The organism is Streptomyces olivochromogenes, assembly GCF_001514115.1.
Classification (GTDB): domain Bacteria; phylum Actinomycetota; class Actinomycetes; order Streptomycetales; family Streptomycetaceae; genus Streptomyces; species Streptomyces olivochromogenes.
In genome coordinates this window covers 105,616-148,177 of sequence record NZ_KQ948474.1, presented here as the reverse complement: position 1 = coordinate 148,177, position 42,562 = coordinate 105,616, and the positions used below count along the sequence as shown (strand labels likewise).

42 protein-coding genes and 3 pseudogenes (1 of these 45 cut by a window edge) are annotated in these 42,562 nt (G+C 69.7%); 26 read left to right on the top strand and 19 right to left on the bottom strand.

Going from position 1 to position 42,562, the window contains the following annotated elements; translation table 11 throughout:
- Nucleotides 1-27: 27 nt before the first annotated feature.
- A complete protein-coding gene (locus tag AQJ27_RS42280) occupies nucleotides 28-561 on the bottom strand; it encodes a MarR family winged helix-turn-helix transcriptional regulator (protein ID WP_067381444.1) in 534 nt (177 codons plus the stop codon).
- An 87-nt stretch (nucleotides 562-648) separates the two neighbouring features.
- Here AQJ27_RS42280 and AQJ27_RS42275 point away from each other — a divergent pair, with 87 nt between their 5' ends.
- The gene (locus AQJ27_RS42275) at nucleotides 649-1,557 is read left to right on the top strand and encodes an alcohol dehydrogenase catalytic domain-containing protein (RefSeq protein ID WP_067381441.1); all 909 of its coding nucleotides are present in this window, start codon (nucleotides 649-651) and stop codon (nucleotides 1,555-1,557) included.
- Between the two features lie 46 nt (nucleotides 1,558-1,603).
- Complete coding sequence (locus tag AQJ27_RS42270) at nucleotides 1,604-1,987, top strand: limonene-1,2-epoxide hydrolase family protein (protein WP_067381439.1); 384 nt, start codon at nucleotides 1,604-1,606, stop codon at nucleotides 1,985-1,987.
- A gap of 295 nt (nucleotides 1,988-2,282) precedes the next feature.
- Here the strand turns inward: AQJ27_RS42270 and AQJ27_RS42265 are convergent.
- Nucleotides 2,283-2,793: pseudogene (locus AQJ27_RS42265) on the bottom strand (L,D-transpeptidase); the annotation flags it as partial.
- 91 nt (nucleotides 2,794-2,884) lie between these two features.
- Here AQJ27_RS42265 and AQJ27_RS42260 point away from each other — a divergent pair.
- The 6 genes and pseudogenes from AQJ27_RS42260 (at nucleotide 2,885) to AQJ27_RS53340 (ending at nucleotide 9,394) form a co-directional block, all read left to right on the top strand.
- Nucleotides 2,885-3,385, top strand: a pseudogene (locus AQJ27_RS42260) (sigma-70 family RNA polymerase sigma factor).
- 25 nt (nucleotides 3,386-3,410) lie between these two features.
- Nucleotides 3,411-4,190, top strand: a complete 780-nt coding sequence (locus AQJ27_RS42255) for a zf-HC2 domain-containing protein (RefSeq protein ID WP_067381436.1) — start codon at nucleotides 3,411-3,413, stop codon at nucleotides 4,188-4,190.
- Between the two features lie 543 nt (nucleotides 4,191-4,733).
- A complete protein-coding gene (locus AQJ27_RS42250) occupies nucleotides 4,734-5,156 on the top strand; it encodes an ATP-binding protein (protein WP_425275265.1) in 423 nt (140 codons plus the stop codon).
- 286 nt (nucleotides 5,157-5,442) lie between these two features.
- Nucleotides 5,443-7,074 (top strand): vanadium-dependent haloperoxidase, encoded by a 1,632-nt coding sequence (locus AQJ27_RS42245; RefSeq protein ID WP_096240327.1) that lies wholly within the window; start codon nucleotides 5,443-5,445, stop codon nucleotides 7,072-7,074.
- 394 nt (nucleotides 7,075-7,468) lie between these two features.
- Nucleotides 7,469-8,599 (top strand): IS110 family RNA-guided transposase, encoded by a 1,131-nt coding sequence (locus AQJ27_RS42240; RefSeq protein ID WP_067381433.1) that lies wholly within the window; start codon nucleotides 7,469-7,471, stop codon nucleotides 8,597-8,599.
- A pseudogene (locus AQJ27_RS53340) lies at nucleotides 8,589-9,394 on the top strand (IS5 family transposase). The gene AQJ27_RS42240 and the pseudogene AQJ27_RS53340 overlap by 11 nt, the downstream one beginning before the upstream one ends.
- 407 nt (nucleotides 9,395-9,801) lie before the next feature.
- Here AQJ27_RS53340 and AQJ27_RS42230 read toward each other — a convergent pair.
- Nucleotides 9,802-12,474, bottom strand: a complete 2,673-nt coding sequence (locus AQJ27_RS42230) for a winged helix-turn-helix domain-containing protein (protein WP_067381498.1) — start codon at nucleotides 12,472-12,474, stop codon at nucleotides 9,802-9,804.
- A gap of 19 nt (nucleotides 12,475-12,493) precedes the next feature.
- Nucleotides 12,494-12,787 carry a hypothetical protein gene (locus tag AQJ27_RS56830; RefSeq protein WP_067381428.1) on the bottom strand — a complete coding sequence of 98 codons (294 nt, stop codon included), beginning with the start codon at nucleotides 12,785-12,787 and terminating at the stop codon, nucleotides 12,494-12,496.
- 762 nt (nucleotides 12,788-13,549) lie between these two features.
- Here AQJ27_RS56830 and AQJ27_RS42220 point away from each other — a divergent pair.
- Entirely contained in the window at nucleotides 13,550-13,897 is a 348-nt protein-coding gene (locus AQJ27_RS42220; RefSeq protein ID WP_067381496.1) for a hypothetical protein, read from the top strand.
- A 111-nt stretch (nucleotides 13,898-14,008) separates the two neighbouring features.
- Here the strand turns inward: AQJ27_RS42220 and AQJ27_RS42215 are convergent, their stop codons facing one another.
- On the bottom strand, nucleotides 14,009-14,308 hold the full coding sequence (locus AQJ27_RS42215; RefSeq protein WP_235613805.1) for a hypothetical protein: 300 nt from the start codon (nucleotides 14,306-14,308) through the stop codon (nucleotides 14,009-14,011).
- Nucleotides 14,309-14,569: 261 nt separating this feature from the next.
- On the opposite strand from AQJ27_RS42215, the gene AQJ27_RS42210 reads away from it, so the two are divergent.
- The 3 genes from AQJ27_RS42210 to AQJ27_RS42200 all read left to right on the top strand — a co-directional run bounded on the left by AQJ27_RS42210 (nucleotide 14,570) and on the right by AQJ27_RS42200 (nucleotide 15,956).
- Nucleotides 14,570-15,148 carry a DUF5994 family protein gene (locus tag AQJ27_RS42210; protein ID WP_067381425.1) on the top strand — a complete coding sequence of 193 codons (579 nt, stop codon included), beginning with the start codon at nucleotides 14,570-14,572 and terminating at the stop codon, nucleotides 15,146-15,148.
- Nucleotides 15,149-15,160: 12 nt separating this feature from the next.
- Nucleotides 15,161-15,442, top strand: coding sequence for a hypothetical protein (locus AQJ27_RS42205; RefSeq protein ID WP_067381422.1), 282 nt, complete (start codon nucleotides 15,161-15,163; stop codon nucleotides 15,440-15,442).
- A gap of 127 nt (nucleotides 15,443-15,569) precedes the next feature.
- The gene (locus AQJ27_RS42200) at nucleotides 15,570-15,956 is read left to right on the top strand and encodes an STAS domain-containing protein (RefSeq protein WP_079065666.1); all 387 of its coding nucleotides are present in this window, start codon (nucleotides 15,570-15,572) and stop codon (nucleotides 15,954-15,956) included.
- A gap of 36 nt (nucleotides 15,957-15,992) precedes the next feature.
- On the opposite strand, the gene AQJ27_RS42195 is transcribed toward AQJ27_RS42200, so the two are convergent.
- Nucleotides 15,993-16,388, bottom strand: a complete 396-nt coding sequence (locus AQJ27_RS42195; RefSeq protein WP_067381420.1) for a DUF5994 family protein — start codon at nucleotides 16,386-16,388, stop codon at nucleotides 15,993-15,995.
- Nucleotides 16,389-16,618: 230 nt separating this feature from the next.
- On the opposite strand from AQJ27_RS42195, the gene AQJ27_RS42190 reads away from it, so the two are divergent.
- Nucleotides 16,619-17,020 (top strand): TOBE domain-containing protein, encoded by a 402-nt coding sequence (locus AQJ27_RS42190; protein ID WP_067381417.1) that lies wholly within the window; start codon nucleotides 16,619-16,621, stop codon nucleotides 17,018-17,020.
- Here AQJ27_RS42190 and AQJ27_RS42185 read toward each other — a convergent pair.
- Entirely contained in the window at nucleotides 16,974-18,533 is a 1,560-nt protein-coding gene (locus tag AQJ27_RS42185; RefSeq protein WP_067381414.1) for a PucR family transcriptional regulator, read from the bottom strand. The two genes, AQJ27_RS42190 and AQJ27_RS42185, sit on opposite strands and share 47 nt — an antisense overlap.
- Before the next feature lie 213 nt (nucleotides 18,534-18,746).
- Between AQJ27_RS42185 and AQJ27_RS42180 the strand changes: the two genes are divergently transcribed.
- Both AQJ27_RS42180 and AQJ27_RS42175 read left to right on the top strand, forming a co-directional pair.
- Nucleotides 18,747-19,574: an FAD binding domain-containing protein gene (locus AQJ27_RS42180; RefSeq protein WP_067381411.1), complete on the top strand. Its 828-nt coding sequence runs from the start codon at nucleotides 18,747-18,749 to the stop codon at nucleotides 19,572-19,574.
- A complete protein-coding gene (locus AQJ27_RS42175; RefSeq protein WP_067381408.1) occupies nucleotides 19,571-22,303 on the top strand; it encodes a molybdopterin-dependent oxidoreductase in 2,733 nt (910 codons plus the stop codon). The genes AQJ27_RS42180 and AQJ27_RS42175 overlap by 4 nt, the downstream gene beginning before the upstream one ends.
- Before the next feature lie 23 nt (nucleotides 22,304-22,326).
- On the opposite strand, the gene AQJ27_RS42170 is transcribed toward AQJ27_RS42175, so the two are convergent.
- Entirely contained in the window at nucleotides 22,327-23,292 is a 966-nt protein-coding gene (locus AQJ27_RS42170; RefSeq protein ID WP_067381405.1) for an XdhC family protein, read from the bottom strand.
- 341 nt (nucleotides 23,293-23,633) lie between these two features.
- Between AQJ27_RS42170 and AQJ27_RS42165 the strand changes: the two genes are divergently transcribed.
- Nucleotides 23,634-23,876, top strand: a complete 243-nt coding sequence (locus AQJ27_RS42165) for a hypothetical protein (protein WP_067381403.1) — start codon at nucleotides 23,634-23,636, stop codon at nucleotides 23,874-23,876.
- Nucleotides 23,877-23,967: 91 nt separating this feature from the next.
- Here the strand turns inward: AQJ27_RS42165 and AQJ27_RS42160 are convergent, their stop codons facing one another.
- Nucleotides 23,968-25,224, bottom strand: coding sequence for a serine hydrolase domain-containing protein (locus AQJ27_RS42160; protein WP_067381400.1), 1,257 nt, complete (start codon nucleotides 25,222-25,224; stop codon nucleotides 23,968-23,970).
- Between the two features lie 230 nt (nucleotides 25,225-25,454).
- Between AQJ27_RS42160 and AQJ27_RS42155 the strand changes: the two genes are divergently transcribed.
- The 4 genes from AQJ27_RS42155 (at nucleotide 25,455) to AQJ27_RS42140 (ending at nucleotide 28,499) form a co-directional block, all read left to right on the top strand.
- A complete protein-coding gene (locus AQJ27_RS42155; RefSeq protein WP_067381397.1) occupies nucleotides 25,455-26,033 on the top strand; it encodes a carboxymuconolactone decarboxylase family protein in 579 nt (192 codons plus the stop codon).
- Nucleotides 26,030-26,881: an RNA polymerase sigma factor SigJ gene (gene sigJ, locus AQJ27_RS42150; RefSeq protein WP_067381393.1), complete on the top strand. Its 852-nt coding sequence runs from the start codon at nucleotides 26,030-26,032 to the stop codon at nucleotides 26,879-26,881. Before AQJ27_RS42155 ends, sigJ begins: the two co-directional genes overlap by 4 nt.
- Nucleotides 26,882-27,141: 260 nt before the next feature.
- Nucleotides 27,142-28,119 carry a cytochrome c oxidase assembly protein gene (locus AQJ27_RS42145; RefSeq protein ID WP_067381390.1) on the top strand — a complete coding sequence of 326 codons (978 nt, stop codon included), beginning with the start codon at nucleotides 27,142-27,144 and terminating at the stop codon, nucleotides 28,117-28,119.
- 50 nt (nucleotides 28,120-28,169) lie between these two features.
- Entirely contained in the window at nucleotides 28,170-28,499 is a 330-nt protein-coding gene (locus tag AQJ27_RS42140) for an antibiotic biosynthesis monooxygenase family protein (protein ID WP_067381387.1), read from the top strand.
- A gap of 218 nt (nucleotides 28,500-28,717) precedes the next feature.
- Here the strand turns inward: AQJ27_RS42140 and AQJ27_RS42135 are convergent, their stop codons facing one another.
- On the bottom strand, nucleotides 28,718-29,278 hold the full coding sequence (locus tag AQJ27_RS42135) for a CGNR zinc finger domain-containing protein (RefSeq protein ID WP_067381383.1): 561 nt from the start codon (nucleotides 29,276-29,278) through the stop codon (nucleotides 28,718-28,720).
- A 140-nt stretch (nucleotides 29,279-29,418) separates the two neighbouring features.
- On the opposite strand from AQJ27_RS42135, the gene AQJ27_RS42130 reads away from it, so the two are divergent.
- On the top strand, nucleotides 29,419-30,279 hold the full coding sequence (locus tag AQJ27_RS42130; protein ID WP_067381380.1) for a DUF427 domain-containing protein: 861 nt from the start codon (nucleotides 29,419-29,421) through the stop codon (nucleotides 30,277-30,279).
- Nucleotides 30,280-30,428: 149 nt separating this feature from the next.
- On the opposite strand, the gene AQJ27_RS56825 is transcribed toward AQJ27_RS42130, so the two are convergent.
- Nucleotides 30,429-30,605 (bottom strand): hypothetical protein, encoded by a 177-nt coding sequence (locus AQJ27_RS56825; protein WP_159064543.1) that lies wholly within the window; start codon nucleotides 30,603-30,605, stop codon nucleotides 30,429-30,431.
- A gap of 156 nt (nucleotides 30,606-30,761) precedes the next feature.
- On the opposite strand from AQJ27_RS56825, the gene AQJ27_RS42125 reads away from it, so the two are divergent.
- The 3 genes from AQJ27_RS42125 (at nucleotide 30,762) to AQJ27_RS42115 (ending at nucleotide 35,016) form a co-directional block, all read left to right on the top strand.
- Nucleotides 30,762-32,492 (top strand): MOSC and FAD-binding oxidoreductase domain-containing protein, encoded by a 1,731-nt coding sequence (locus tag AQJ27_RS42125; RefSeq protein WP_067381489.1) that lies wholly within the window; start codon nucleotides 30,762-30,764, stop codon nucleotides 32,490-32,492.
- Nucleotides 32,493-32,622: 130 nt separating this feature from the next.
- Nucleotides 32,623-33,492, top strand: a complete 870-nt coding sequence (locus AQJ27_RS42120) for an alpha/beta fold hydrolase (protein ID WP_067381377.1) — start codon at nucleotides 32,623-32,625, stop codon at nucleotides 33,490-33,492.
- A 342-nt stretch (nucleotides 33,493-33,834) separates the two neighbouring features.
- Entirely contained in the window at nucleotides 33,835-35,016 is a 1,182-nt protein-coding gene (locus AQJ27_RS42115; RefSeq protein WP_079065665.1) for an amidase domain-containing protein, read from the top strand.
- 96 nt (nucleotides 35,017-35,112) lie between these two features.
- Here AQJ27_RS42115 and AQJ27_RS42110 read toward each other — a convergent pair whose 3' ends face one another.
- The 3 genes from AQJ27_RS42110 to AQJ27_RS42100 all read right to left on the bottom strand — a co-directional run bounded on the left by AQJ27_RS42110 (nucleotide 35,113) and on the right by AQJ27_RS42100 (nucleotide 36,052).
- Nucleotides 35,113-35,346, bottom strand: coding sequence for a hypothetical protein (locus tag AQJ27_RS42110; RefSeq protein WP_067381374.1), 234 nt, complete (start codon nucleotides 35,344-35,346; stop codon nucleotides 35,113-35,115).
- Between the two features lie 212 nt (nucleotides 35,347-35,558).
- Entirely contained in the window at nucleotides 35,559-35,870 is a 312-nt protein-coding gene (locus tag AQJ27_RS42105; RefSeq protein WP_201264442.1) for a type II toxin-antitoxin system PemK/MazF family toxin, read from the bottom strand.
- Nucleotides 35,867-36,052 (bottom strand): hypothetical protein, encoded by a 186-nt coding sequence (locus AQJ27_RS42100; protein ID WP_060896809.1) that lies wholly within the window; start codon nucleotides 36,050-36,052, stop codon nucleotides 35,867-35,869. The genes AQJ27_RS42105 and AQJ27_RS42100 overlap by 4 nt, the downstream gene beginning before the upstream one ends.
- Before the next feature lie 861 nt (nucleotides 36,053-36,913).
- Between AQJ27_RS42100 and AQJ27_RS42095 the strand changes: the two genes are divergently transcribed.
- A complete protein-coding gene (locus AQJ27_RS42095) occupies nucleotides 36,914-37,771 on the top strand; it encodes an endonuclease/exonuclease/phosphatase family protein (protein WP_067381371.1) in 858 nt (285 codons plus the stop codon).
- A gap of 119 nt (nucleotides 37,772-37,890) precedes the next feature.
- On the opposite strand, the gene AQJ27_RS42090 is transcribed toward AQJ27_RS42095, so the two are convergent.
- Nucleotides 37,891-38,442: an NUDIX hydrolase gene (locus AQJ27_RS42090; RefSeq protein WP_067381480.1), complete on the bottom strand. Its 552-nt coding sequence runs from the start codon at nucleotides 38,440-38,442 to the stop codon at nucleotides 37,891-37,893.
- Between the two features lie 92 nt (nucleotides 38,443-38,534).
- Nucleotides 38,535-39,059 (bottom strand): DinB family protein, encoded by a 525-nt coding sequence (locus AQJ27_RS42085; protein ID WP_067381368.1) that lies wholly within the window; start codon nucleotides 39,057-39,059, stop codon nucleotides 38,535-38,537.
- A gap of 339 nt (nucleotides 39,060-39,398) precedes the next feature.
- Between AQJ27_RS42085 and AQJ27_RS42080 the strand changes: the two genes are divergently transcribed.
- Entirely contained in the window at nucleotides 39,399-39,752 is a 354-nt protein-coding gene (locus AQJ27_RS42080) for a hypothetical protein (protein WP_341866148.1), read from the top strand.
- A gap of 38 nt (nucleotides 39,753-39,790) precedes the next feature.
- Here the strand turns inward: AQJ27_RS42080 and AQJ27_RS42075 are convergent, their stop codons facing one another.
- The 3 genes from AQJ27_RS42075 to kstD form a co-directional block, all read right to left on the bottom strand.
- On the bottom strand, nucleotides 39,791-40,384 hold the full coding sequence (locus AQJ27_RS42075; RefSeq protein WP_067381362.1) for a DinB family protein: 594 nt from the start codon (nucleotides 40,382-40,384) through the stop codon (nucleotides 39,791-39,793).
- A gap of 110 nt (nucleotides 40,385-40,494) precedes the next feature.
- Complete coding sequence (locus AQJ27_RS42070; RefSeq protein WP_067381359.1) at nucleotides 40,495-42,168, bottom strand: alkaline phosphatase family protein; 1,674 nt, start codon at nucleotides 42,166-42,168, stop codon at nucleotides 40,495-40,497.
- A 339-nt stretch (nucleotides 42,169-42,507) separates the two neighbouring features.
- Nucleotides 42,508-42,562, bottom strand: the end of a protein-coding gene (gene kstD, locus AQJ27_RS42065; protein WP_079065663.1) for a 3-oxosteroid 1-dehydrogenase. The gene runs 1,772 nt beyond the window's last position; only the last 55 of its 1,827 coding nucleotides appear in the window; its start codon lies off the right edge, out of view; the stop codon is at nucleotides 42,508-42,510.

Sequence of the window (42,562 nt, the reverse complement as noted above, 5' to 3'; positions counted from 1 at the left end):
TAAGTCAAGCCCGGCGCCCGCCGCCGGTCACTCGCCCCGGGGCGGGCGCCAGTCCACCGGCGGCGGCAGCGTGCCCTGCGCGATTATGTTCGCGTAGACGCTCTCCAGCGCCTGGCTGAGCGGCCCGACAAGCTCGCGCGGCAAGCCGTCGAAGAACAGGCGACGCACGAGTTCCACGTGTCCCAGAGCCGCGGCCTCGAGCACCTTCCGGCCGTGTTGGGTCAGACTCACCTCGGTCACGCGCCGGTCGTTCGCAGACGGGCTGCAGCTCACCAGTTCCCGCTTGGCCATCCGCCGCACGTGGTGCGAGACCCGGCTGCGCTCCCAGCCGATCTGCGCGGCCAGCACCGTGATCGGCATCAGGCCCCCGTCGGCGACGCTCAGGGCCGTCAGGACATCGTAATCCGGCAGGGACAGATCGTCGTCGGACTGCAGCTGGCGATTCATCTCGTAGGTCAGCCGCAGCTGTACCCGGATGTACGCCAGCCAGGCCCGTTGCTGTTCGCCGTCGAGCCACCCGCCCTCGGGCGCCGGCGCGCCACTGTTGGCATTGCGTGACATGTCACCTATACTTTCTGTCTAGCACCACCGTCGAGGCGTGCCGCTCCCCTATCATCTCGCGCCGATCGCCAGGAGCAGGAGGTATCCATGCCGTACGCAGCAGTGCTCACCGGATACGGATCGCCCGAGACGCTCGTGTGGTCAGAAGTCGCCCTGCCCGCACCCGGACCTGGTCAGATCAGGATGCGCGTACACGCGGCGGGAGTCGGCCCGACCGACCTGAAGATCCGGCGCGGCGACCTCCGAGAGGTCTTCCCGCTGCCCGACCCCGCCGTTCTCGGCTTCGAGGCCGCCGGCACCGTCGACGCCCTCGGACCGGGCGTGACTGGCGTGTCGCTGGGTGACGAGGTCGCCGCCCAGCTGCCCACGCTCGGCGGGTACGGCGAATACGCCCTCGCCTCGGCCTGGACCGTCAAACCGGCCACCGTCAGCTGGGCCGACGCCGCAGCGCTGCCCGCCTCGGCCGAAGCCGCCGTCGGCGTCCTGCGCCAACTCGGCGTCACCTCCGGCGAGACCCTGCTCGTCCTGGGCGGCGGAGGCTCGGTCGGCGTGATCGCCACCCAACTGGCCGTATCCCAGGGCCTCACAGTCTTCAGCGCCACCGGCCCGAGCGACGAGCAGTTCGCCAAGGATCTCGGCGCGATCCCGGTCCGCTACGGATCGGCGCTCCTTGCGCAGATGCGCGCGCACGTCGGCAAGGTGGACGCCGTCTTCGACGCCGGAGGCAAGGGCGGCCTGCGCGACGCTGTCGAACTCGCGGGCGGCCCCGCGCGCGTGATCACCCTCGCGGACGAGCACGCGGCCGACTTCGGCGTCGCACTCTCCGCCCCGACCCCGGACCGCGCTCCCGACGCGGTCGAGCAGACCATGCCACTACTCGCTTCCGGGCAACTCCGCCTGCGTGCCCAGCGGCTGCTGCCGATGCGGGACGCCGCGCAGGCGCACGCCCTCCTCGAAGTGGGCACAGCGCACGAAAAGCTCATCCTCACCTCTTAGCGGCCTATCGCAGTGCACTGTTCAGATCAACCGCAGGAGGAGCCAGATGGAGAGCCCGATCGAGGTAGTGCGCAGGTTTTGCGCGGCGTGGTCGGACAACACTGGGGCCGCCGAGCTGGCAGCATTTTTCACCGACGACGCCATCTACCACAACATCCCGCTGGCGCCGATCACCGGCCGGGAGGCCATCGCCAACACCATCACCTCGTTCATCCGCCCTGGCCCGCCAGGCATTGAGCACATCGAGTTCCGCGTCATCAACATCGCAGCCAACGGACCGGTCGTGATGACCGAGCGGGTGGACGTCTTCAGGCTCACTGACAAATCGTTCGAACTGCCGGTCATGGGGACCTTCGAGGTCACTGACGGCAAGATCAACGCCTGGCGCGACTATTTCGACATGAACCAGTTCACCAGCCGGATGGGATAAGGCTGGACCTCATCAGCGCTCGAGTCCACCGGCAGCTTCAAGTTGGAATTCTGGGCGTTTAGTTGGTCTTGGGAAGTATTCCCCCGATAGTGCAGCGCAGGGATGCGGGAAGGGCCGCCGGACTCGACGATGCGGCGCGTGTCCTCGATGCCGTCCATGCTGGGCATGCGGACGCGGGGTCTCCCCGGGCCGAGGGCTGCTCGAGCGCCCTGACGACGCAGGCGCGGTCGACATGGTGTCGGTCGCCGCCTGGCGGAAGGGATTCCGGTTCGGCTGCGTGGAGAGTGGCGTGGTGTCAGTGGATGGTGCTGCCCGCGCCCCACTCGCTCCACGGCCATGGTCCAGTCGCTGAGGCCGTTGTCCGGTGCCAACGTGGTCTTGTCCTCGGAGTTCTTGACGATCACGACGTCACCGATCATCGAGTTGTCAAAGAGCCACGCGGCGGGCTGCTTGCCGTCGCCGCCTTTGACGTCCTTCAGGCCCACGCAGCCGTGGCTGGTGTTGACCTTGCCGAAGAGCGAGTCGGCACCCCGGTAGTTGCCGTGGATGAAGGTGCCCGAGGCGGTCAGGCGCATGGCGTGCGGTACGTCCTTGATGTCGTACGCGGGCCTGCCGTCCTTCTTCATGAGGCCGACGCTCGCACCGTTCATATGGATCTGCCTGAACTTCTCGGAGATGACCATCTGACCGTTGTACGTCGGGTGCTCGGTGCTGCCGGACGAGATCGGGATGGTCTTGATCGTCTTGCCGTCCCGTACGACGGTCATCTGCTTCGTCTTGGCGTCGACGGTGCTGACCTGGCTCCGATCCCGAAAGCGTGGTCCAAGGACCGATCCGGATCGCTCCGCGCACCGTGTCTCTGATAGAGGGACCTTTTCGACCGTAGATGAGGAACTGCTGCGCACTCTGTACGCGGAGCACGCAGGACCCCTGTTCCACTACGTGCTGCGACTGACCTCAGGAGACTGGTAATGGGCGGAGGACGTCGTGCAGGAGACGCTGCTGCGAGCGTGGCAGCATCCCGCCGCGTTCGACCCGTCACGCGGCCCGGCCCGGGCCTGGCTGTGCACGGTGGCCCGGCGCCTGGTCATCGACGCCCACCGGGCCCGGCAGGCCAGACCGGCCGAGGTCGGCGGCGAGGCGCTGGAGCGAGCAGCCGAGCAGAAACCGGGCTAGGACGAGATCGAGCAGGCACTGCAGAGCTGGGCGGTGGCCGACGCCATCCGGTCACTGTCCCCGGACCACCGCGTCGTCCTGCTGGAGACCTACTACCGGGGCCGGACCATGGCGGAGGCCGCACAGGCGCTGGGCATCCCGCTGGGCACCGTGAAGTCGCGGACGTACTACGCCCTGCACGCCCTGCGGCTGGCGCTGCAGGAACGGGGCATCGAGCCATGACCGTGGCGGGCAGGGGGCGGTGACCATGAGTGCGGAGCACGACGCCTTCCGGCTGACGCTGGGAGAATACGTCCTGGGCACACTGCCCTCGGCCGACATGGCACAGCTGCGCGTCCACCTCGCGGCATGCGCCGAATGCCGGGCCGAACACGTCCAGCTGGCGGGATTGCCTGCGCTGCTGGCGACGGTGACCGAAGCCGAAGCCTCAGGCCAGACGGTGCCGACGGCCGACAGGGACCTGACCGACCGGCTGGTGGCACGGGCAGCCGAAAGCGCGCAGGGCTCCCTGCCCGAACGGCCCGCCGCGCCCGCGGTGTCGCAGACGCCAGAGGGGGGTGTGCTGGAGAGGCTGCTCCAGCAGGCCGCGGCCAGGCGCCGCAAGTCCTGGCGTCTGCAACTTGCTGGCGCTGCAGTCTCGCTGACGCTCATCGCGGCAGCGGCCGGCGGCACATGGCTGGCGGCTGTCGGATCCGTGGGCAGTCAGGCGAAGCCACCCGGGCCGACTGCCTGGCGCACTTTCTCCGGAAGCGATCCCACCACCGGTGTCTCCGCCTCGGTGAAGGTCTCGCCCTCTGCCTGGGGCAGTGTCCTGCAGATCTCGGCCAAGGAGGCACCCGCCGGAATCACCTGCCGGCTGCAGGCGGTCGGGCCCGGCGGGGCCAGGGCGGACGGCGCTACCTGGCGGGCAGGCGAGTACCCTCCCGGCACCACGATCCCAGGAGCGGTCGCCATGGCTCCGGGAGCCATCGAGCACTTTGAGATCCTCGCGGGCAACGGTCAGAAGCTGGTCACCATTCGGGCGTGAGGCCAGGCCGTGGCGGTCATGTCACGGCACGGCCCGGCCGCCCAGTGACATGACGACAGCAGCCGGGCGGCCTCAAGACCGGTGGACCGGGTGAGTGGGCCGACGGGGCGTGCACAACTCTACTTTTCCCCGAAGTCCGTACCGCCCGGAGAAGAGGATCCGGCACGTCTGCACGCCGAGGACCGCGACCCAGCCGAGATGCGGGCAGGGATGTCCGTCCCGCTCTACGGCGCGACGCTCCCGCAGGGCCGTCCGGAAGACCACGGGCGAGGGGACCGAGCTGCCGGTGCCCGGTCCGGCCGTGCGGCAGCGAGCTCTGGGCAGAGGCGGCTGAGCCCAGACAGGCGCCGGCATTGACATGACTCGTAAGAATCCGAACAAAAGATGCGAATAGCTCGAACCGTCCGGCATGCGTCATCCGTGGAACTGAATGAGCGCGCCCATGCAGGATCAGGATCCGGCCTACCGACCGCCCCCGAAATTATTTGCGGTCACCCCGTGCCGGTCTCAGCCAATCCACAGAAGAGCCAGAAGACCATGTTTGTGACCGATTCCGCCAGCTCGACTTCACTGCTTGGCCGGCCCTGCCGCCGCCAGGCACTGCGCACCCTGCCGGCGCAGGAGGCGCACGTCTCCGCCGCCCGTCACTTCGCGGCCGATTTGCTGGAGACCTGGAGTGTGCCCACAAGCGAGAGGGACTCCGCCGTTCTCATCGTCGACGAACTCGCCGGCAACGCAGCCCAGTACGGCCATGAGCGCATGACCCTGCTGCTCGCCCTCGACCACGACACTCTGCACATCGTGGTCACTGACTCCGGCGCGGCCGTGGAACGCCATCGCCCCGACATCGCCCCGGACGAACACGGCCGCGGCACCGGCATCGTCCAGTACCTCGCCCAGTCGACCGAGATCCACCAGACACGTAGCGGCCGCGAAGTCCGCGCCAGCCTGAGGTGCTCGCCATGACCGGACCGTACGCTCCGCACGAGCTGCGACCCCCTGCCGGGGCCGGAACTGCAGCACAGCGACGGGCTACCGGGCGCGGCCGCGGCGCCGGGTCACCCGACGCCCCCGCCGAGCGGGTCTTCGCGACCCACGAGCCGTGCCCCATCGACGGCCGCCCGGGCCCGGTCCACCTACCCATGCGGTCCACGGCACACCCATCGGCCCTCGATCACGGCGGCCCCCACCACGACACGGTGCTGTGTCAACGCTGCGGCGCCGGCCTCTGCGTACCGGCGGAGGTGTGAGCGTGGACGTCACCCCGAACAGCGGCAAGGGCATCGACGCCCCGCCTCCGCACGAGGCACAAACGAATGCGCCAGATCTGCGCCGCGAGATGCACCAAGTGCTCGTCCTCGGAGCCGAACGCGCCTGGCTGCTACGCCGGACCGCCCTCATGGACCGGATGGCCCTGGACGACCCCGGCCCCTGCCCGGTCGCAGAAGCCGCCGAACAACTCCTCCGCCACGACCGCCGCCATCCCGACCTGGCGGCCGGCCCGCACCACTCCGACACCATCACGCTGGCGTGGCTGGCCCAGATGAGCCACGTGCATGACCGCCAGTTGCCACAGCCCACCACCAGTGACAAGGAGCCACAGAACATGGGTGGAAAGCAGAAAACACTCGCCATACTTGCCGGAACCGTCCTGGCAGCCGGACTCACCAGCCCGGCCTTCGGGTCCACCACCGCTCACTCGCCGGCCCTGCGCACCGCCGCGACGGGGTCGGGGATGTCGGTCGTGGAGTGGAACCGCGAGCTCATCACCATCCTCGGCGATCCGAAGGCGCAGCCGTCCACCGTCCAACCCACGCGCAGCTTCGCGCTTCTCCAGGCCGCCGAGTACGACGCCGTGGTATCGATCACCCGGGCCGGCCCCGCCTACGTGTTCTCGGTGTCGGCGCCAGGAGGCGCTCGTGCGGATGCCGCAGCGGACCAGGCGGCCCACGATGTGCTGGTCGCCCTGTACCCGGCCAAGCGCGCAGGCGTGGACCAGCGGCTGAGCAGCCAGTTGTCCGCGATTCCGGGCGGCCCGGGCAAGCAGGCGGGCATCGGTGTGGGAGCCGCGGTCGCCCGCCGACTGATCAGCCTGCGGTCCAACGACGGGTCCTCAGCCGAGCCGCCGCGGTTCCGCCCCGGCAACAAGGCCGGTGACTACCGGCCCACCCCTCCCAAGTTCCCGGCACCGGTGTTCACCAACTGGGGCTCGGTCAAGCCGTTCGTGCTGGCCAGCGGACGCCAGTTCCGCCCGGCACCGCCGCCGGCCGTAAGCGGCGCCGCCTACGCCACCGCCTTGAACGAGGTCCAGAGCCTGGGGAGCAAGACCAGCACCACCCGCACCCCCGATCAGACGGCAGCCGCGAAGTTCTGGGCGGCGGCACCTGTCTGGAACGTCTGGAACCAGGTCGCGCAGGGCCTTGTCACCTCCCAGAACGCGAGCCTGGAGAAGGCGGTGAAGGTCTTCGCCCGGCTCGACCTGTCCCTCGCCGACACCACAATCGCGATGTACGACGCCAAGTACGCCTACCGCGTATGGCGGCCCGTGACCGCCATCCGGCTCGGCGGTACGCACTACAACCCGAGCATCGTCGGCGATCCCAACTGGACTCCCCTGCTGCCGACTGCACCGGATCCGTCCTATCCCGGCGCTCACGGCGCTCTCAGCCAGGCTGCGGCAACGACGCTCGCCGGGTTCTACGGTGCGCGGCATCATCTCGCGGTGACATCGAAGGGCGTCACCCGAACCTTCGCCGGCTTCCAGGACGCCGCCACCGAAGCGTGGCTCAGCCGGATCTGGTCCGGCCAGCACACCTCCCTCGACAACCGCGCGGGCCAGCAACTCGGCACCCAGGTGGCCGATTTCGTGGCGCGTCATCTCTGACCGCCCCCGCCGCGCGACAACCATGCGCAGCATGGCAGTGGCCAGAAGCCAGTGGTCCCGGCGCATCGGGTACCACTGGCTCGGACCACGCTCAGAGAGCGGCCGTCTTCCGCGCCGAGGGCCCGCAACTGCTGGCCGGCAGGCCGGGTGTCCGCTCATAACTGATCCCTACGTTGTTCTGCGGGACGCGGTGAGCCCTTCGTATGGTTCACCCACCCAGGGGCGCTGAGTGTGGCTCTAACTGATCTGCTGCTCGGAGCTAGAAACGATTGGCCGCTCGGCGCCCCAAGACGACTCGGCTGCCAATTAGGAATCGCGAATGATCGCTGAGTAGGGATCTGACAGCGAGGTCGTCCGTGGTAGGCACCCGCAGCGCACTGTACGGAGGCACCGCATGGCCGCGATCTGGGCCGGCATCGACGCAGGAAAGACCCACCACCACTGCGTTGCGATCGATGAGGGTGGCCGCCGGCTGCTGTCGCGACGCGTCGCCAACGATGAGCCCGACCTTCTCGAGCTTCTCACCGACGTCCTGGCCCTGGGCGACGAGGTGACTTGGGGAATCGACCTGGCCGACGGCGGATCCGCCCTGGCCATCGTAATCCTCCTCAACCATGACCAGCTCGTCCACTACATCTCGGGCCGAGCCATCCACCGCGCCTCCGAAAGCTACCGCGGTGAAGGCAAGACCGATGCCAAGGACGCCGCAGTCATCGCGGATCAGGTTCGTATCCGGCGTGACCTCCAGCCCTTACGACCCGCCGACGAGACCATCACCGACCTCAAGATTCTCACCAGTCGGCGCATGGACCTGGTTGCGGACCGCACCCGCACCGTCAACCGGCTGCGGGCGCAACTGTCCGGACTCTTCCCCGGCCTTGAGCGGGTTCTGGACCTCACGAACACCGGCCCACTCACCCTGCTGACCGGCTACCAGACCCCCGCTTCCCTGCGTCGACTCGGTACCAAACGGCTGGCGACCTGGCTACGCAACCGCAGCGTTCGCAACGCCGACCAGCTCGCGCAGACGGCCTCCCGGGCAGCTGAGCGCCAGCACACCAGCCTGACCAGCGAGAGGCTGACCGCGCAGATGGTGCACACGCTGGCGAAGGAGGTGATGGCTCTCAATCTGCAAGTCGCCGAGCTCGACAAGCTCATCGAGGCCCGGTTTCGCGACCACCACTACTTCGACGTGATCACCAGCATGCCCGGGCTGGGCATCATCCTTGGCGCCGAGTTCCTGGCTGCCACCGGCGGAGACATGACCGTCTTCGGAACCTCCGACCGCCTCGCCGGCTTCGGCGGCGTCGCGCCGGTTCCACGGGACTCGGGCAAGGTCAGCGGCAACCTGCGTCGGCCCCAGCGATACAACCGCCGCCTCCGACGCGTCTTCTACACCTCCGCGCTGTTCAGCATCCGACGGAGCGAGGAGTCTCGCCGCTTCTACGATCGCAAACGGGCCGAGGGCAAGCCCCATACCCAAGCTTGGGTCTCAGGGCGGCAGAGTTCTGCAGGTGTCAGATGATCTTGTGCCTGATGACCTGTGGGAACGGGTAGCCTCGCTGCTTCCCCGCCGCCCTCCGCGGCGCCGACGCTGTCCGGGTCGGCTTCCGGCGGACGACCGGGCTGCCCTGCGTGGGATCGTCTACGTGCTGTGCAAGGGCGTGAGCTGGGCGGATGTCTCTACCGAGAGGATCGGCTGCAGCGGAGTCACCGCCTGGCGGCGGTTGAGGGACTGGACCGAGGCCGGTGTCTGGCCTCGTCTGCACGAGGTCCTTCTGGCGGAATTGCGGGCGGCCCGTCTGCTGGACATGGACGACGCGGCAGTGGACGGCTCGCGTGTCCGGGCTCTCAAAGGGGGGCTCACACCGGACCTTCGCCGGTCGACCGCGCACGTCCGGGCAGCAAGCACCACCTGATCACCGACCGGCACGGAACACCACTGGCCATCTCGCTGACCGGCGGAAATCGTCATGATGTCACCCAGCTGATACCGCTGCTGGACGCGATACCGCGCATTCGCGGAGTCCGGGGTCGTCCGCGTCACAGGCCGGGCCGGCTGTATGCCGACCGCGGCTACGACTACGACAAGCCCCGCCGACTTCTCCGGGCCCGCCATCACACCGAAGATCGCACGCAGGAGCACGGCCCACGGCTCCGGCCTGGGCAAAACCCGCTGGGTCGTCGAGCGGACCTTCGCCTGGCTCCACCAGTTCAAACGCCTGCGGATCGTTACGAGATACGCGCCGACCTTCATCTCGGCCTGCTCCAACTCACCTGCAGCATCATCTGCTTGAGGCGACTCCGAACCTCATACTGAAACGATCAGTAAGGGCTGGCTTCCGCCGTCGCCACCGCCCGCGACATGAGTCATCCTTGGGGAGAATCTGGGGAGTACGGAGCCTGCTGGGGAGCGCGTGGGGAGAATCGGCTAGGTAAAGTCACACGACCCTGAAAGACGCTGAAAGACTCATCGCTGCAGGTCAGAGGCGGCGATGGCAGTATCGTTGCACGTCAGATCCATCCGGTGGACAACTTCACGACGGAGGTGTCCAGGACGATCAGAGGCCGCCTGTGCTTCACGGTGTCCACCTCACCGAGTCGGCCCGGGAAGCCGTCGATTCGGCCGGGCAGCGGCCCGCGTGCTCGGCCGCCACTCCTATCGCATCCGAACGGCTCGCCGCGCGCCTCACCCGTGACGGGCGAGGGTGGTCACCTGGTACGGGTTCACAGCAGCCGCAGCTCGCGCGCCCGGCGCACCGCTTCGTTGCGCCGGTTCACCGCCAGTTTCCGGTAGACGCTCTTGAGGTGGGTCTTGACCGTGTTCACCGACACGCAGAGGTCGGCCGCGATGTCTTCCGTCGACATCATCTGGGCCAGTCGCCGCAGAACGTCGCGTTCGCGTTCGCTCAGCTCCTGCACGACGAGCGGCGCGGGCGTTTCGAGCCGGGGCGCCTCGCCGGTCGTCAACCAGCCCGCGGCCAGTGGGTGCAGTGGCGTCGTGCCCAGGAGACGTCGGATCCACGGTCCGGCCTCGAGGAAAGGACGCCGCAGCCGCTCGCGCCGGGCCTCCAGGAGCGCCTGGCCCACGAGCTTGCCCGCGGCGGCGGGGTCACCCGCCTCCAGTGCGGCCTGCGCCCGGGTCAGCGTGGCCCGCACGGTCACGGCCGGACCGGCCGGGCCCTCGGCGCGCAGACGGTCGAGCAGGTCGAGCGCGGCGGCGGGGCGGCCCGCCGCCAGCTGGGCCCGCGCGGCCTCCACCACACAGGCCGGCTGGTCGTCCGGCACCTGTCGCAGCACCTCGGCGGCCGCGTCCGGTCGGCTCTCGGCGAGGTGGGCGGCGGAGGCGACCAGAGCGGCATGAGCCTGCGCCCAGGGTGATGCCACATCCGTGGAAACCGCCGGGTGCACTGCGGCCAGGGCCGCTCGGGTCTTGCCTCGGGCCAGCAGCAGGCGTGCCGTCACGAGGGACCGGGCCGTGGCCGGCACCGGGTCCCGTGTCGCCAGGCGCGAACCGACCGTCTCGTCGAGGAGGGCTTGGGCCTGATCCAGTTCGTTCCGGTCGACGGCCACGGCGGCCAGGACCACCCGCGCGATGTCCGAGCCGGACGGCCCGCACAGACCGAACCGCTCCGAGTCGGTCGTCGCCGCCAGTGCCTTGCGCTCCGCCCTGCCGAGCCAGCCGTTCAGGTAGTCGATCAGCGCCAGGTGCCCCAGGGACTCCTCTCGCGGAAGCGCCGTCGAGGCCCCGCCGGGACAGCCCGCCGCCGCGGACAGCGCGGTGCGGGCGTCCTCGAAGCGCCCGGCCCACAGGCGCGTCGAGCCCAGATGGGTCAGCAGCAGGGCGATGAGTTCGGGATGCTGCCCTAAGAGGTGGGCGGGAACCTCGTGTCTCAGTTCCTCGGCCGCCTCCGCGGCCCTCTCCGCCTGGAGCGGGGACCCGGCCAGACGGGCCGCCAGAGCCTCCAGCAGCGCGCAGCTCAGCCGTGCCGCCGCGGGGCCGGGCACGTCGGTGGCCGCGTCGGGCACGTCCGCGGCCAGGCTCGCCTCGGCGTGGTGCAGACGGGCCAGACCGCGGTCGAGGTCGCACTGGGACAGGTCCCGGGCCGCTCGGACGACGTCCGTCGCGGGGCTCGTGGCCTCGGGTCCCATCCGGGAGAACAGCTCGGCCAGCTCGTCACGGCGCAGACCGGTGAAGAGCTGTCCGATCGCCAGGCCGTCGACGAAGGCGCCGGCGGTGAACTCCCAGTCGCCCGCGGCGGCGCCGTGGGCGATCGTCTCCGGGAGGAATCCGGAGCGCAGCAGCCACCGGGCGGCCCGCCGGTGGAGTTCGGGCTCCAGTCCAGGACAGCGCTCCCGCAGATGGGCGCGGAGGATCTCCCCGAACAGCGGGTGGAGCCGGTACCACGAGTGTCCGAGGTCCTCGACGAACGCGTTCTCGCGGTGCAGCTCGGCCAGAATGGGCTCGGCGTCGGTGCGATGCGTCAGCGCGTTGGCCAGATCGGGGCAGAGGCGCTCCAGGACGCTGACCCGCAGCAGGAGGTCCTGGGTCTCGGCAGTTCGCCGCTTGAGCACCTCGGCCAGGAGGTAGTCGGCGACCGTACTCCGCCCTGCCTCGAATTCCTTCAGGTATCTCTCCGGATCCGGGCTCTCCCGCGCGGCCAGGGCGCACAGCCGCAGGCCGGCCGCCCATCCGCCGGTGCGGTCCACGAGTGCCCCCACCCCGTGCGCGGGCAGGCGCAGGCCGTGCAGCTCCAGGAGTACGGCCGCCTCCTCGGGGGTGAAGGCCAGCTCCGCGTTCCGGATCTCCGTCAGGTCACCGGCCGCCCGGTAGCGGTGCACCGGCAGCAGCGGCTCGGTGCGGGTGACGAGGACGAGGCGCATTCCCGGTCCGGCATGGCGCAGGACGAATTCCAGCTGCTCCGCGATCTCCGGCGCGGTCACGCGGTCGTATTCGTCGAGCACGACGATCGCCGGCCGGTCGCGTCCGCTCAGCTCGGCGGCGAGCCGTGCCAGCAGTGTGCGGTCCACCCGGCTCGCGTCGGCGGGACAGCGATTATCGCTGGGCACCGGCACGCCCGAGGACCGCAGGGCCTGGAGCACGTACGCCCAGAACATCCCGGGCTGCTGATCCGCCGTGTCGGCGGTGAACCAGGCGACCGGCCGCGCCAGCCCGGCGACCCACTCGGCGACCAGCAGGGTCTTACCCGCCCCGGCCGCTCCGTTGACCACCGTCAGCGGGGTCAGCAGCGCCTTGTCCAGGTGTTCGACCAGCCGCTCCCGCCGCAGGAAGGTGACGGGCCTCGCCGGCGGGGCGAACCGCGTGCGCAGAAACGGGTCTCCCATGGGATCGACCCATCCGACGGTCGACCCCTGGCCGCTCTCCTCGATCCCAGCCATGGTGCTCGCCATTATCCCGTCAGATCACGGGCGGCGCTCTTCGCGCTCCTGTCGTGGTCAGCACCGGTTCGGGGAGCGGGTCCGACGCCGACGTCCCGGTGGCCGGGTCGGCGACGGTGCCCCTGGAGCGGCTCCCCTCCTCGGCGTCGTCCTCGGCCCCGGCCGCCGTGCCGGAGCCGCCTGGCTCACCGACCACAGCATCGTCGGCAAACGTCGAGAAGACATGGACGCCCTTCACCGGGGTGCTCGAAGCCGTCGAAGGCAACGGCATGACCGCCATGTGCGGGGCCGCGGTCGGCGGCGGGTCGATCATGTATCACGGCCTGACCCTGGAGCCGGCCAAGGCGCACTTCGCCGCGTTCCTGCCGGTGGCGGCGGACCTCTACGACGAACTGAACCAGTGGGCCTCTCCCACGGTCGCCCGGATGCTGGGCATCTCCACCGTCCCGTACGACGTCCTGATCTCCGACCCCTACAAGTCCTCGCGCCTGTTCCAGGACATCGTCCCGAATGCGGGCCTGACCCCGTTCAGGGTGCCGCTGCCCATCGACTGGAGCTATGTCCGGGGCGAGTTGCAGGGCCTGTACGAGCGACTCGAACAAACGTTGGGCCCTGTCCGTCGACCGCGTCGACACCGGCGCCACGGTCCAGGAGCAGATACGGATCACCGCGGACGCCGTGTTCCTCAACGCCGGTTCCCCCGGCACGGCCCGACTCCTGGTCAAGTCGCGGGCCAGGGGCCTCGTCCTCGGCCACAAGTGCCTGCCGCCAGGACCTCGGACGCGTCTTCTGAACGATCGCGGTCACGAATGGACCGCCCCAGTTCCCTTCTCCCCGTCAGCCGCTGCCCAGCCGCCGGAACTCGCCCCTGCCGACGTCACGTTGACACGGCCGGTTGCCGGGCGTTGACTGACAGCACGGTGCGGAGCCCTGCCATTGCGGTGACACACTCCACTGACCACGACAGCCGTGATCACCGGCGGGTGAAGCACCCTTCGGGCCTGTGCACGACGCGGCCCCGCCCAGGGCGACGACACCGACGCGGCCGGTACGACGTACAGGAAAGTGGCACATGATGATGTACGACCAGTCACGCGCCCAGCAGCCTCCGGACACACAGCCCGGTTCGGCCGGGCGTCGTACGCCGGGCCCCGAGCCACTGCTCCCGTCGGACGAACGGGCCAAGCTCGCCCAGCGCCTGCAACACGCCCTCAACACCTTCGCCGACAGCCCGCGTGAGGCGTTGGAAGAGGCCGAGACCGCGTTCGACGAGGTCACCGCCCAGCTCATGAGCACTCTCGCCGAACGGCGGCGTGTTCTGCACGCGACCTGGCAGGACCAGGAGCCCGATACACAGCCGGACGAACTCCGGCACGCACTGAGGCAGTACCGGGAGATCACACAGCGGCTGCTGCGCATGTAAAGACACTCACCACACCCCCAGGTCGACCGGACAGCCCGGTAGCCACCGTGGGTGAGGCCGCGGTGGAAGCCGGCGGTCACGCCCAGTCCTGGGTACGGGCGGCCGGCACCGTCAGGCGGTCTCGCCGTGGTGGGACCGGTCGGCGGGTGGTCTGCTGGTGTCGAGCCAGGAGCGGAGCGGTCCGGCGGCGTGCGAGGCGTCGATCGTGAGATGCAGTCGCACCCCCGTTCCCGATCGGCCCCCGGGATAACTCCGTTGCTCGTCCCCGGCGAACAGGAACCGGAGCGCGTCGGCGACACGTCGGGCCGCCTCGGGGTTCTCGGAGACGAGGCGGACCTCCACCCGGTCCTGCCCGTGGGGCTGGTCGGAAGACGCGGCGCAGTCCGATCGGTATGTGGCTTCGGATGTCATAGGGCGGAACCTGCCCCGGACCGGAGCGGCCCGTGTCTGCTGCGCGACGAGGACGAGGCCGGTCAGGTCACCGGCATACGACGTGCCCTCGGTGGTTCCCACCGTACTCCAGTCGCTCGCGCCGACCCTTACAGCACGGGTGGGAGTACGGTGGGGACTACCGAGGGCATTCCGCACACCGGCCGCCACGCCGGGTCGTTCTCGGTGAGCGAAGAACCCGGGCCGTGACCTCAGGGGATGGCCCGAAGACGGGTCCGCATCATGGCCGCGCCCTTCGAAGCAACCCTGCCGCGGCGTGAACCCGTCGCCGCCCCGCCCGCCCGCCTCGCGCTGAAGACCGACGGCACCCCCCAGGGGCTTCTGGACGGTGCCTGGTGGCCCCGCTCCCGGGACCTGCTGCGCGAACTGCCCTCTCTGATGGATGTGCTGGATCCCTTGTGGGGCCGCATCACCCGTATCGCCGTCAACCCCGAGCACTGGCTGTTCGTACCGCACCGGGTGCCCGTGGACGGCCATGTCGTGAAGGTCGGCTGGTTCACTCCGGAGATCGACCCGCACCAACTGCTGCTGCTCTCCTACGGCACCGGCCGCTGGGACCTGCTGGTCATCCCGCCCGAGACCGCCACGGCGTCGGCGGTCCGTCTGATGACGGCCGCGTCCGACGGCGACGGCTCGCCGCTGACCGCGAGCGCGCTCGTCGCCGCCGACCGGGCCCACCACGACGTCTCCGCGGCCGAACGGCCGCTCGGTCCTGACGAGGCGTGGGAATACGAGGGTGGCACCTCCCCGGACTCCCCTGCCGTCCCCGAGCGACCCAGTCGCCTCGTCATCGGAATGTGAGGCGCCCGCACCATGGACACCTATCTGACCGTCGTCGCGTTGCTGCTGCTCATCGCCATCGCTGCGTACATAATCCACCGGCTCAACACCCAGCACGCCGAAAGGATCGCCGTGCACCAGTACAGCAGCCTGCTGTCCAGTCGCCGACGCGGCCACGAAGCGGCTCGGCCTCCCGTGCCGCCGGACCAGTCCGATACGGCGAGGTCGGGCGCGCGACGTGACCACCGCGACGGAGGCCGTGGCCGCTTCCCGCCGCGCCGCCACCGGAACCACACCACCCGCAACGAGCGGTGACCCGTGCCGCCCCAAGGCCGCCGTACACACCGCCGGTTGGCCCCGATGCGCACAAGCTCGGACCGGATCTCCCGTGCGGAGACCTCCCGTCCTCAACCCACGGCTGCCAGGAACCGAGGTCCGCACCATGACTCTTCCACGACTGAACATCTACCGGCACGACCGGGGGAGTCGGGCGCTCATCACCCTGGCCGGTGAGATCGACCCGGCCACAGCCCCTCTGGTGCGCACCGTTCTCGAGCGGTGCCTGGACGACGGGATCACCACCATCGACGTCGACCTGACCACGGTCGGCCGCTGCGACAGCAACGGCCTGAACGTCTTCCTCGAGATGTCGGAGCACGCCACCACGGCGCACGCCTCACTGCGGTTGCACCACCCGTCCCCACCCACGGCGCGGCTCCTCACGGGCACCGGCTCCACTCCCCTGCTCCTCGACCATCGGGCGCCTCCGCTGCCGTCTTCTCTCCTTCACGACTTCCGCTCCACCGCTCCCCCGCCGAGCCCCCGCTGACCGGTGGTCAGCGCGACCTGCCGGGCTCGGCCCTCGTCAGTGGGTGTCGGTCGCCACGGCGGCCATCAGGTACTCGGCGTCCGCCGCGTCGACCTCCGGGGGCACGACCAACAGGTCCCATCGACCACGGGCCGGGCTGAGCAGGCAGACGGTGTGCCGGTCCCGCGAAACGGGCTCCCTGCGGAGTCGTACGACGTGGTTGGCGACGAGTATCCGTCCCGGCGACGCGGACCACATCTCCGCGTTCACGGTGACGCCGTTGATCTGCCCCCAGTCCCGGGGCAACGCACCGATCAGCAGGGGGAGTTCGACCAGCAGATTGCGTGAGCGGGGCCACCATGCCCCGTCGATGCGCCGCGGCACCGCGCTGTGCGGCGCCAACCGTAGACGGGCCACGGGCCCTGCGGGCGGGGGCTGAGGGACGGAGGCCATGAAGGCGTTCCTGTCTGGGGGCACGGCCTCATGGCCTGCCCCCGAGGCTGTCTGCGGCGGACGGCGGAAGGAAGGAACGACGGACAGCCCGGGTGAGGAAAGTGGTGAGGACGAATCAGGCGGCAGGCGGGGCCTCTTGGCCTCGGTTCCCCCACCGTACTCCGCCCGTTGGCCAACCGCGTCGTGCCGGATGGACCCGGACTCCTCGAAGACGCGGTTAGGGTGCCGGTGTGCCGTCGTACAGCATTGGCCAGGCCGCGCGCCTGCTGAGGGTGAGTCCGGAGACCGTGCGCCGTTGGGCGGACGGGGGCCGGCTTCCCATGGGTCGGGACGGTTCGGGGAACCGGGTGATCGACGGCGTCGGGCTGGCCCGGTTCGCGCGGGCGCGTGCGGTCGAGGACGAACGCGGCACCGTCGGCGGCGGCCCGCCCACATCGGTGCGCAACGCGTTCACGGGCATCGTCACGGCGCTGACGGTCGACGACGTCGTGGCGCAGGTGGAGATCCAGGCAGGGCCGCACCGGGTGGTGTCGCTCGTGACCCGGGAGGCGGTCGAAGAGCTGGACCTCTCGGTCGGTGTCACGGTCACCGCGCGGGTGAAGTCGACGAGCGTGCACGTGGATCGCTCGTAGCCGAAGGCGTACGGCACAGCAGAGCGGCCCGGAGATCGAGGCGGTCGTAGAGGCGGGACAGGTCGCGGCCGGTGAAGTGCTCGATGCGCTGGATCCGGTAGTGGACGGTGTTGACGTGCAGGTGCAGGACCTCGGCAGTGCGGGCCCATGAGCCGTCGTGGGCGAGGAAGGTCTCCAAGGTCTTCAGCAGTGCGGCGGCGGAGGCGTTGCGGGTGTCCAGCAGGGGGCCCAGGACGGTGCGGCTGTAGGCGGTGCGGACCTCGGCCGGTATGCCGGTCAGCAGGGTGTCCAGTCCGGTGAAGGACGAGGAGTCGACCACTGACGAGGAGTCGGGAGCGGTCGTGCGGGCCGAAGCCAGGGCGTAACGGGCCTCGGACAGCGCCCCGTTGAGGTCCTGCGGCCCGGCGGCGGGCGAGCCGATACCACCGTGCAGCGGGACGGACGGCTCGCAGCCGGCGACAAGCGGCCAGAACTCCGCACATCGGCCTGCGGCGTCCTCTGTCTCCGGTACGACCGCGAACGCCGTGCCGTCCGGCAGCCGCCCCACGGACGCGCGCCCCGGCCCCGCATGGGCGACCGCCTCCGTCAACGCCCCCTCCGCCAGTCCCGCCCGTTGCGATCCCGTCTCGGCGACGATCACCCGGTAGGGGCCCTCGGCCGGGAGCCCGCAGTTCCGCAGCGCTCCTTCCACGGCGGCGGCCTCGGCGCCGGGTGCGAGGAGCAGGGCGCCGAGTTCGTCCGCCTCCTGGTGTTCGGCAGCCCGGCGCCGGGCTCGTGACTCCTGGCAGCGGGCCAGGATCGCGGCGATCTCGTGCAGCATGCGCGGCGGGGTACCGCCGGGCTCGGGCAGATACAGGTGCCAGCGCTCGTACGGGGAGACGGCATCGGAGTCGACGGACACCGTGATCCCCGCGCCGTCGGCCAGCAGCGCGACGGCCTCCCGCGCCGGGACCGACTGCGCGCCCTCCGTGGCCGCGACGGTCCGACCGGCAGGTGTGAAGACGTACGCGGTCGCCCGGTCGACGTGGGCGAAGGCGGACGCGACGACCACGTCGGGGCCCGCGTCCTGGGCGACGAGTCGGCTCAGCCGGACGCGTACGTTCTCGGGCAGCGCGTGGAGGCGGTTCAGCTCGCCCCACTGCTGGAAGTACACGGTGTCGGTGATCGCGCGGAACATGATGTGGGCCGGGACCGCCGCCAGCGGGACGCCGTGCCGTGCGCACGCCTCGATGAGGTCGTCGGGCACCGATCCGTGGGTCTCCTCGCCCGCCAGCAGTACGGCGGCGCCCGCCGTCCGCAGCGCGGCCACGAACCGCTCCGCCTTGTCCCGCCCGCCCTCGGCCGTCCACCACACCAGGCCGCTGAGCACGACCTCGCCGGGTCGCACGAAACGGGCGGGGTCCTCCAGGTCGGTGGCGGTCACCCCGCTGATCTCCCGCGTCAGCTGTGGTTCCTCGGCCCACAGCAGGCGCAGGCCCAGGGACTCGTCCTTGAGGAGGTGGTCGACGTGCATGTGCTCTGGCTCCTTGTGCGGCAGTCGGGCACGAGGGCGCGCGCCCGGCATCTCACATTCACCAGGTGCATGCGAGTGATCGCATCGTAAGTGCAAGGTGAGACGAACGGTATGCCTCTTGGTTGATCCTCCAGGACACCCGCCGGAAAACTCGGCGTTTCCGTGTCGTGAACCAGTCGTCCGGAGCCCGGTCGCGTTGCTTCACTGGCGCTCATGGACCTGAACACCGTGGTGGAGATACGGGACGCACGGCATCCCGCACCCTGGCGGCCGGGTGACGCCTGGCTCGGCGGCGGGACGTACCTGTTCTCCGAGCCGCAGCCGCACCTGCGGCGGCTGGTGGACCTGAGCCGGACCGGTTGGACACCGGTGCGGCCGCACCCGGACGGCTCGCTGGAGATCGCCGCGACCTGCACGATCGCCCAGCTGTCCCGGTTCGCGAGGGAGTTTCGGGCCGAGGCGGCACCCCTGTTCGAGCAGTGCTGCCGCGCGTTCCTCGCCTCCTTCAAGATCTGGAACATGGCCACGGTCGGCGGGAACCTCTGCAACTCCCTCCCGGCCGGCCCGATGATCTCCCTCACCGCCGCCCTCGACGGAGAGTGCCTGCTGCACGCCCAGGACGGGGTACGCCGCCGGGTCCGCGTCGTGGACTTCGTGACCGGCGCGGGCCGCAAGGTCCTGACCGAGGGCGAACTTCTGCGGTCCATCACCCTGCCCGCCCGCGCCCTCGCCTGCCGTACGGCGTTCCGGCAGGCGTCCTTGTACGGGCTCGGCCGCTCCGGCGCACTGGTCATCGGCACCCTGGACCCGGTCGACCACTCCCTCGCGATCACGATCACCGCCTCGACCGTCCGCCCGGTCCGGCTGTGGTTCCCGCTGCCGCCGACGGCGGACGGACTGCGTGCGGCGATCGACGCGGCCGTCGCCGACGACGAGTGGTTCGACGACATCCATGGGCTTCCCGCATGGCGGCGGCACATGACGTTCCGGTACGCGGAGGACATCCGCCGCGAGCTGTCCCACGGTGAGGAGCCGCAGTGAGTTTCGGGATCGAGGTGAACGGCCGGCCGTTCACGCAGGAGCCACGCCCCGGCCAGTGCCTGAGGACCTATCTGCGTGAGCGTGGCTGGTTCGGCGTGAAGAAGGGCTGCGACGCGGGCGACTGCGGCGCGTGCACGGTCCACGTGGACGGCGAGCCCGTACACAGCTGCCTCTTCCCCGCCTTCCGGGCCGACGGCCGCGAGGTCACCACGGTCGAGGGCCTGGCCTCCGAGGACGGCGAACTCCACCCCGTACAGCGGAAGTTCCTGGACGCACAGGGCTTCCAGTGCGGCTTCTGCACCGCCGGGTTCCTGATGACGACCGCGGCGCTCGACGACGATCAACTGGCCGATCTCCCCCGAGCGTTCAAGGGCAATCTGTGCCGCTGCACCGGCTACCGGGCCATCGAGGACGCGGTACGAGGGGTGTGCCACGCCGAAGCTCCGTCGGCCGGCGAGGCCGTGGGCCGCAACCTTCCGGCCCCCGCCGGACCGCAGGTCGTCACGGGCACCGCCCGCTACACCTTCGACGTCGACATCCCGGGCATGCTCCACATGAAGCTGCTGCGCTCCCCGCACGCCCATGCCCGCATCCTCGCCATCGACACGTCCGCCGCCCTGCGCGTACCGGGCGTGCACGCGGTCCTCACCCACTACGACGCGCCGGAACGGCACTTCTCCACCGCCCGTCACGAGCACCCGGAGGAGGATCCGGACGACACCCGCGTCCTCGACGACACCGTCCGCTACATCGGCCAGCGCGTCGCGGCCGTCGTCGCGGACAGCGAGGCGGCGGCGGAGGAGGGCTGCCGCCTCGTCGAGGTGACGTACGACGTGCTGCCCGCGGTCGTCGACCCGGAGGAGGCGATGCGGCCGGGCGCACCGGTCGTGCACGACAAGGACGCGGCGACGGCTCGGATCTCCCGTCCCCAGGACAATGTCGTCGGTGAGGCGCACGGCGAGATCGGTGACGTCGAGGCGGGGTTCGCCGAGGCCGACGCCGTCTACGAGGACACCTACCGCACCCAGCGTGTCCAGCACGCGAGCCTGGAGACGCACGGAGCCGTCGCCTGGTTCGACGAGGACGGCCGGCTGAACGTACGCACCAGTTCGCAGACCCCGTTCCTGACGCGGCGCGCGCTGTGCGCGTTGTACGACCTGCCTCTGGAGCAGGTGCGGGTGGTCGCGGGCCGGGTCGGCGGCGGTTTCGGCGGCAAGCAGGAGATGCTCGTCGAGGACATCGTGGCCCTCGCGGTGCTGCGACTGCGCCGCCCGGTGAAGCTGGAGTACACGCGGGCCGAGCAGTTCTACGGGGCGACCACCCGGCACCCGTTCACGATCCGTGTGAAGGCGGGCGCCCGTCGCGACGGCACCCTGACCGCGCTGCAACTGCGGGTCGTCTCCAACACGGGCGCGTACGGCAATCACGGTCCCGCGGTGATGTTCCACAGCGTCGGCGAGTCGATGGCGGTCTATCGCGCCCCGCACAAGAAGGTCGACGCCTTCTCGGTCTACACCCACACCGTCCCGGCCGGCGCCTTCCGCGGCTACGGACTCGGGCAGGTCATGTTCGCGGTCGAGTCGGCCCTCGACGAACTCGCCCGCCGAGTGGGCCTGGACCCGCTGGAGTTCAAGGCGAAGAACATCATCGGCCCCGGGGAGCCGATGATCACCGCCGGCGGCAAGGAGGAGGACCTGCACATCGCCAGCTACGGTCTCGACCAGTGCATCGGCATCGTCCGCCGCGCCCAGGAAGAGCCCGTGTCCGAGCCCGTCCCGGACGGCTGGCTGGTCGGCGAGGGCACCGCGCTCGCGATGATCGCGACGGGTCCGCCGGGTGGCCACATCGCCGATGCCAGGGCCGCGCTGCTGCCCGACGGCACCTTCGACCTGGCCGTCGGCACGGCCGAGTTCGGCAATGGCACCACCACGGTGCACCGCCAGATCGCGGCCGGTGAACTCGCCACCACCGTCGAGCGCATCACCGTCCGCCAGTCCGACACGGACGTCGTCAAGCACGACACCGGCGCCTTCGCCTCCACCGGCGTGGTGGTCGCGGGCAAGGCCACCCTGCGTGCCTCCCGTGCCCTCGCGGACATGCTGCTGGACTTCGCCGCCGCCACCCTGCGCGTTCCGCGCGCGGACTGCCGGCTCGTGGAGGAGGCGGTGACGCATCCGGGAGGCCGCCTGTCCTTGAAGGAGCTGTACGAGGCGGCCAGGGCGGTCGGTGTCACCTGCGCCGCCGACGGGCACTTCGGCGGCACCCCGCGCTCGGTCGCCTTCAACGCGCAGTGGTTCCGCCTCGCCGTCGATCCCGGCACCGGCGAGATCCGCATCCTGCGCAGTGTGCACGCCGCCGACGCGGGCAAGGTGATGAATCCCATGCAGTGCCGCGGCCAGGTCGAGGGCGGTGTGGCCCAGGCGCTGGGCGCGACGCTCTTCGAGAACGTGCGCGTCGACGCCCGCGGCGAGGTCGAGACGGCCGCCTTCCGCCGCTACCGCCTGCCTCAGTACGCCGACATCCCGCGCACGGAGGTCCACTTCATGGAGACCGCCGACGCCATCGGTCCCCTCGGCGCCAAGTCGATGAGCGAGAGCCCCTTCAACCCGGTCGCCCCGGCCTTCGCCAACGCGCTGCGCGACGCGACGGGCCTCCGCTTCACCGAACTCCCGCTCACTCGCGACCGGGTGTGGCAGGCCCTCGACGCGGCGGGGGTGACCAGCCCTTGAGCCTGCGGACCGGGCCCCTACGGTCAGCCCAGTGCGGCGAGAACCTCGGCGCAGATGGCCAAGGCCGTCTCCGCCGGGGTGCGAGCGCCGATGTCCAGTCCGATCGGGCCGTGAATGCGGCGCAGTTGCTCCTCGGTGAGCCCCGCCCCGGTGAGGGCTTCGGCGCGGCGGGCCTGGGTACGGCGTGAGCCGAGCGCGCCGACGTAGGGAATGCCGGCCGTCAATGCGGCGTGCAGGGCGGGGATGTCGAGGTCGGGCTCGTGACTGAGCACGATCAGGCAGGCCGCGGCCGGACGGTCGGCCATCGGTTTGCGAGCATCCCCGGCGGCATACGCGACCGTGGCCTGCCAGCCCAGCACCTGCGCCTGGGTGGTGAGGAGTTCCGCGAGCTCGCCGCCGCCGACGATGACCAGGTGAGGGACGGCTGGGCAGGCCTCGATGAGGACGAGTCCGGCGGCGGCGCGGCGGGTCTCGCGTCCGGCGCGGTGGCGGGCGAGCAGTTGCCTGGCCTGCTCGGCGGCCTGAACGACGGCCGCCGGATCATCGCCCTGCGACTCCGGAGTGACGATCCCCGGAGTGACGACGTCGCTGACAGCCTGGGTCCGCTCCTCGTCGATCCGGGTGATCAGCGCGGCGTCGGCGCCCTCGCTCAGCAGGTCCCACCAGCGGGCGGGGACGGTGTGCAGCGACTGGAGCAGGATCTCGGCCTGTCCGCCGCAGGTCAGCCGTGCCTCTTTGACCTCGTCATCGTGTACGGCCACCTCGCACACCCGCGCGGTGTGCCCGGGCGGGAGGGCCGCGGCCTCTGCGGCCAAGTGGTCGTCGAACGCACCGCGGTACAAGGTGCCCTGGCGGTTCCCGTCCTCGTCGATGAGGAGCGCGTCGGCGGGGTGCCGGGGCCCGAAGCCCTGCTCGGTGATCGGCCGGGCCAGTACGGCCGGGCGCCCCTGAGCCGCCCACCGCCGTGCCGTGTCCGCCAGCTCACGCATGATCGCGGCCCTCCTCGTTCCTGGCTTCCGGCACCGGGAAACCACCGGGTCACCAGGAGACCACCTGGTCAGCGCGGCGCTGTCGCCGCCATTCTAGTGAGCCCTGCCTTGCCCTGCCCTGCCCCGACTCGACGAGAACGGACGGAACGAGCACGGGCGGAACGAGCACGACGCGCGTGGACCACGGAGTGCCCTTGCCTCGGCCCCCCTGGGCGGCGGGCACCTAGGCTGCACAGCGGACTGGCCGACCGGAGGAAGGAGAGCCCTCATGGGAAGCAACCACCCTGGTCTACGAGGCGGCACCCCCACCGCACCCCGCCACGTTCCCTGGAAGGAACAGCGTGCGCACTGGCAGGCAGCGTACGCCGAACACCCGCGCGGGCGGGACGGACATCGCCGAGTGCGACGGCGCGGTGGTGCGGCTGGTGTCGTGGGCCCCCGCCCAGGGTTTCGGCGTCGAACGCGCCGACGCGGGGCCCGACGCACACGCCGAAGTGAGGTTCGAGGGCACGTCAGGCAAGGTCGAGCTCCGCGTGCGCTGCGTGAACGGCCGACCCAGCGGGTCATGGAAGCAGGACGACTGATCGGACGACCGGAGCCGAGGCCGTCGAACTGACGGCCCACCACTTCGATGGTGCCGGTGTGCCTGGTGCCGTTGCGCGGGGCCCGCCCTGTCTAGCGGCCGGCGGCGCACAGCGCGTGGTCGATCAGAGTGCCGGTGGCCCGGTTGAGCGTAGGCAGGTCCGGCATCCCGGAGGTGGTGGTGACGGAGATGGTGACCGCGCGCCGCCCGTCCGAGCTGACCGCGGGGCGGGTGTAGGTGCCGAACCCGTCGCCCTCATGCATGTAGTAGTGGCCGCCGCAGGACAGTGGGATCTCGCGCAGGCCCAGGCCGTAGGTGCCCTCGGGCAGCTCCGCGACATCGTCCGGGTCGTCGGTGCGCTGTACGGTCTGCCGCATCTCCCGCCACTGCTCGGCCGGCAGCAGGCGGCCGTCGGCCAGCGAGCGGAAGAAGGTGTTGAGGTCCGCGGTGGTACTCACCACTCCGGAGTCGGCGGTGTGTAGGTAGCTGTTCGTGGTGACGTCGAGCCTGGTGCCGTCCGTGCCGGTCAGATAGGTGCTCACGTACGGCGTGGGCAGGAACGGGTCGAGACCGGGCACCGAGGTCTGGCGCAGGCCCAGTCCGGCGATGATGCGGTGCTCGACCAACTCCCTCCAACCGGTGCCGCTCGCCTTCTCGGCGATCATCCCGGCCAGCAGGTAGTTGGTGTTGGAGTATGCCCAGCGGGTGCGGCCGGCCCCCGGCACGAACAGCGGCTTGTGGGCCACGGCCGTCACCACCAGGTCGTGAGGAGAGGTGTCGTTGTAACGGTTCTCGTCGAAGTGCTCACGGAGCTTCTGCTGAATGTCCGGGTCGTCCATGTAGTCGAACAGCCCGCTGGTCTGGCGGAGCAGGTCGCGCACGGTGATCCGGGAGCCGTCGTTGCCGTTGCCGGAGACCACGCCGGGCAGCCAGTGCTCGACGGTGTCGTCCAGCGAGAGCTGCTTCTCGGCGGCGAGTTGCAGCACCACGGTGGCGACGAATGCCTTGGTGGTGGAGGCCGTCCGGAAGTGCGAGCCCCACGGCAGGGCGGCGTGGGAACCGGCCGACACGGTGCCGAGGCGGGCCTGTACCCGTCCTCCGGGCAGGCCGTCGACCCTGGCCAGCACGTTCACGTCCCCGCCACCCGCCTTGCGTACGGCGGCCACGTCGCGGCGGAGCTCGGCCTGGGTGTATCCAGCATGTGCGGCGCGGTGCCCGGAGGCCGCGGAGGCCGCCTCCGGCAGCAACACGGCGGCGCCCAGCGCGGCTGCCACGAGGGCGGCGGCTGACACCTTCTTCTTGCCGGCCTTGGTTGTTGTGTGCTTCGTACCGGCCTCAAGAGCATGCATGGTTCGAACCTCCGGTTCGGGCTGGTGGACCACCGTCTGCTGACGCCAACCAGCCAACCGGACCCCGGACCCGGGCCCCATGGCCCTACCACCCGGACCAAGGGTGGTGCCGGCCCCGCCCACGGTGGGGAAAACCCGAAGCCGGGCCCTCAGCCCCGTTGTCACATGCGTGCGTCCGGCGGTGTCTTCATGACGGACGGCCTAACAGGCACACATACAAGGAGAACAAAGTGACACTGCGCGTCCCGAAGGCCGAGCTCCCCGTCGAGCTCCGCGAAATCATGATCAAGCAACTCGGTACCGTGCCCGAGCCCGTCGAGGTGCTGTGGAACCACCCCGAACTCGCCGAGGCCAACCAGGAGTTCTCGGCCAAGGTGGCCACGTGGGACGCGGCCGACGCGAGCCTCAAGACATTCGCGCACATGGCCGTCGCGGCACAGGTCGGCTGCAGTTGGTGCCTCGACATCAACTACTTCCACGCGCTGAACCAGAACCTGGACCTGACCAAGGCGAGCCAGGTGCCGCGCTGGCGGCAGTCGGAGGTGTTCACGCCGCTGGAGCGGGACGTGATGGAGTACGCCGAGGCCATGACGAACACACCGACGACCGTCACCGACGAGTTGTCCGCGCGGCTGCTCGACCGGCTCGGCCCGGCCGCGATGGTCGAACTCACCGTGTTCATCGGCTTCGCCAACTTTGCCACCAGGTGCAACACGGCGCACGGGATCACGTCGCAGGGCTACTCCGACGCCTGCGAGATTCCGTTGGCCGCGCGTCCGCAGAACTTCGGCGTAGCGTCGACGGCATGACCGAGGACCCTTTTGTCGTCCATCGCCGCCTGCTGTTCACCGTCGCCTACGAGATGCTCGGCTCGTCGGCCGATGCCGAGGACGTGCTGCAGGAGTCCTGGCTCCGGTGGGCCGACGTCGACCGCACACAGGTGCGTGACCCGCGGGCCTACCTCGTACGAACCGTCACACGGCAGGCGCTCAACCGTCTGCGGACGTTGTCGCGCAGCCGCGAGGAGTACGTCGGCGAGTGGCTGCCGGAGCCGCTGCTGACCAGCCCCGACGTCGCCGAGGACATCGAGCTGGCGGAGAACGTCTCGATCGCGATGCTGACCGTGCTCGAAACGCTCGGGCCCACGGAACGCGCAGTGTTCGTGCTCCGCGAGGTCTTCGAGGTGCCGTACGGCGAGATCGCCGAGGCCGTCGGGAAGTCCGCGGCAGCGGTGCGGCAGATCGCGCGGCGGGCACGCGAGCACGTGGCGGCCCGGCGGCCGCGGGTGCCGGTGAGCCGGTCGGAGCAGCAGGCTGTGGTGGAGCGGTTCCTGGCCGCGCTGCGCACCGGCCAGTTGCAGGAACTCCTGGACGTCATGGCACCGGACGTGGTTCTGATCGCCGACGGCGGCGGGCTTGCGGGCGCCGCTACGGCTCCGATCCACGGGGCCGCACTCGTGGCGAAAATGCTCGCTCGCCCGGACCGGATGGTGTCAGCCGTGTGGCTCAACGGCGCGCCTGCGGGCCGGATCGAGATCGACGGCCGAGTGGCCGCGGTGAGCCTCGTGGTGGAAGACGGGAAGGTGACGCGGATCCACGCGATCGCGAACCCGCGGAAACTGACGCGGCTCGATGAACCGGCCGAACTCGCCAGATAGGCCCGCTCGCCGCTGCCTATGGCGTCGCGTGTGTTCCGGACATTTCGAACCGTCCGGGACACACACGACCGCACAGTGAGCGGACGTCGAGGCAGGTCGACGTGCGTCGACGCACGTCGAAACACATCCGGCGCGCTTGGTATGAGCTGGGTATGAGCTCGGTGTGACCGCGGGCGAGTCCGGCGCGTGCGCGACCGGGGCCGGTCGTGCGCGGCATAGAGTGCCACCGCAGATCTGACATGCCGTGGAGGTAGAACGCGATGGGGAATCCACCACAGCTCACCGTGGGACGACTCCTCACCTCATGGCAACTGGACGTGCCCGCGCTGCTGGTGGTCGTCGTCCTGGGCGCGATGTACGGCTGGGGCGTGCTGCGTCTGAAGCGCCGGGGCGAGCACTGGCCCCTCCCGCGCGTCGGCGCCTTCGCGCTGCTCGGCCTGGGCACCCTCGTCGTGGCCACGATGTCCGCGCTGGCCGTGTACGACCACGTGTTGTTCTGGCCGGCCGCCGTTCAGAACGTCCTCCTCGATCTGATCGCACCGCTCGGGCTGGCCCTGGGCGATCCGCTGCGGCTGGCCCTCCGTTCCCTGCCCGAGCGTGCCGCCGGGCGTGTGCAGCGGGCGCTGGCCGGACGGCTGGTGCGCCTGCTCACCTTCCCGCTGGTCAGCACGGCTCTGGTGCTCGCGACGGAGCTGACGGTGTACTTCACGCCGTACTTCGAGACCGCCCTGCGCGACGACTGGCTGCACGAGGTGATGTATCTGCACCTGCTGCTCGCCGGAAGCCTGTTCGTCATGCCGATGCTCACCCGCGAGGCGGCCCTGCCGAAGTGGTGTACCCATCCGGTACGGGCGGCGCTGGTCTTCCTCGACGGGATCATCGACGCCGTACCGGGCATCGTCGTGATGACCCACGGCACCCTCATCGCCGGGTCCTGGTATCTGCGTCACGCGCCGTCCTGGGCGCCGGATGTGCTCCAAGACCAGCAGCTGGGCGGTGGCGCGATGATCAGCATCGCCGAGTTGGTGGCGCTGCCCTTCCTCCTCGCGATCCTGGTGCAGTGGGCCCGTACCGAACGCGCCGAGACCGTCGTACTGGATCGCCGCCTGGAGGCGGAGTTGGTCCCGGCGACGCCCGCGCCGGGAGCGGCACGGACATCGGAGCTCGTACGTCCCTGGTGGGAGACCGAGAACAGCGAAGTCGCCCAGCGCATCCGGCACCAACGGCCGGGACGTTGACACACCCGGGCTGGTCGTCTCCCAGGAGCGCCTTGCGGCAGGATGGGGCCATGAGCGTAGTCAAGATCAACGTACTGACCGTCCCGGCCGAGCAGCGGGAGACGCTGGAGAAGCGCTTCGCCTCGCGTGCTCATGCCGTGGAGAACTCCGACGGATTCGAATGGTTCGAACTCCTGCGCCCCGTCGAAGGCACCGACAGCTACCTCGTGTACACGCGGTGGCGTGACGAGGAGTCCTTCCAGGCCTGGATGGAGGGCCCCATGAAGGCGGCCCACCAGGGCGGTGACGCGGCGAGCGGCGAGCGCCCCAAGCCGGCGGCCAGCGGGTCCACGCTGTGGTCCTTCGAGGTCGTGCAGCAGGCGGCGCCGACCAGCGCGTAACTGGACGCCGGGCAGGCCGTGGCCTGGCGTAGCCCCCACCGTCCGGCGAGTTCGGGGTTACGGGGTGAGAAGTTCACGGCGTGGGCACGCAGCGGCATCCGGCCGGTGCGTGCCCGCTGGGGGCGGGAACCGTACGTGGCCGTTGTCGCCCCGGAGGCCCGCGCCCCGCGGTGAGGAGCCCCTCTGCCGCCCGCCCCTTGCGGCGGCCGCTCCGCGTGTCAGATGCCGCCGGCTCCGTCGGTGTGGGTTCGTTCGTAATGGCGGGCGACCCGTGCGCGGTTGCCGCAGATGTTGCTGGTACACCACTTGCGCCGCTTGTTCTCGGCGAGGAAGAGCATCGAGCAGGCCGGATTGGCACAGCGGCGCAGGAGCCCGAGCCGCTCGTTGTCGGCGAGGAGCCCGATGACCTCCGCGGCGATGGCGGCCAACGCGGCGTTCCCGCCGTGTTCGGTGTGCCAGCGTTCCTCCCCCCTGATGCCGTCGACCGTCACGACCAGACGAGGACTCACGGGAGCCACTGCCGCGGCGGCGTTGATGTCGTCCAGCGACGTGGGCCGGGCGGTGCGGCCCTCGAGGTGACTGTCCAGGACGTCGCGAACCGCCGCACGCAGCCGGCGCACGGCCGCGGCGTCGGGTGCAGGCCCGGGTGGCAGGCTTCCGGACTGCAGTGCCCACCAGGCAGCCGAGGCCTCCGGGGTCCCGATGAGGTCCGCGGCCGGTTCGGTCACCGTCATCAGCGTGTCGGCCAGGTCCAGTGCGACGAGCGGTTCACCACCCATGGGGAAACCCGCAGCCTGAAGCTCATCTATATCGACTCGAATGCGCACAGCTGCATGCTACCCATTAGCACGCCACCTTGCGGGAGCAATCTAATGGTTCTACGCTCGATGTATCCATTAGCCTCGGAAGGGAACCGGCCATGGGACTGTCATGGCAGCAAGGACCGCTCTCCTCCACAGCGCTCGGAAGGTTCCTCACCCCTGAGCCGCTGCCGGAGCGGCTGCTCTTCGCGGAGCAGCTCCGCCGCCGGATGAGGGTGAGGTTCGGCGGGGAATGGATCGCGGACAGCGAGGACGTCGTACTGCTGCACGAGCCGGGGCGCTACCCCGTCGCGTACTTCCCGCTCTCGTCGCTTCGTTCCGGCGTTCTCGAGGCGAGCGGGCGCACCACCCAGCACCGCGAGCTCGGCGAGACGTCCTGGTTCACCGTGGACGTCGGCGACCGTCGCACCGAGCGAGCGGCATGGCAGTTCACGGGGCTCCCCTCGTACGCCGACGAGCTGGAGGGGCGTGTCGCCTTCGCCTGGAGGGCCATGGACGCCTTCTACGAGGAGGACGAGCGGATCCTCGGGCACGCGGCGGACGCCTATCACCGCATCGACATCCGCGACACCTCCCGCACCCTTGAGGTGCGCTCGGGGGACACGGTGATCGCGCGGACCACCCGTCCGGTGGTGCTCTACGAGTCAGGGTTCGCTCCGCGGTGGTACGTACCGCGCGAGGACATCCAGGAGAAGGAACTGACGCCGGTGGAGGGTCGGACGTTCTGCCCCTACAAGGGGCTGGCCGACTACTACGACATCGGCGAGGCCAAGAAGGCGGCGTGGTCGTACCGCGAGGCCTACCCCGAGGTCGGGCGCGTCGACGACCTGGTCTCGTTCGAGCCCGACAGGGTCGAGGTCTACCTCGACGGTGAGCGACTGCACCTCGAACCGGGGCAGCAGGTGGTGCCTCACGGGGTCGACCGCAGCCTGGGGACCGATGAGGTCCTCCCCCACTGAAACGGAGGCGGCTGAAACGGAGGCGGCCGCGGACGGCGGGGTACAACCGGGAGGCGCTCGAAGCCGCCCACCACGGGACCCGAGCTTCGCCCCACGGCGGGGGTCGCCCCCGCACCGTGAGGCGTGATGTGCCGACGGGACGGACAGGCTCATTCCTCGCGTTCGTACTCCGCCCGGGCACGTTCGGCGTCGAGATCTTCCTGTGCGGCACGGTAGATGTCACCGGCCAGCTTGCGGGCGGCCTGAGGATCGGAAGTCGAGGAGACGGTCCGGATCCGGTCAGCCCATTTGTCCATGTCTTGCGGGGTTTCAGGATTCTTGCTCACACTACTTTTGTACCTTTTTATAGGCTTCTTCGCCTCCCGCGCCGGAGGAAAACGTGCACATGCCCCATGAAGCCGGGATCCGATCGGCCGGATCACTGAGCAGCATGCCGAGGCGACCGACTTCGCCGTGCGGTGGTGCCGCACCGGAAGGACGAGATGGCGACTCTGCTCTCAGTCAACGTGGGACGGCCGAAGGACGTGCGCTGGCGCGGCAGGACGGTACACACGGGAGCGTGGAAGCATCCCGTCGACGGCCCCCGGATGGTGCGCCACCTCAATATCGACGGCGACGGCCAGGGTGACCTTCAGGGCCACGGCGGGGAGCAGCGGGCGGTCCTCGTCTACCAGACGCAGTCCTACACGTACTGGCGCAAGGTTCTCGAGCGCGACGATCTGGAGTTCGGCCAGTTCGGGGAGAACTTCACCGTCGACGGGCTGGCGGACGACGAGGTGTGCATCGGTGACCGCTACCGCATCGGCGAAGCCGAGTTCGAGGTCACCCAGCCACGCGTGACCTGTTACCGCGTCGGCATGCGCCTGAACGAACCGCGCATGGCCTCCCTGCTCGTCGCCCACCACCGCCCCGGCTTCTACCTCCGCGTCATCACCGAGGGCCGGGTCCGGGCCGGAGACCGGATCACCCGGACCCGTACCGGCCGGGGTTCCCTCACCGTCGCCGACACCGACTCCCTGCTCTACCTTCCGGACCCCGACCCGGCCAAACTCCGTGCCGCCCTGACCATCGAGGCGCTCAGCCCCGGATGGCAGCAGTCCTTCCAGGAGATGAGCCACCGACTCGACCAGCCGCCCGCCCCCGCACCCACCGCGCCGGGCTGGAAGGGCTTCAAACAACTGCGCGTGACCCAGGTCGTACCCGAGACCCCCACGGTGTCCTCGTTCCTCCTGCGACCCACCGACTCACAGGCGCTGCCCCCGGCCGCGCCCGGCCACTACCTGACCGTGCGGATCCCCGAAGAGGGTCGGCCCGCCCTGGTGCGTTCCTATTCGCTGTCCTCCGCCCCCGGTGCCGCCGAGTACCGGATCAGCGTCAAACGCGAAGACCGTGGCGAGGTCAGCACCTACCTCCACACCCATCTGCACACGGGCGACGTCATCGAAGCGGCAGCCCCTCGCGGGACGTTCGTGCTGGCCGATGACCACACGCCTGTGGCGCTGTTCTCGGCGGGCATCGGCGTCACGCCTGTTCTGGCGATGCTGCACCAACTGGCCCTCGAGCACAGTTCCCGAGCCGTGTGGTGGGTGCACACCGCGCGCGATCCGGGACAGCAACCCTTCGCGGAAGAGGCCCGGCAACTCCTGGACCGCCTGCCGCACGCCCGCGCCTTCATCTACTACACCGCCCCGGATCTCGAGATCGCCGGGGGGCCGGGCATCACGCACGGACGCATGACCAGCGACGGGATCCGGGAGCTCGGCATCCCTGCGGATGCGCACGCCTATCTGTGCGGCCCCGAGGGTTTCATGTCGACGGTGACATCCGCGCTCCAGCGGGCGGGGCTGCGCAGTTCGAACATCCACACCGAAGTCTTCGGGGCGCTCGCGGCCATCAACCCCGGCATCGTCCACATGGGTTCCGGACCTCCTCACCAGCCGCCCGGCCCCCGGGGCACAGGGCCCTCCGTGACCTTCGCCCGCAGCGGCCTGTCCACCGGCTGGTCGGAACGGTACGCGACGCTGCTGGAGCTGGCGGAGGCATGCGAGATCCCCACGCGCTGGTCCTGCCGTACAGGGGTGTGCCATACCTGCGCCACACCCCTGCTCACCGGTCAGGTCGAGTACACGACGCAGCCCCTGGAGGATCCCGCCTCGGGTGAAGTGCTGCCGTGTTGCAGCATCCCCACCTCTGACGTCCTGCTGGATCTGTGAGTCCCCCGGCGGGGGCTCCAGGAGTTCGGGGCTTCCGGCTCAGCGAATCTAACCATCAAAGACGACTTGACAGGTTAGACCCTCCATGCTGGACTGCGGCTAACCGTTCAAAGCAACCTTGGAGGTTGACATGAGCAGCGTCGTGCACCACCGCACCGCCACCGTCAACGGCATGGACGTCTTCTACCGAGAGGCCGGGGACCCGCGGTCACCGGCGCTCGTGCTGCTGCACGGCTTCCCGACGAGCTCGCACATGTTCCGGAACCTCATCCCGGCACTCGCCGACACCTATCGCGTCATCGCGCCCGACATGATCGGATTCGGGCAGTCGGCCATGCCGACGGTCGACGAGTTCGACTACACCTTCGACACTCTGACCGACGTGACCGCCGGTCTGCTGGAGCAGCTCGGCGTCGACCGGTTCGCCGTCTACGCGCAGGACTACGGAGCACCCATCGCCTGGCGGCTCGCCACGCGGTCTCCGCAGCGCATCACCGCGATCATCACGCAGAACGGCAACGGCTACACCGACGGATTCGTCAAGGCCTTCTGGGACGGGCTGTTCGCCTACGCCGAGAACCCGACGCCCGAGAACGAAGCCCCCCTCCGCGGGGCCCTGACCCTCGAACTGACCCGATGGCAATACCTGAACGGGGTCACGGATCCGAGCCTCGTCAGCCCGGACAGCTGGACCCTCGACCAGGCGCTGCTCGACCGCCCCGGCAACGACGCCATCCAGCTCGCACTGTTCCGGAACTATCCGACCAACGTCGCCCTCTACCCCCAGTTGCAGCAGTACTTCCGCGACAGCCAGGTGCCGCTGCTGGCCGTTTGGGGGGCCAACGACGAAATCTTCGGCCCGGACGGAGCCCGCGCCTTCCAACGCGACCTGCCCGACGCCGAGATCCATCTCCTCGAGTCCGGGCACTTCGCTCTGGAGAGCCACCTGGAGGAAATCGCCGGGTACATCCGCGACTTCCTCGCCCGCGTCACCTCCTGAGACGCACAGCTCGCATGCCCCGCCATCGGTAACACCCCCTCGCCCTACGGCATGTTGCGGAGGCCGACGTACGGATCACGGAGCCGGAGGCCACCGGGTCGAGGTGGCGGCGGAGCGCTGCCCTCACGGGGCAGCGATTTAGGCTGCTTCGCCCCGGTGCGGGTGAGCGGTATCGGGACGAAAACGCGCGGCACGGCGTCGGGGCGGGCAGAGGGACGACGGTCCCGTCGGCGAGTCGTGTGTTGCGGTTGGGCCACTTCGGCAACCCCCTTCACAGGAGCCACACATGCCGTGCGAGGATGCGGCTCCCGGTATCGAGTACCGGCGTAGAGGGGAACATCATTGAGATCAAGGAAACTGAGCCGTAAGCGGCGACGGGCGACCATAGTCACGGCAGCGGCCGCCTCGGTCGTCGCCGGCGCCGCGCTGCTGCCCAACTGGAGCGCGGGCGCGTCGACTGTCGCCGATCCCGCTGTGGATCCGTCGACCAAAGCCACCTTCCAGCGGTTGGCGGACGCGGTCTTCACCGACCGTACGGACGCCCTGGTGGACGGCGGCAAGACCAGTCGGAACACGTCACTGTCGTCGCGGTTCTCCGGCGACGTGCGGGTGTCCTCCACGCTGTCGCGCGAGGAGAAGTCCGCACTGTCGCAACTGCGGGGCCGCAAGTCGCGTCTGGAGTCGCTCGGCGAGAAGTACAGCTCCGCCAACACGAGCGTCTCGCTGGACCGTACGCGGCTGAAGGGCCGTCACGCCACGGTCAACGTCACCGAGACGACGACGCTGACCTACGAGAAGGTCAAGGGCAACGAGCCGAAGACCACCGGCTTCCAGGCGCACCACGAGCTGACGTTCAAGGCCGATCGCAAGGGCGACTGGCAGCTGACCGGCATCCGTGACACCGACGACGGCGTCGCGGTCAACCAGGTTGCCGCCACCACGTTCGTCGCCGCGCCGAAGACGGCCGCCGACGACGCCCCGCCCTCGGCGACCCGCTCCGTCACCACGTGGCCCGCGCCGGCCAAGCCGAAGAACTTCTCGGCCTCCGGCTACGACTACAAGGCCATGGCGGCGTACGCGGCCAAGTACTGGAACAACTACAACTCGGCCTACCCGGACTTCAACGGGCAGGGTGCCGGCGGCGACTGCACCAACTTCGTCAGCCAGTCCCTGAAGGCAGGCGGCTGGAAGCACGTCCCCGGCTACACGGACGACTTCCACAAGTGGTTCGGGAACTCCGACATCCAGTCGGACTCGTTCGTCGGCGTCAACGAGTTCTCGTGGTTCGCCCTGTCCTCCAAGCGGGTCACCAGCCTCGCCAACGTCTACCAGTTGGACGTGGGTGACGTCCTGCAGATGGACTTCAACAAGGACGGGTCCAAGGACCACAGCATGATCGTCACCTACCGCAGCCCGCAGGGTGTGCCGTACGTGACGTACCACTCCACCAACACCTACAACAGGTCGGTGGCGAGCATCATCGCGTCGTACCCGAACGCTGCGTACTACGCCTACCGCACCTGAGCGGTGCCCTTCCGGAGCGGGAGCCGGTCCGAGTGTCCGGCTCCCGCTCCTTGCGGGTCTCCCTTGTGACGGTGACTTTCGGCTACTCCCGATCACTCACGGGAACAGTGCGATCCCGACCAGGATCAGCAGGATGATGCCGGCGACGAGCGCAACGGTCGCCCAGGTCCCCCGCCTCTTCAGCGGTGTCGAGGGCGCTCCTCCACGGGGCCGGTCCTCCGGCAGTGCGGCGTCGGCCGGGCGCCCGCTCCTGTAGAACTCTTCGTCGGTCGGATAGACGTTGCGCGGATCTTCCAGAGCGCGCGGATCGATCTCGTGTGGACTGGTCATGAGCACTCCTTGCGCGGCGCTCATCAGGGCCGGGGTTCCCGGCGGACGCCAGGGCCTGCGCCAGGGGCGATGGCTCCCTTTTCCCAGGCGCGCAGCCCTTCAGGAAGACGCCGCACAGGCAATCCGCCCTGCTCACCGCGCACCATTTGATCGTATACCCGAGCAGGGCCGTCCATGAGGTCCAGCGGGGCATGCGGTCCGGGCCGCGCACCTCACAGGTCGAGGACCGCCCGGAGCGCGTTGTCGATGAGCACCTGCTGCTCGGGCCCGATGTTGCCGAGCAGGGTGGCGGTCTCGAAACGCGCCGCGGACAGCTGGAGCAGGTTGACGGCGACGACCGAGGCGTCGACCGGGGTGGTCAGCCGCACGCTCATCGCCGTATCGGGGTGCACGGCCGGGGCATGCAGCACCAGAGCGACCACGGCGCCGTACGCATCGGCCAGTCCGTCAAGGCTGACGACGAGGACCGTGCGGTTCTCCTTGCCGGTGTCGACCTCCCAGACATCGCCCTTCTGGATCGTCACAGGGCGTCGCCCTCGCCGCCCAGATCGAGGGGCTCGATCCGGGCGAGACGACGGGCGGCGTCCAGCGTCATCTGCCGACGCACGGCGCGGAGGATGTAGTCGTTCAGGGAGGGGGCGCCGGCTGCGGCGTCGCGCAGCGCCTTGTCCATGGCGTCGGGAATCCGCAGGGTGATGGCAGTCATGACACCAAATGTAGTGGCATCACTGCCGTCATGCGACGACGAACCGGAACGGCGGACTTTTCGATACGGCGGGCTTTCCCGGGAACAGTGGGGCACTGCCGGGCCAGGAGGATCGACATGCGTTTCGAGGGCGAGGGCTTGGCTCGGTTCGGGATACCGCTCCGCGCGGAGGCGATGGCGGGCGTCGGCCCGCATGAGCGGATCGGTCGGTGCGTCGATGCCGCCCGCGGGTCTCCTTGCGCGACTGGGCGACCAGCCCCATCAGGCCTGAACCCGCTGCGCGCGAGGATCAGGTGCTGGCTAGAACGGGCGAGCGTACGAGTGGCTGCTCACGCGGTCGTAGATCCTGCGCAGCCTCGGTCGGCGGACGGCGGGCAGTCGTACCAGCGTGTGCGGGAACGCTCCCGCGTCAGGCCGGAACGTCCCCAAGAGTCACGGAAGACACCATCGGGCATTCCGCCTGTCGCGGGGACGGGCAACCGGTCGTGCCGGAAGGCCACATGCATCCACACGTCGACAGCCAACGGCACGCCGTCCACCATGGCTGACGGCTGCCACGACTTCCCCGTCCGCGAGTGTCGCGGAACCAGGGCGATGTCGGAGAAAGGGTCGGGATCAGGCAGGCCTGGGCCGGCCAGGACACGGGCACGGCCATACGTCCTCTCCCGTCCCTCATCCAGGATTGTTGCGGCTCGGCGGTCGAGAGCCAGCACCTTTTTGTCCACCGCCGCGATCACCGGGAGCGGCTCACCGCGATGCACCGCGCTTCACCGTCTGAGTCGCATCCCTCTCGGGGATTCCCAGTGGAGTACGGTCGGCCCCCGAGACACTCGGGGGCGGGCTCATTCGGGGAGGTGCCGCATGGACGGCGGACCAGCGACGATCGGCCTGACGTCGATGAATGTCTGCTGCGGGTTTTCGTCGACGCTGCCTCCGCCGAAGGAGCGTGCGGTCGAGTTCTGCCGGAGAATCGAGGAATCGGGCGTCGACGTGGTCAGCTTCCAGGAGGTCTGGACGGCCGCGCTGTTCAGAACCATCCGCACGCACCTGCCCTCGTATCCCTTCGTCGCCCGCGCCATCGGAGTGGCCGGTCAGCCGACCGGGGGCCTGGCCTCCTTTTCGCGGCTGCCGTTGCGGTCGGTGTCGTACGAGTCGTTCCGTGGTTCCCGGCCCGAGGAATCCGGCGCGCTGTTCCGCGGATCCAGGGCCCTGTGGGGGCGTCTGCAGGGCGTGCTGACCTTTGAGTTGGCGGGACGCCGCACACTGGTGGGCAACGTCCACCTGACCGCGAACAAGGACGGCGACTGGTCGGCGGACAACCGCCATCATCGCTTCCAGCGGCGGCAGTTGGCCATGTTCCACCAGGCCCTTCAGAGGGCTCGCCGGGACGACACGGAACTGGTGATCGCCGGCGGTGACCTCAACATCCCTGACAGCAGCCCCCTTTACCCACTGGTGGTGGAGGAAGGAGCCTGGCGGGACCCGTTCCGCGCGGTCGGTCGCCCCACGTTCCATACCGAGCTGCTGCAACCGGGCGCCTCGGCGCACCGCGTCGACTATCTACTGGTCGCGGGCGATGCCGAGCGGTACCCGGTGACCGAACCCCGCCTGCTGTTCACGGACCCGGTACAACTCGGCGGCCGGAAGAGGTCGTTCCTCTCCGACCATGTGGCACTGACCGCACGCATCGCCCTCCCGACCGCGTCGTCGGTGTCCTGATGCCGCGTACGGGGATCTGTGCGGTCGTGTCGCGGCCCCGAACGTGGCCGGCGGCGTTCCCGCGCGGGCTGACGGCGGATCGGACGAGCCGCCCACGGCCCAGGCCGAGTTGAGAGCGGTCAGAGTGAGCGTTCCGAACCCGGTGGGAGCGACGAGCGCCGTGGCAAAGAGCCGCGTGGACCCCCCTTCTCCGCCTGGTACCGGTCGAACGCGTCGCGGGCGTCGGGGACGAAGTTCGTGTCGTGCACCGCAGCGCGCAGCTCAACCGGGGTGAGCCAGGCGTGCCAGGCGATTTCCGAGGCATCCGGTACAACCGGTTGGTTGAGGACCGCCTCGTGCACGCCCATCCAGTACGGACTGATGACACCCCGGCACAGGTACTTGAAGAGGAACCGCGTCGGGGTGTCGACCCCGAGTTCTTCGGCGAGTTCGCGAGAGGCGGCTGCCGGGTAGGTCTCGCCCACGCCCACGGCACCACCGACCAGCCAGTCGTACTGGCCAGGGAAGCGGGAAACGTGATCGGGGCGCCGGTACACGAGAATCCGACCGTCAGGGTCGCGGCAGACGGTGGTGGCAACCCGGTGCAGCCACCTTCGGCGGATGGCCTCGCCTCGATCAACCACCCCGAGTATCTGGTCCTGCTCGTCCACTCGCTCCACCATCTCCCCCACGGCGGACACGCTGCCACAGCACCGCCGGGCTGACGACACGCTCAGTTCAACGGCCGACTCAGTGGGGTGGATCAAGCTCCGAGAACACCTCCTCAGACGCCGATCGCCCCGTCGATACGTTCACGGAGGAGATCGGCGTGTCCGTTGTGACGGGCGTATTCCTCGATCATGTGGATGAGAACCCAGCGCAGCGACACCGTCCCACGCCATGCGTCCTTGCCCGCGATGTCGAGGTGGGGCGCGTCCCCGGTGAAGACGTCGGCGAACGCGACCTCGGCGCGCCATGCCTGCCACGCTTCGGTCACAAGATCGGGATCGGGAACCGCGCCGTCGAAGTCCCCGTCCGGTTCCACCGCCGACGAGAAGCGTGGTGGCGCGTCCTGACCGGCGAGAACCTGACGGAACCACCGGCGTTCCACGTCGGCGAGATGGCGTACGAGTCCGAGCAGAGAGAGCGTGGAGGGCTCGACGGAGCGTCGGGCCAACTCCCCTTCCAGGCCCGCGCACTTCAGCTCCAGCGTCGCCCGCTGGGCACTGAGAAATCCGATGAGCATGGCTCGCTCCTCGCCGGTCGAGGGAGCACCGAGCCGGGGATCGTCGTCGTCCCCGACGAACATGGCGGCCCGCCTCCGTGGATTGGTCGTACTCACGCTGTCTCTCCTTCGGGGTTCGTCGCTGGGAGGGAGCACGCGTTACTCCGTGCGAGTGGTGCATCCTCCGACAGCGTCGTAGCGTCGATAGAGGAGCCGACCGCCGCAAGAAGGGGCGGATCAGGCACCGGGCCTGCTGGTCGAAAGAGATTGCGACTGGGAGCGAACATGCCAAAACGCACAGTGAGGACAGCGGTGACGTTCTGTGCCGCTGTGTCGCTCGCAGCAATCATGGGAACAGCTTCCTCCACCCCTGCCGGAACAGCTTCCTCCACCCCTGCTCCGTCTCCGGCGTCCACGCCCAGCGTGCAGCGCCAGGCGGGACAGCCCGTGATGGTCGACTGCTTCTGGCACGCGCAGGTGCGCCCCACCGATTTCATTCTCGCGTGCGGTGACGGCAACAGTCGCCTCACCTCGCTCCGCTGGTCCCAGTGGCACCGGGACTCCGCGGTGGCCGAGGGCTTCAACGTGGTGAACGACTGCAAGCCGTACTGCGCCGCGGGCAAGTTCCACTCGTACCCGGTGATCGTGCGGCTCAACGCCACACAGCCTTGGAAGAAGCACCCTGACTTGTCGCAATACACCCAGCTGAGCCTCGTCTACACCAATGGGAAGCCGAACGGATTCGGGCAATGGGTCGACCTTCCCCTGTGGAACTGACTTCCGAGGTCGAGGCGTTCCGGTTCAGTGGGGCGGAGTCAGTCGCGGCCGGCTTCCCGCGCCACGCGCTCCAGTCGGCTTCGATGGCCTTCCCACCACGACCGATCGCCCGACGGCATGGCGTCGTTCCCTTCCCACATGCCGGCAGCCCCGTCGATGGACTCCCGGAGAATGTCGGCGTGGCCCGCGTGCCGGTGGGTGTCGGCGATCACGCGCACCAGGACCTGGTGCAGCGTCACCTCTCTCCGGTCCTCGGGCCACCACGCCACACGACCGATCGCGTCAAGCGCGAAGGTCTCGATCGTGGTGTCCGAGTGCTTCCACGCCTGGCGGTAGAGTCCGACGAGCTGTTCGCGCGACTCCTCGGCGTCGGCCCACATGTCCGCGTTGGGCTCGGCGTCGGCCGTGAACCAGAGCGGCGGCTCTTCGAAGAACGGCCGCCCGAAGGTGTCGCCGAAGTACCCCAGCTCCACTCCGGTGACATGTTTGACCAGCCCCAACAGATTCGTGCCGGTCGGCGTCAGCGGACGGCGGACGTCGTACTCCGACAGCCCGTCGAGCTTCCACAGCAGGGCGTCACGGGCGGCTTTCAGAGAGCGGAGAAGATCCGCCTTCGCATTCGATTCGATCATGTCCAACAGTCTCGCAGCCACCACTGACAGTCCCCTAGGCCCGGAACCCGGTGACGGGACCGTCGTCATGGCAATGGCGGCGGTCCCGTCGGTGGGGCGTCCGGGTGGCGTCAGCGCACCGGCAGGGTCGCGGTGTGCTCGACGCGTACGGCGTCCAGGGCCCGGGGGTTGAGGCCGAGCAGTCGCAGGATCGTCGGGGCGATCTGCGTGGTCTCCACCGGGCCGCTCACGCGCACGCCGTGCGGGGTGGCGGCGCCAGAGACGACGAGCGGGACGTCGAGGTCGTCGGCGTGGGCGCCGCCGTGCTCGGCGATCTTGCTCTTGCCGCCCGTGTAGACGACGCCGTACTGGGCGATGCCGAACAGGTCCGGCACGCGCGAGTCGCCCGGCTCGACGTGGAAGTACCGGGCGGCCGCCGCACCGGCGTACAGGGTCTTCAGGCCGCTCGCGGTGAAGGGCTTGGCCTTGCCGGCGATGTCGTTGCCTGTGCCGGACTGGGCGAGCAGGTACGCCTTGGCGAAGGCGGTGGCGGCCTGCGAGCGGTCGTTCAGCCAGATGAGCATGGCGTCGTCGTCCACGGAGTGGGCGACCAGGTCACCGGCGCCCGGGTGGGCCTTCTTCCATGCGGCGTTGAGGCCGTCGAGCAGGGGGCCGTCGTCGATACGGGTCAGGGCCTTGGGGTCGGTCGGTGACTGGCCGTGCTTGGAGGAGAGGATGACGGTCGTGCTGCCGTCCAGGTGCTGCATGCGCAGTTCGGTGAGGAACCCTCCGACCTCCTGGTCCACGAAGGCGAGGTTCTTGGCCAGCAGCGGACCGGGGACGCCCTTCGCCGCGTAGCCGCCCGTCAGCCCCTCGGAGGCGGGCAGCTTCTGGGCGGTCGAGACGGACTGGAAGTTCATGCCGAAGACCGCCGGGGTGCCGGTCTTGTGGGTGCGGCTGTGGTCGTAGCCGTCGATCTCGTTGAGGACGGCCTTCACCTTGTATCCGTCGTACTGCTCCGTCGCCGCGTTGTCCTTCGTCCAGTCCATGCCTGCCGGGTAGCCGATCGCCTGGCTGTTGATCTCGGGGGCGAAAAGGTCTTGGACGCCGTTGCCGGAGGGGCCGTTGAGGATCTCGTACGCGACGTGCTTGTCGGACCAGGCGGTCCGCAGTCCGGCCTTTCTGGCCACGTTGAAGACCGTGTTCACCTTCAGATACGAGTGCGGGTACACGGGCTTGCAGGTCTTGGGATCGACCGGCAGCTTCGACGGGTCGATGAGGCCGCGGGCGACACCGGTCATCTTGAGGATGCTGCCGGGCAGGCCGGCGAGCCCCTGGCCGGCGTCGATGGAGTCCTTGTTGCGGTCGAGGTCCTCGGTGAAGTCGACCTCGGCGCCGGGCTCGGCGCCCGCGCAGTGGGTCGTTCCGGCCGGGAGGAGTGCGGAGCTGTAGCCGTCGTCGTAGTAGATGCCCGTGGTGCCCGGGTTCCCGCCGGTGAGCTGGCCGACCAGGCCGGGGAACGAGTCGGAGGGGTCGGTGGTCCTCGCGTGGGTGTACTCGACCCCACCGGTGGCGAGCCGCGCGAGCGCGGACCTCGGGTGACGCGCGACGTACCAGGCCAGGTCGGACTGGTGCAGGCCGTCGATCGACAGCAGCAGGACGTGGCGCGCGACGTGCGCGGGCGAGTGCGCGGAGGTGGATGTGGCAGGGGTGGGTGTGGCGGCGGTCGCGGTGACGGTGAGGCCGCCGACGGCTGCGAGCGCGGCGGCAGCCGCGGTGACGGGACGGGCGGGACGTCGGAACACGGGTCGTTCTCCTCTGGCTGTGCGGAGCATGTGAAACCTGCGAACCATGCACCGCCATAGGAGACGCGCAACATGTACGGCGGAGGACTCACGTGTCCCGTAATGCCCAAGAAACGCAACTGCGCACGCAAAGGCTGCCTGGCACCCGAGTTCCCGTGGGATCCAGCGAGTTCCGCTCAGGCGCCGGCGTCGGCTCCCAGGGCGCGCTCCACCCCTCGTCGACAGAAGCACCTTGACCTGATCGGCGGACGACGGCAGTCTCGCGTTGATCAGTCATGACGCCGGCATCACACGACCAGGGTCGGGCACCCCACGGTCCGTTGGAACCCCGCACCTCCTTCAGGCGCCCGCGCCGGCCGCGATGTCCAGCGCCGCGATGTAGCCGAAGGTCATC

Coding starts and splice junctions, on each gene's coding strand:
- AQJ27_RS42200 (WP_079065666.1), top strand. CDS start 15,570: ATGACTCTTCCACGACTGAACATCTACCGGCACGACCGGGGGAGTCGG.
- AQJ27_RS42255 (WP_067381436.1), top strand. CDS start 3,411: ATGAGTGCGGAGCACGACGCCTTCCGGCTGACGCTGGGAGAATACGTC.
- AQJ27_RS42075 (WP_067381362.1), bottom strand. CDS start 40,384: ATGATCGAATCGAATGCGAAGGCGGATCTTCTCCGCTCTCTGAAAGCC.
- AQJ27_RS42205 (WP_067381422.1), top strand. CDS start 15,161: ATGGACACCTATCTGACCGTCGTCGCGTTGCTGCTGCTCATCGCCATC.
- AQJ27_RS42170 (WP_067381405.1), bottom strand. CDS start 23,292: ATGCGTGAGCTGGCGGACACGGCACGGCGGTGGGCGGCTCAGGGGCGC.
- AQJ27_RS42110 (WP_067381374.1), bottom strand. CDS start 35,346: ATGACCAGTCCACACGAGATCGATCCGCGCGCTCTGGAAGATCCGCGC.
- AQJ27_RS42100 (WP_060896809.1), bottom strand. CDS start 36,052: ATGACTGCCATCACCCTGCGGATTCCCGACGCCATGGACAAGGCGCTG.
- AQJ27_RS42160 (WP_067381400.1), bottom strand. CDS start 25,224: ATGCATGCTCTTGAGGCCGGTACGAAGCACACAACAACCAAGGCCGGC.
- AQJ27_RS42130 (WP_067381380.1), top strand. CDS start 29,419: ATGGGACTGTCATGGCAGCAAGGACCGCTCTCCTCCACAGCGCTCGGA.
- AQJ27_RS42185 (WP_067381414.1), bottom strand. CDS start 18,533: ATGCACGTCGACCACCTCCTCAAGGACGAGTCCCTGGGCCTGCGCCTG.
- AQJ27_RS42240 (WP_067381433.1), top strand. CDS start 7,469: ATGGCCGCGATCTGGGCCGGCATCGACGCAGGAAAGACCCACCACCAC.
- AQJ27_RS42230 (WP_067381498.1), bottom strand. CDS start 12,474: ATGGCTGGGATCGAGGAGAGCGGCCAGGGGTCGACCGTCGGATGGGTC.
- AQJ27_RS56830 (WP_067381428.1), bottom strand. CDS start 12,787: ATGATCGACCCGCCGCCGACCGCGGCCCCGCACATGGCGGTCATGCCG.
- AQJ27_RS42085 (WP_067381368.1), bottom strand. CDS start 39,059: ATGTTCGTCGGGGACGACGACGATCCCCGGCTCGGTGCTCCCTCGACC.
- AQJ27_RS42145 (WP_067381390.1), top strand. CDS start 27,142: ATGGGGAATCCACCACAGCTCACCGTGGGACGACTCCTCACCTCATGG.
- sigJ (WP_067381393.1), top strand. CDS start 26,030: ATGACCGAGGACCCTTTTGTCGTCCATCGCCGCCTGCTGTTCACCGTC.
- AQJ27_RS42120 (WP_067381377.1), top strand. CDS start 32,623: ATGAGCAGCGTCGTGCACCACCGCACCGCCACCGTCAACGGCATGGAC.
- AQJ27_RS42195 (WP_067381420.1), bottom strand. CDS start 16,388: ATGGCCTCCGTCCCTCAGCCCCCGCCCGCAGGGCCCGTGGCCCGTCTA.
- AQJ27_RS42215 (WP_235613805.1), bottom strand. CDS start 14,308: ATGACATCCGAAGCCACATACCGATCGGACTGCGCCGCGTCTTCCGAC.
- AQJ27_RS42125 (WP_067381489.1), top strand. CDS start 30,762: ATGGCGACTCTGCTCTCAGTCAACGTGGGACGGCCGAAGGACGTGCGC.
- AQJ27_RS42275 (WP_067381441.1), top strand. CDS start 649: ATGCCGTACGCAGCAGTGCTCACCGGATACGGATCGCCCGAGACGCTC.
- AQJ27_RS42095 (WP_067381371.1), top strand. CDS start 36,914: ATGGACGGCGGACCAGCGACGATCGGCCTGACGTCGATGAATGTCTGC.
- AQJ27_RS42210 (WP_067381425.1), top strand. CDS start 14,570: ATGGCCGCGCCCTTCGAAGCAACCCTGCCGCGGCGTGAACCCGTCGCC.
- AQJ27_RS42140 (WP_067381387.1), top strand. CDS start 28,170: ATGAGCGTAGTCAAGATCAACGTACTGACCGTCCCGGCCGAGCAGCGG.
- AQJ27_RS42180 (WP_067381411.1), top strand. CDS start 18,747: ATGGACCTGAACACCGTGGTGGAGATACGGGACGCACGGCATCCCGCA.
- AQJ27_RS42135 (WP_067381383.1), bottom strand. CDS start 29,278: ATGGGTGGTGAACCGCTCGTCGCACTGGACCTGGCCGACACGCTGATG.
- AQJ27_RS42220 (WP_067381496.1), top strand. CDS start 13,550: ATGATGTACGACCAGTCACGCGCCCAGCAGCCTCCGGACACACAGCCC.
- AQJ27_RS42280 (WP_067381444.1), bottom strand. CDS start 561: ATGTCACGCAATGCCAACAGTGGCGCGCCGGCGCCCGAGGGCGGGTGG.
- AQJ27_RS42270 (WP_067381439.1), top strand. CDS start 1,604: ATGGAGAGCCCGATCGAGGTAGTGCGCAGGTTTTGCGCGGCGTGGTCG.